Source organism: Microbacterium sp. UBA3486, from assembly GCF_002377845.1.
In the GTDB taxonomy this organism is placed as follows: Bacteria; Actinomycetota; Actinomycetes; order Actinomycetales; family Microbacteriaceae; genus Microbacterium; species Microbacterium maritypicum_A.
Map to the genome: position 1 here is coordinate 1 of NZ_DFQP01000057.1, position 45,472 is coordinate 45,472.

Annotated in this window: 40 protein-coding genes and 1 pseudogene; 21 read left to right on the forward strand and 20 right to left on the reverse strand. The window is 68.2% G+C overall.

From position 1 onward, the window contains the following. Together B2869_RS08105 and B2869_RS08110 are read left to right on the forward strand one after the other, a co-directional pair. Positions 1 to 436 (forward strand): annotated as a pseudogene (locus B2869_RS08105) (allophanate hydrolase); the annotation flags it as partial. Further along, positions 433 to 2,172 (forward strand): acetyl/propionyl/methylcrotonyl-CoA carboxylase subunit alpha, encoded by a 1,740-nt coding sequence (locus tag B2869_RS08110; RefSeq protein ID WP_292764852.1) that lies wholly within the window; start codon positions 433 to 435, stop codon positions 2,170 to 2,172. The pseudogene B2869_RS08105 and the gene B2869_RS08110, both read left to right, overlap by 4 nt. Positions 2,173 to 2,256: 84 nt before the next feature. Here the strand turns inward: B2869_RS08110 and B2869_RS08115 are convergent, their stop codons facing one another. Together B2869_RS08115 and B2869_RS08120 are read right to left on the reverse strand one after the other, a co-directional pair. Then, entirely contained in the window at positions 2,257 to 3,585 is a 1,329-nt protein-coding gene (locus B2869_RS08115) for a uracil-xanthine permease family protein (protein ID WP_292764855.1), read from the reverse strand. Positions 3,586 to 3,797: 212 nt separating this feature from the next. Beyond that, positions 3,798 to 4,676 (reverse strand): phosphoribosylaminoimidazolesuccinocarboxamide synthase, encoded by an 879-nt coding sequence (locus tag B2869_RS08120; protein ID WP_029258792.1) that lies wholly within the window; start codon positions 4,674 to 4,676, stop codon positions 3,798 to 3,800. A 90-nt stretch (positions 4,677 to 4,766) separates the two neighbouring features. On the opposite strand from B2869_RS08120, the gene B2869_RS08125 reads away from it, so the two are divergent. The 6 genes from B2869_RS08125 (at position 4,767) to B2869_RS08150 (ending at position 10,471) form a co-directional block, all read left to right on the forward strand. Next, the gene (locus B2869_RS08125; protein WP_292764858.1) at positions 4,767 to 5,315 is read left to right on the forward strand and encodes a GNAT family N-acetyltransferase; all 549 of its coding nucleotides are present in this window, start codon (positions 4,767 to 4,769) and stop codon (positions 5,313 to 5,315) included. Positions 5,316 to 5,397: 82 nt separating this feature from the next. Next, entirely contained in the window at positions 5,398 to 6,024 is a 627-nt protein-coding gene (locus B2869_RS08130; RefSeq protein WP_292764861.1) for a PadR family transcriptional regulator, read from the forward strand. After that, positions 6,021 to 7,592 (forward strand): MFS transporter, encoded by a 1,572-nt coding sequence (locus B2869_RS08135; protein WP_269320247.1) that lies wholly within the window; start codon positions 6,021 to 6,023, stop codon positions 7,590 to 7,592. The genes B2869_RS08130 and B2869_RS08135 overlap by 4 nt, the downstream gene beginning before the upstream one ends. A 66-nt stretch (positions 7,593 to 7,658) precedes the next feature. After that, positions 7,659 to 8,213: a GNAT family N-acetyltransferase gene (locus B2869_RS08140; protein WP_292764866.1), complete on the forward strand. Its 555-nt coding sequence runs from the start codon at positions 7,659 to 7,661 to the stop codon at positions 8,211 to 8,213. A gap of 54 nt (positions 8,214 to 8,267) precedes the next feature. Next, positions 8,268 to 9,746, forward strand: a complete 1,479-nt coding sequence (locus B2869_RS08145; protein ID WP_021199216.1) for an amino acid ABC transporter substrate-binding protein/permease — start codon at positions 8,268 to 8,270, stop codon at positions 9,744 to 9,746. Continuing rightward, complete coding sequence (locus B2869_RS08150) at positions 9,743 to 10,471, forward strand: amino acid ABC transporter ATP-binding protein (RefSeq protein WP_029258788.1); 729 nt, start codon at positions 9,743 to 9,745, stop codon at positions 10,469 to 10,471. Before B2869_RS08145 ends, B2869_RS08150 begins: the two co-directional genes overlap by 4 nt. A gap of 149 nt (positions 10,472 to 10,620) precedes the next feature. Here the strand turns inward: B2869_RS08150 and B2869_RS08155 are convergent, their stop codons facing one another. The 4 genes from B2869_RS08155 to B2869_RS08170 form a co-directional block, all read right to left on the reverse strand. After that, positions 10,621 to 11,949, reverse strand: a complete 1,329-nt coding sequence (locus B2869_RS08155) for an MFS transporter (RefSeq protein WP_292764873.1) — start codon at positions 11,947 to 11,949, stop codon at positions 10,621 to 10,623. Further along, positions 11,946 to 12,425 carry a winged helix-turn-helix transcriptional regulator gene (locus B2869_RS08160; protein ID WP_167253691.1) on the reverse strand — a complete coding sequence of 160 codons (480 nt, stop codon included), beginning with the start codon at positions 12,423 to 12,425 and terminating at the stop codon, positions 11,946 to 11,948. Before B2869_RS08160 ends, B2869_RS08155 begins: the two co-directional genes overlap by 4 nt. Positions 12,426 to 12,673: 248 nt before the next feature. Further along, entirely contained in the window at positions 12,674 to 13,951 is a 1,278-nt protein-coding gene (gene purD / locus B2869_RS08165; protein ID WP_292764878.1) for a phosphoribosylamine--glycine ligase, read from the reverse strand. 226 nt (positions 13,952 to 14,177) lie between these two features. Then, positions 14,178 to 14,852, reverse strand: a complete 675-nt coding sequence (locus B2869_RS08170; RefSeq protein ID WP_292764881.1) for an NUDIX hydrolase — start codon at positions 14,850 to 14,852, stop codon at positions 14,178 to 14,180. Between the two features lie 49 nt (positions 14,853 to 14,901). Between B2869_RS08170 and B2869_RS08175 the strand changes: the two genes are divergently transcribed. From B2869_RS08175 to B2869_RS08185, 3 genes are all read left to right on the forward strand, one after another. Then, entirely contained in the window at positions 14,902 to 15,270 is a 369-nt protein-coding gene (locus B2869_RS08175) for a sterol carrier family protein (RefSeq protein WP_021199210.1), read from the forward strand. Positions 15,271 to 15,347: 77 nt separating this feature from the next. Continuing rightward, on the forward strand, positions 15,348 to 15,746 hold the full coding sequence (locus B2869_RS08180; protein ID WP_292764885.1) for a hypothetical protein: 399 nt from the start codon (positions 15,348 to 15,350) through the stop codon (positions 15,744 to 15,746). Next, a complete protein-coding gene (locus B2869_RS08185; RefSeq protein WP_349678062.1) occupies positions 15,743 to 15,967 on the forward strand; it encodes a helix-turn-helix transcriptional regulator in 225 nt (74 codons plus the stop codon). The genes B2869_RS08180 and B2869_RS08185 overlap by 4 nt, the downstream gene beginning before the upstream one ends. A gap of 47 nt (positions 15,968 to 16,014) precedes the next feature. On the opposite strand, the gene B2869_RS08190 is transcribed toward B2869_RS08185, so the two are convergent. Next, positions 16,015 to 16,467: a hypothetical protein gene (locus B2869_RS08190; protein ID WP_292764888.1), complete on the reverse strand. Its 453-nt coding sequence runs from the start codon at positions 16,465 to 16,467 to the stop codon at positions 16,015 to 16,017. Positions 16,468 to 16,621: 154 nt separating this feature from the next. Further along, the gene (locus B2869_RS08195; protein WP_292764891.1) at positions 16,622 to 16,990 is read right to left on the reverse strand and encodes a VOC family protein; all 369 of its coding nucleotides are present in this window, start codon (positions 16,988 to 16,990) and stop codon (positions 16,622 to 16,624) included. A gap of 63 nt (positions 16,991 to 17,053) precedes the next feature. On the opposite strand from B2869_RS08195, the gene B2869_RS08200 reads away from it, so the two are divergent. After that, positions 17,054 to 17,503 carry a MarR family winged helix-turn-helix transcriptional regulator gene (locus B2869_RS08200; protein ID WP_292764894.1) on the forward strand — a complete coding sequence of 150 codons (450 nt, stop codon included), beginning with the start codon at positions 17,054 to 17,056 and terminating at the stop codon, positions 17,501 to 17,503. Positions 17,504 to 17,514: 11 nt separating this feature from the next. Here the strand turns inward: B2869_RS08200 and B2869_RS08205 are convergent, their stop codons facing one another. From B2869_RS08205 to B2869_RS08215, 3 genes are read right to left on the reverse strand one after another with little or no spacing between them, the layout of a single operon-like run. Continuing rightward, positions 17,515 to 18,288 (reverse strand): heme ABC transporter ATP-binding protein, encoded by a 774-nt coding sequence (locus tag B2869_RS08205; RefSeq protein WP_292764897.1) that lies wholly within the window; start codon positions 18,286 to 18,288, stop codon positions 17,515 to 17,517. Next, positions 18,285 to 19,358 (reverse strand): FecCD family ABC transporter permease, encoded by a 1,074-nt coding sequence (locus B2869_RS08210; RefSeq protein ID WP_292764900.1) that lies wholly within the window; start codon positions 19,356 to 19,358, stop codon positions 18,285 to 18,287. Before B2869_RS08210 ends, B2869_RS08205 begins: the two co-directional genes overlap by 4 nt. After that, entirely contained in the window at positions 19,355 to 20,461 is a 1,107-nt protein-coding gene (locus B2869_RS08215; RefSeq protein WP_292764903.1) for a heme/hemin ABC transporter substrate-binding protein, read from the reverse strand. Before B2869_RS08215 ends, B2869_RS08210 begins: the two co-directional genes overlap by 4 nt. A 163-nt stretch (positions 20,462 to 20,624) precedes the next feature. Between B2869_RS08215 and B2869_RS08220 the strand changes: the two genes are divergently transcribed. Then, a complete protein-coding gene (locus B2869_RS08220; protein ID WP_292764906.1) occupies positions 20,625 to 24,797 on the forward strand; it encodes an HtaA domain-containing protein in 4,173 nt (1,390 codons plus the stop codon). A gap of 106 nt (positions 24,798 to 24,903) precedes the next feature. Next, the gene (locus tag B2869_RS08225) at positions 24,904 to 25,218 is read left to right on the forward strand and encodes a hypothetical protein (RefSeq protein ID WP_021199192.1); all 315 of its coding nucleotides are present in this window, start codon (positions 24,904 to 24,906) and stop codon (positions 25,216 to 25,218) included. Between the two features lie 3 nt (positions 25,219 to 25,221). Here the strand turns inward: B2869_RS08225 and B2869_RS08230 are convergent, their stop codons facing one another. Next, complete coding sequence (locus tag B2869_RS08230) at positions 25,222 to 25,827, reverse strand: hypothetical protein (RefSeq protein WP_021199191.1); 606 nt, start codon at positions 25,825 to 25,827, stop codon at positions 25,222 to 25,224. A gap of 86 nt (positions 25,828 to 25,913) precedes the next feature. Between B2869_RS08230 and purM the strand changes: the two genes are divergently transcribed. The 3 genes from purM to B2869_RS08245 are packed head-to-tail and all read left to right on the forward strand — an operon-like array spanning position 25,914 to position 29,848. Beyond that, positions 25,914 to 27,044, forward strand: a complete 1,131-nt coding sequence (gene purM / locus B2869_RS08235) for a phosphoribosylformylglycinamidine cyclo-ligase (RefSeq protein ID WP_021199190.1) — start codon at positions 25,914 to 25,916, stop codon at positions 27,042 to 27,044. 6 nt (positions 27,045 to 27,050) lie between these two features. Continuing rightward, positions 27,051 to 28,523 carry an amidophosphoribosyltransferase gene (purF, locus tag B2869_RS08240; protein WP_021199189.1) on the forward strand — a complete coding sequence of 491 codons (1,473 nt, stop codon included), beginning with the start codon at positions 27,051 to 27,053 and terminating at the stop codon, positions 28,521 to 28,523. Beyond that, positions 28,520 to 29,848, forward strand: coding sequence for a CynX/NimT family MFS transporter (locus tag B2869_RS08245; protein ID WP_292764914.1), 1,329 nt, complete (start codon positions 28,520 to 28,522; stop codon positions 29,846 to 29,848). Before purF ends, B2869_RS08245 begins: the two co-directional genes overlap by 4 nt. 71 nt (positions 29,849 to 29,919) lie before the next feature. Here B2869_RS08245 and B2869_RS08250 read toward each other — a convergent pair whose 3' ends face one another. The 5 genes from B2869_RS08250 to B2869_RS08265 all read right to left on the reverse strand — a co-directional run bounded on the left by B2869_RS08250 (position 29,920) and on the right by B2869_RS08265 (position 32,986). Next, a complete protein-coding gene (locus B2869_RS08250) occupies positions 29,920 to 30,579 on the reverse strand; it encodes a response regulator transcription factor (RefSeq protein ID WP_292764917.1) in 660 nt (219 codons plus the stop codon). Position 30,580: 1 nt separating this feature from the next. After that, complete coding sequence (locus tag B2869_RS08255; RefSeq protein WP_292764920.1) at positions 30,581 to 32,059, reverse strand: PH domain-containing protein; 1,479 nt, start codon at positions 32,057 to 32,059, stop codon at positions 30,581 to 30,583. Then, entirely contained in the window at positions 32,052 to 32,504 is a 453-nt protein-coding gene (locus B2869_RS08260; RefSeq protein ID WP_292764923.1) for a PH domain-containing protein, read from the reverse strand. The genes B2869_RS08255 and B2869_RS08260 overlap by 8 nt, the downstream gene beginning before the upstream one ends. A gap of 75 nt (positions 32,505 to 32,579) precedes the next feature. Continuing rightward, the gene (locus tag B2869_RS18745) at positions 32,580 to 32,723 is read right to left on the reverse strand and encodes an aureocin A53 family class IId bacteriocin (RefSeq protein WP_373695400.1); all 144 of its coding nucleotides are present in this window, start codon (positions 32,721 to 32,723) and stop codon (positions 32,580 to 32,582) included. A 113-nt stretch (positions 32,724 to 32,836) separates the two neighbouring features. Further along, entirely contained in the window at positions 32,837 to 32,986 is a 150-nt protein-coding gene (locus tag B2869_RS08265; RefSeq protein WP_292764926.1) for an aureocin A53 family class IId bacteriocin, read from the reverse strand. Between the two features lie 299 nt (positions 32,987 to 33,285). On the opposite strand from B2869_RS08265, the gene B2869_RS08270 reads away from it, so the two are divergent. After that, positions 33,286 to 34,431, forward strand: coding sequence for a sensor histidine kinase (locus B2869_RS08270; RefSeq protein WP_292764928.1), 1,146 nt, complete (start codon positions 33,286 to 33,288; stop codon positions 34,429 to 34,431). Between the two features lie 80 nt (positions 34,432 to 34,511). On the opposite strand, the gene B2869_RS08275 is transcribed toward B2869_RS08270, so the two are convergent. Continuing rightward, positions 34,512 to 35,543: a LacI family DNA-binding transcriptional regulator gene (locus B2869_RS08275; protein WP_021199181.1), complete on the reverse strand. Its 1,032-nt coding sequence runs from the start codon at positions 35,541 to 35,543 to the stop codon at positions 34,512 to 34,514. 94 nt (positions 35,544 to 35,637) lie between these two features. Between B2869_RS08275 and B2869_RS08280 the strand changes: the two genes are divergently transcribed. The 3 genes from B2869_RS08280 to B2869_RS08290 all read left to right on the forward strand — a co-directional run bounded on the left by B2869_RS08280 (position 35,638) and on the right by B2869_RS08290 (position 43,516). Beyond that, positions 35,638 to 37,458 (forward strand): glycoside hydrolase family 35 protein, encoded by a 1,821-nt coding sequence (locus B2869_RS08280; protein ID WP_292764935.1) that lies wholly within the window; start codon positions 35,638 to 35,640, stop codon positions 37,456 to 37,458. A 264-nt stretch (positions 37,459 to 37,722) separates the two neighbouring features. After that, positions 37,723 to 42,912 (forward strand): endo-alpha-N-acetylgalactosaminidase family protein, encoded by a 5,190-nt coding sequence (locus B2869_RS08285; RefSeq protein WP_292764938.1) that lies wholly within the window; start codon positions 37,723 to 37,725, stop codon positions 42,910 to 42,912. A 211-nt stretch (positions 42,913 to 43,123) separates the two neighbouring features. Next, entirely contained in the window at positions 43,124 to 43,516 is a 393-nt protein-coding gene (locus B2869_RS08290; RefSeq protein ID WP_292764943.1) for a type II toxin-antitoxin system VapC family toxin, read from the forward strand. A 7-nt stretch (positions 43,517 to 43,523) separates the two neighbouring features. Here B2869_RS08290 and B2869_RS08295 read toward each other — a convergent pair whose 3' ends face one another. Both B2869_RS08295 and B2869_RS08300 read right to left on the reverse strand, forming a co-directional pair. Beyond that, positions 43,524 to 44,444: a carbohydrate ABC transporter permease gene (locus tag B2869_RS08295; protein WP_029259542.1), complete on the reverse strand. Its 921-nt coding sequence runs from the start codon at positions 44,442 to 44,444 to the stop codon at positions 43,524 to 43,526. Beyond that, positions 44,441 to 45,418 (reverse strand): carbohydrate ABC transporter permease, encoded by a 978-nt coding sequence (locus tag B2869_RS08300; RefSeq protein WP_029259541.1) that lies wholly within the window; start codon positions 45,416 to 45,418, stop codon positions 44,441 to 44,443. Before B2869_RS08300 ends, B2869_RS08295 begins: the two co-directional genes overlap by 4 nt. Positions 45,419 to 45,472: the final 54 nt, after the last annotated feature.

Here is a 45,472-nt window from a genome sequence, read left to right on the forward strand (position 1 = left end):
TGCCGTCGTCCCGGTGGGCGGCGCGGCGCCGCATCCCGTCGAGCCCGATGCGCTGCCGCGCGAGCTCCCGGCCTCGGGAGAGCTCGTCGACCTCGAGATCACGCTCGGCCCTCGGGACGACTGGTTCACGGGGCGCGCGCTCGCGACCCTCACCGGACAGGAGTGGACCGTCACGCCGCGTTCGGATCGCGTCGGCATCAGGCTCCAGGGGGAGGTGCCCCTGGAGCGCGCGGTCGGTGGCGAACTGCCGAGCGAAGGTGCTGTCACGGGGGCCGTCCAGGTGCCGCCCGATGGGCAGCCCGTCCTGTTCCTGCCGGATCATCCGCTCACCGGGGGATACCCCATCATCGGCGCCCTCACGGACCGCAGCCTCGACCTCGCCGGTCAACTGGCTCCGGGAGTGCGTCTTCGTTTCACCGTCAAGGAGTCCTCATGACCACCGTGTCGACCGAGCCGACCACGCAGAGGGTCCTGATCGCCAACCGCGGGGAGATCGCGGTGCGCGTCGTCCGCGCCTGCGCCGAGGCCGGATACACCTCGGTCGCGGTCTATGCGGATCAGGATGCCGACGCCCTGCACGTGCGCCTGGCCGATGAGGCCGTGGGTCTGGGGGGAGCAACGGGGGCCGACACGTATCTTTCCGTCGAGGCGCTGCTCGCCGCCGCGCGCCGGGCGGACGCGACCGCCGTGCACCCCGGATACGGCTTCCTCTCGGAGAGCGCCGCGTTCGCACGGGCCGTCGAGGATGCCGGGCTGGTCTGGATCGGGCCGTCGCCCGAGAGCATCGATGCACTCGGCGACAAGATGACCGCTCGCCGTATCGCGCAGCAGGTCGGAGCGCCGCTCGCCGCCGGTACCGACGAGCCGCTGGCCGGACCTGAGGAGGCGGTGGCGTTCGCCGAGGAGCACGGACTCCCCATCGCGATCAAGGCGGCGTTCGGCGGTGGCGGCCGCGGGCTCAAGGTGGTGCGTGAGCTGTCCGAGGTCGCGGCGGCTTTCGACGCGGCCACTCGCGAGGCGATCGCGGCATTCGGTCGCGGAGAGTGCTTCGTGGAGCGCTTCCTCGAGAGCCCGCGGCACATCGAGGTGCAGGTGCTCGGCGACGGGCGCGGCGGTGTCGTGGTGGTCGGCGACCGCGACTGCTCGATGCAGCGTCGCAACCAGAAGCTCATCGAGGAGGCGCCGGCGCCGGGACTCTCCGTCGAACAGCGGACGCGTTTCCACGACGCGGCACGGTCGATCTGCGGCGAGGTGGAGTACCGCGGGGCCGGCACCGTGGAGTTCCTGCTCGCGGCCGACGGCACCATCTCGTTCCTCGAGGTGAACACAAGGCTCCAGGTGGAGCATCCGGTCACCGAGGAGGTCACCGGAACCGACCTGGTGCGCGAGCAGTTCCGCATCGCGTTCGGGGAAGGTCCGTCCTTCGTCGAGACGCCGGCACCCATCGGGCACGCGTTCGAGTTCCGCATCAATGCCGAGGACCCCGGGCGGGGCTTCCTGCCGAGCCCCGGTCGTGTCGAGAGACTGCGGATCCCCGGCGGACCCGGCGTGCGCTGGGACAGCGGCATCGAAGAGGGCGACGTCGTGCAGCCGGCCTTCGACTCGATGATCGCCAAGCTGATCGTGCACGCCGAGTCCCGCGATGCGGCCATCGTGCGGTCGCGGCGGGCTCTGCGTGAGCTGACCGTCGAGGGGCCGGCGACGGTGATCCCGTTCGACGTGATGGCGCTCGACGAGAGGGCGTTCGGCACCGCGACCTTCGCGGTGCACACGCAGTGGATCGAGAGCTCCCTGCTGCCGAAGCTGGAGACGCAGTCGCGGCCGGCGGCCGTGTCGGACTCCGCACTGCAGCGCTTCCCTGTCGAGATCGACGGCCGACGCGTGATGCTGGGTCTCCCGGCCGGGCTGCTGTCGGGCCTCGGTCGTCCGGCTGCCCCCGCGCCCGCAGCGCCCACGTCCGACCCGACCGAACTGCGCGCACCGGTGCCGGGCACGCTGGTGCGCTGGCTCGTCGACGACGGCACCGAGGTCGCGGAGGGAGAGCCGGTCGCGGTCCTCGACGCCATGAAGATGGAGACCACGGTGACCGCCCACAGATCCGGATCGCTGTCTCAGCGGGTCGAGCTGTCCGCGATGGTCGCCGCCGATGGGGTGCTCGCGGTCATCGACTGAGCGTTCTGGCGCACCACCCGAAGCGCAGAGATCCCGGATGCCTCACGAGAGGCATCCGGGATCTCCGTCTGTGCGCGGCGCGGCCTACTCGGGGTCGCCGCCGAGCGGACCGACCGCCTCGAGCGGCTTCGGGTCGTCGGCACCGGTCTTGCGCAGGCGCGCGATCAGGTTGCCGAGGTGGTAGATCAGGATCGCAGCCACCGTGGCGATGACGATGCCGCCGAGTTCGAAGCCGGAAGCCTCGTCCTTGATCATGAAGCCGCCGACCGCCATGATCAGCGCGACGGCCGCCGTGTACTGGTTGACCGGGCGCGAGAAGTCGACGCGGTTGTCGACCCAGATCTTGATGCCGATGACCCCGATCAGACCGTAGAGCGCCGTCGTCACGCCGCCGAGCACACCGGCGGGCACCGAGTTGATGACTTCGCCGAACTTCGGGGAGAGGCTGAGCAGGATCGCGGCCGTGCCCGCCACCCAGTAGGCGGCGGTGGAGTAGACGCGGGTGGACGCCATCACGCCGATGTTCTCGCCGTAGGTCGTCGTGCCGGAACCGCCGAAGAAGCCGGCGAGGGTCGTCGAGACGCCGTCCGCGATCAGCGCCTTGCCTGTCTGCTGGTTCACCGTCGCGTCTCCGGTCATGGTCGCGACGCCGCGGACGTGGCCGACGTTCTCGGCGATCAGAACGAGAACGACCGGGAGGAACATCGCAAGCGCCGTGAGCGTGCCGGGCTCGGTGAAGTTCGGGAAGGTGAAGGTCGGAAGGCCGACCCAGTCCGCCTTCTCGACGGCTGCGAAGTCGAGCTCACCGCGGAACGCCGCGAAGATGTACCCCGCGATGACGCCGAGGAAGATCGAGATGCGGCCGAGGAAGCCGCGGAAGACGACGGCGAAGAGAATGGTGATGGCGAGGGTGAAGGTCGCGGTCACCGGCGCTGCGGCGTAGTTGTTGTGCGCTGCGCCCGCGAGGTTGAAACCGATGAGGGCGACGATCGTTCCGGCGAGTACCGGCGGCAGGAAGCGGTCCACCCACTTCACCCCGACCGTGTGCACCACGACGCCGATGATCGCCAGCAGCACGCCGACGGCGACGATCCCGGCCAGGGCGGTGCCCATGTTCGCGGACGCGGTCGCTGCGGTCACCGGCGCGATGAACGCGAACGACGAACCGAGGTAGCTGGGCAGGTTGTTGCGGGTGACCAGCAGGAACAGGATCGTGCCCACACCGCTGAAGAGCAACGTGGTGGCGACCGGGAACCCGGTGATGATCGGCACCAGGAACGTCGCGCCGAACATCGCCACGACGTGCTGGAGACCGATCGCGATCGTCGCGGGCCAGTTCAGGCGCTCGTCGGGACGGACGACGGCACCGGGCTCGACCGTGCGGCCGTTTCCGTGCAGCTTCCACAGGGCCATGCGGGCTCCTCAAGGTTCGGGGGATGGCAGGAGTGCTGGAGCAACACTACCGATTCCTGAGTTTTTCCTGAGCGCGGGCGCCGACCTGCGCTCAGGTGCAGGAGCGGATGAAGGATGCATGAGGGGCGCGCAGCCGGGGGTCATGCATCTGTCCGGTCGTCATGCATCCGTCCGCGGACCGGTGCGTGACGAGTGGCCTCGACGGTCGCGAGTCAGGCGCCGAGGCGCTCGATCAGCTCGCGGTAGCGGTCGGCGGTGCGCGCGACCACGTCGTCCGGAAGCAGCGGCGGCTCGCCCTGCTGGTCCCAGTTCGCGGCCAGCCAGTCGCGCACGATCTGCTTGTCGAAGCTGGCCATTCGCTCGTTCGGCGTCGTGCCGGTGCGCCAGGCCTCCGCATCCCAGTACCGGGAGGAGTCGCTCGTGAGCACCTCGTCGGCCAGGCGCAGGGTGCCGTCGGCATCCGTCCCGAACTCGAACTTGGTGTCGGCGAGGATCAGGCCCTTCTCCTCGGCGATGGCGGCCGCAGCCGTGTAGATCGCCAGGGAGGTGTCGCGTAGTTCGGCCGCCCGCTCGGCGCCGACGAGCTCGACGGCGCGCTCGAACGTGATGTTCTCGTCGTGCTCGCCCATCGGGGCCTTGTACGCCGGGGTGAACAGCGGCTCGGGCAGCCGATCGCCGTTCTGCAGGCCGGCGGGGAGCGGAATGCCGCACACGGTGCCGCTCTCCTGGTACTCGACCCAGCCGGAACCGGTGATGTAGCCGCGCACGACGCACTCGATCGGCAGCATCTCGAGCGACTGCGCGAGCATGGCGCGATCGGCGACGGCCTCGGGCAGCTCGCCCGCGGCGATGTGGTTGGGGAAGTCGGAGAGCTGAGCGAACCACCAGCGGCTCAGCCGTGTCAGCAGGGCGCCCTTGTCGGTGATGCCGGGGGAGAGCACGAAGTCGAAGGCGCTCACGCGGTCGGAGGCCACGACGAGGATGCGGGTGTCCGCCGGGTCTTCCGAGGCATACAGGTCGCGGACCTTGCCCGAGTAGATGTGCCGCCAGCCGGGAATGCTCTGTGCCGTGCCTTCTGAAGGTGTGCTCACCCGCCTATTATCCCGGTTCCGTGCGACCGCGATCGCCCGCGTCCGTGGGTCGCGCCGACGGGTGTCGGAGCCGGTGTCTAGCGTGGAGGCGTGGCTGACGACATCTTCACCGACCGGCTCCGTCTGTCGCGGGCGGTGGAGGCCGACCTCGATGCGATCTTCGCGATCCAGAACGATCCGCGGGTGTGGACGCACTTCCCGAGCCTTCGACACACCGACCCCGCCGCGACTCTCGACATGATGAGGCGTTGGGACCGCAGCTGGGAGCAGGCGGGACTCGGATCATGGGTGGCACGTCTGCGCGACACGGGCGAGATCATCGGGAACGGCGGCTGCACGTTGCTTCGCGGCGAGGTGTGGAACGTCGGCTACCGCATCGCGGCCGACCAGCACGGGCACGGCTATGCGACCGAGCTGGCGCGCGCCGGCATCGAGCAGGCGCGGCTCGTCGACCCCGATCGACCGGTCATCGCCTATCTCGTGGAGCACAACCGGGCGTCGGCGCACGTCGCGGAGAAGCTGGGCCTCCACCTCGTGCATCGCGCGCCGGATGTCGGCAACCCCGATCCTGCGGTGATGCGGCTCGTCTATGCGGACCGACCCCTCACCGCGACGCAGCTCGCGGCCGCTCTGGGCTGATCAGCTGAGGGACCGCGGATGTCGGTCTTGTCGGTGTCCGTTGGGGGGCGTATAGTCCACATGGACTATTTGAGGTGGGGACATGAAGAAGGATGCCGTCGACCGACTCACCCCCATGGGGGTGATGGTGCTCGCGTTGCTGCGCGAGGGCGACATGCACCCCTACGAGATGGTGCGGCTCATGCGGGCCCGCCACGATGATCGCCTGATCACGATCACCAACGGGACGCTCTACCACACGGTGTCCCGGCTGCATCGTGCCGGGCTGATCGATGAGCTCGGCATCGACCGCGAGGGCAATCGTCCGGAGCGCACGACCTACTCCCTGACGGATGCCGGACGCGACGCGGTCGTCACGTGGGTGCGGCGCGAGCTGCCCCGCATCGACCGACCTGCCGACTTCCGTATCGCGCTCGCCGAGGCCCATAACCTCGAGAGGCCGGAGGTGATCGACCTCCTGCAGGAGCGGCGGGTGGCGCTCGTCGGCGATCACGCGCGGCACCGTGACGGCCTGCGGGCGGCCAGGGAGAAGAGCGTGCCCGAGCAGGTGCTCGTCGAGATCGAGCGTCAGGAGGCACTGCTGGACGCCGAGCTGCGCTGGCTCCACACCCTCCTGGACCGCCTCCAGACCGAAGTCCTGCCGTGGGGTCCCACGGCATTCCAAAACTCAGACCGCTACCGCGCTCAGCGAAAGGCCGCACAGCAATGACAGATACCCCTCGCGACGGAGACCGCCCCCCGGTGTCCACGCCCTCGACCTCCGGTCCGTCGACCGGCACCTATTCCGTGGGGCACAAGCCCACGAGCCCCTGGCCCGCCCTCTGGGCGCTGGTCATCGGCTTCTTCATGATCCTCGTCGACACCACGATCGTGTCGGTCGCGAACCCGGCCATCAAGGCGGCGCTCGACCCGAACACGAACAATCTCGACAACGTCGTGTGGGTCACGAGCGCCTACCTGCTCGCCTATGCGGTGCCGCTGCTGATCACCGGACGCCTCGGTGACCGCTTCGGCCCGAAGAACATCTACCTGATCGGCCTCGCGGTCTTCACCCTCGCGTCGCTGTGGTGCGGACTGTCGACCACACTCGAGGGCCTGATCGTCGCCCGCGCGGTGCAGGGTCTCGGAGCGGCGTTCATGACGCCCCAGACCATGGCCGTGATCACCCGCACCTTCCCGCCCGAGCGCCGCGGCGCCGCGATGGGTCTCTGGGGCGCGACCGCTGGTGTCGCGACTCTCGTCGGTCCCCTCGTGGGCGGTCTGCTCGTCGACGGCTTCGGCTGGGAGTGGATCTTCTTCGTGAACATCCCGGTCGGCATCGTCGCCTTCGTGCTCGCCTGGCGTCTGGTGCCGAAGCTCGCGACGCATCCGCACCGGTTCGACATCGTGGGTGTGGTGCTGAGCGCCGTGGCGCTGTTCCTCATCGTGTTCGGACTCCAGGAGGGCGAGAAGTACGACTGGGGTGTGATCTGGGGGCCGATCTCGGTATGGAGCCTGATCATCGTCGGCCTCGTGGTGCTCGGGTTGTTCATCTTCCAGCAGGCCAAGACCCGCAGCGAGCCGCTGGTGCCGCTCGACCTGTTCCGCGACCGCAACTTCTCGGGCGCGAACGTGGCGATCGCCGCCGTCGGCTTCACGGTGACGAGCATGTCGCTGCCGATGATGTTCTTCTTGCAGACCGCACGTGGGCTCACGCCCACCGAAGCGGCACTGCTCCTGATCCCGATGGCGGTGCTCTCGGGTGTGCTCGCCCCGGCCGCGGGCAAGTTGCTCGACCGGGTCGATCCGCGCATCATCCTCATCCCCGGCCTGCTCTGCGTCGCCGGAGCGCTGGTCTGGTACTCGGCACTGATCAACATGGACACCCCGATCTGGATGTTCCTGCTTCCCTCTGCGCTGATGGGCATCGGCAACGCCGGCATGTGGGGTCCGCTCGCCACCACGGCGACGCGCAAGCTGCCGCCGCGTCAGGCGGGGGCGGGCGCCGGCATCTACAACACGACCAGGACCATCGGGTCGGTGATCGGCTCGGCATCCATCGCCGCGTTCATGCAGTCGCGTCTCGAGGCGAACCTTCCGGGCCTCGCTGACGCCCCGGCGGGCATCTCGACCGGCGGATCGCTGCCGCCCCAGGTGGCCGAAGGGTTCGCGGCGGGGATGTCGCAGTCGATCCTGCTGCCGGCGTGCGTCATGGCGGTCGCCCTGATCGCCTCGCTGTTCCTCGGTCGTTACGACAAGACGGAGGCGGCGGCACCCGCGGCCGTGCGGGCCGAGTAGTCGAACCCGGGAAGGGGTCGTGTCCGTCGGTTTGCGGACCCGGCCCCTTTCTGGTGTCATCGGGCGATGACGATCGCACTCTCTCGACCGACCACCGACCTCTTCGAATCCTGGGCCGCCGCAGTGGGCGAGTTCGAGGGCGGACACGTCGACGGGGGCGGTCTCGAGAAGGGTTTCGTGCCCGACCGGGCCGCTTTCGAGGAGTTCGTCGAGCGCGCAGAGCTGTACGCCACACCCGGTGCGGTTCTCCCGGAGGGCCACGTGCCCTGCGATTACTACTTGATCACCGAGGGGGACCAGGTGGTCGGCTTCCTCTCCTTCCGCCGCGAGCTCAACGACTACCTGCGTCGCTTCGGTGGCCACATCGGCTATTCGGTGATCCCTTCCCGTCGCCGCGAAGGGATCGTGCGCGAGGCGATGCGGCAGATTCTCCGCCAGGCGAAGGTGGAGGGGTACGAACGCGTGATGCTCACCTGCGATGACGACAACATCGGGTCCATCCGCACCATCGAGGGCGCCGGTGGCGAGCTCGAAGACGTGATCGATGCGCCGGAGGCCGGGCGGCCCCGCGTGCGGCGGTACTGGATCGATATTTCGGGGACCCGACTCGCCGCGAGCTAGGGTAGATCCTCGGCGGTCGTCCGGTCGCTGCTGTCGACCCGAGGAGCACACGTCGTGATCCGAAATCCATCCGCCGCGGCGGGCCGCCTGCGCCGATCGATGCGCACCGCCGGTGCGGCCGCGCTCGTCGCCTTCGTCGCCGTCGGAGCGCTCCTCGCCGGAGCCGCCCCCGCCACCGCCGCGAGCGACGGCGACAAGTACGTCATCGGCACCGACACGACCTTCGCGCCGTTCGAGTTCACCGACAAGGACGGCAACCTCGTCGGCATCGACATGGACCTGCTCCGCGCGATCGCGAAGGACCAGGGCTTCGAGGTCGAGATCCGCCAGCTCGGATTCGACGCCGCGGTGCAGGCGCTGCAGTCGAACCAGGTCGACGCGGTCATGGCCGGCATGTCGATCACCGAGGAGCGACAGAAGACCTTCGACTTCAGCGAGCCCTACTTCACCAGCGGCATCCAGCTCGGCGTGCTCGAGTCGAGCGACATCCAGTCGCTCGATGACCTCGACGGCAAGGCCGTGGCCGTGAAGACCGGCACGCAGGGGCAGACCTTCGCCGACGAGAACAAGGACGAGTACGGCTTCAAGGTCACCCCGTACCAGGACACGACCGACATGGTGGATGCCGTGAAGGCTGGCCAGGCGGTCGGCTACTTCGAGGACTTCCCGGTGCTGGCCTACGGCATCCAGCAGGGTTCCGGCTTCCGCCTGATCGGTGAGCCCGAGCTCGGCGGCGAGTACGGCTTCGCGGTGAACAAGGGGCAGAACCCCGAACTGATCGAGATGTTCAACGCCGGACTCGCGAACCTCAAGTCTTCGGGCGAGTACGACAAGATCGTCGACACGTACCTGGCGGGCGGCGAGGAATCGTCGCAGCCGACCGACATCATCTCGGTCGCGGTGCAGTACTGGCCCGCGCTCATGGAAGGCCTGTGGCTGACGATCCTCGCGACGATCGTCGCCATCGTGGCCGCCTTCATCCTCGGGCTCATCTTCGGCTTCGGCCGGGTCTCGAAGTTCGCACCGTTCCGCTGGATCGCGACGGCCTACGTCTACGTGTTCCGCGGGACGCCGATCCTTATCCAGGCGTTCTTCGTGTTCTTCGCGATCCCGCAGCTGTTCCCTGGCCTCACGTTCAACCCGTTCGTCGCCGGAGCGATCACGCTCTCGCTCAACACGGGCGCGTACATGACCGAGATCATCCGCGGAGGCATCCAGGCGGTCGATCCCGGACAGAACGAGGCCTCGCGCTCGCTGGGTCTCGGCCACTGGAAGACCATGCAGAAGGTCGTGCTCCCGCAGGCGTTCCGCATCATGATCCCGTCGTTCGTCAACCAGGGCATCATCACGCTGAAGGACACCTCGCTGATCAGTGTGATCGGCCTGGCGGAACTGACGTTCGTCTCTCGCCAGATCATCGCCTCGACGTACCTGTCGGCACAGGTGCTGACGATCGTCGCCATCATCTACTTCGTCGTGATCACGCTGCTGACGCTGCTCGCGAACCGCCTGGAGAGGACGTTCAACGCATGAGCAAGATCGTGGTGCAGGACCTGCACAAGTCGTTCGGAGACAACGAGGTGCTCAAGGGCATCAACCTCTCGGTGGAAGACGGCGAGGTCGTCGCGGTCATCGGTCCGTCGGGGTCGGGCAAGTCCACGCTGCTGCGCTGCCTCAACAAGCTCGAGGAGCCCACGTCGGGACACGTCATCATCGACGGCGTCGACCTGACCGACAAGAGCGTGAAGCTCGACGAGGTGCGCCAGCGCATCGGCATGGTGTTCCAGCACTTCAACCTGTTCCCGCACATGACGGTGCTCGAGAACATCACCCTCGCGCCGGTGGAGTGCGGGAAGATGACGAAGGCCGAGGCCCGTGAGCGGGCGCTGTCGCTCCTGGAGCGGGTCGGTCTCTCGGAGAAGGCCGATGCGAAGCCCGCATCCCTGTCCGGTGGTCAGAAGCAGCGCGTCGCGATCGCGCGTGCGCTCGCGATGGACCCCGAGATCATGCTGTTCGATGAGGCCACGAGCGCGCTCGATCCCGAGATGGTCGGTGAGGTGCTGCAGGTCATCCGCGACCTGGCGTCCGGCGGCATGACCATGGTGCTGGTGACGCACGAGATGGGCTTCGCGCGCGAGGTCTCCGGCCGCACGGTCTTCATGGACGGCGGTGTCGTGGTCGAGGAGGCCCCGCCCGCCGAGCTCTTCGGCTCGCCCAAGAACGAACGCCTGAAGGACTTCCTCTCCAAGGTGCTCTGAGCCTGGCGCACATCCGCGTCGCGGACATCCGCGTCGACTTCCCGTGTACTCGCCGAGTGCACGGGAAGTTTGCGTTCAGAAGCCGTGCATTCGGCAGCTTCCCGTGCACTCGGTGCGGTGCGGTGCGGTGCGGTACGGGATGGGGTGAGCTACTCGCGAACGGATACGGGGTGGCGGCGGATGGTCGCGCTGACGAGGGCGGCGACCGCGCACAGTCCGGCGGCGGCGAACCATGCGAACGTGTACTGGCCGGTGTGGTCGCGCACGATCCCGGCGAGGACCGAGGCGATGCCGGCGCCGATCTGGTGGGCCGCGAACACCCAGCCGAACACGAGCGGGCCCTTGTCTCCGAAGACCTCACGGCAGAGCGCGATCGTCGGCGGCACGGTCGCGACCCAGTCGAGCCCGTAGATCACGATGAACACGATGATGCTGGGTTGCACCTCGGCCGAGAGCAGGCTCGGCAGGAACAGCAGGCTCACTCCGCGCAGCGCGTAGTAGGCGGCGAGCAGGATGCGCGGGTTCACCCGGTCGGTGAGCCAGCCGGAGAACACGGTGCCGACGATGTCGAAGACGCCCACCACGGCCAGCAGCCCGGCCGCGGTCGTCGTCGCCATCCCATGGTCGTGCGCGCTCGGGATGAAGTGCGTGCCGATCAGTCCGTTGGTCGTCGCTCCGCAGATCGCGAAGCCGATCGCCAGTGCCCAGAAGGTCTTGGTGCGAGCGGCCTCCCTCAGGGTGGAGATCGCGAGTTTCGCCGCACCCCACGCCGTGCCCCGAGGAGCCGCCGTGCCCCGAGGAACGGGATCCGCCGCCATGACGGGCGTGGTCTCGCCGTACCGGGCGACCCCGAGGTCGCTCGGTCTGTTGCGCAGGAAGATCCAGACGAGGGGCGCGACGGCGAGGGCGCCGCCTGCGATGATGAGCGACGCCCCGCGCCATCCGACGTCTTCCGCGGCAGCCGCGATCACGGGGAGGAAGATCAGCTGCCCGGTCGCACTGCCGGCGGTGAGCACGCCGGAGACGAGCCCGCGCCGGGTCGCGAACCAGGTGTCGGTGATGGTCGCGGCGAACACCAGGGCCATCGATCCGGTGCCGAGCCCGATCAGCACACCCCAGGTCAGGATGAGCTGGCCGGGAGTCGCCACGAAGACGCTCAGCGCCGCGCCCGCTCCGATGACGAAGAGTGCGACCACCGTGACCGCGCGGATGCCGAAGCGCTGCATGAGGGCGGCCGCGAACGGGGCGATGAGGCCGTACAGCAGCAGGTTGATCGAGACCGCGAGCGAGAGCTCCGCCGTGCTCCATCCGAACTCCTCCTCGAGCGGCACCATGAGCACACCGGGCGCGGCGCGGAACCCGGCGGCGCCGATGAGCGCGATGAGGGCCACCAGGGCCACGGTCCAGGCAGGGTGGAAGCGGCGCTGCCGTCCGGTCAGGGGCTCTTCGATCGGACCGTCGAGCGATTCGGCGGTCATGCCGCGTCTCCGGCGAGAAGGGCGAAGGGCTCCCCGCCCATGCTGCGCCGTGCCCACCGGGTGCTGCCGGCGTCGAGCGGTGCCGCGCAGGTCGCGCACCAGTCGACGGAGTCCGAGACATCGCCGCAGCGGCCGCAGCTCACGGTCAGTCCCCACGGCCCGTCGGGGTCGGTGATGCGAGCGAACCGCGCGTAGGCGTGCAGGATCGGGAGCGTCTCGCGTCCGGCGGCCGTGAGTCGATAGCCGCTGCGCGCATCGTCGGGGTCTTCGCGAGCGATGAGGTCGGCCTCTCCCATCGCGGTCAGGCGACGGGAGAGCACCGAGTCGGCGGCGCCGGTGGCGTCACGAAGCTGATCGAAACGCGTGCGGCCGGAGAAGAGCTCGCGCAGGATGAGCAGCACCCAGGGGTCGGCGAGCACGTCGGCGGTGCGGGCGATGGGGCAGGTCGCAGAGGACCAGTCGGAGCGGAGCGGCATCCGCTAACTTTCTTGAAGAAAGTCCCCCGTGTCAATCGCGGATCCGCACGTTGGCAGGATTCCTGCCCGCATTCGCCCGAATTCGCGCGACCGTACCTCACGTATCCCCGCTCGTGGTGCTGCCGAGTGCACGGAACTCGCCGAGCGAACGGGGTATTCGCGTCGGGAAGCCGTGCACTCGTCGAGACCCCGTGCACTAGGCGGAGGGGGCGGGGCGGGACGGCGGGGCAGGGGCGGGGCGCGGAGGGCTACTCGGCGACGCGAGCGGCGATGTCGGTGCGGTAGTGGGAGCCGTCGAGATGAATGCGGGCGATCGCCTCGTACGCGCGGTCGCGCGCGGTGCGGAAGTCGGAAGCCACCGCCACCACGTTCAGTACACGGCCTCCCGTCGCGATGAGCGATCCGCCGGGAGCATCCGGGCTCGCGGTCGCGGCGTGCACGATGCGGACGCCCTCGACGGCCGCGGCTTCCGCGAGGCCCTCGATCGGGCGGCCGGTCTGCGGTGCCTCGGGGTATCCCTCGCTGGCCAGCACGACCGTGATGGCGACATCGTCGCTGAACACGGGATCCGGCTGGTCCTCGAGGGTTCCCGAGGCCGCGGCGAACAGCAGGTCCGACAGTGGGGTGACCAGTCGCGGCAGCACGATCTGCGTCTCCGGATCTCCGAAGCGCGCGTTGAACTCGATCACGCGCACGCCGGCGGGAGTGAGGATCAGGCCCGCGTAGAGGAGTCCGATGAACGGCGTGCCCTCTGCGTCGAGCTGGCGCACCACGGGAAGTGCCACGTCGCGCGTGACCTCGTCGACGAAAGCCTGCTCGCTGCCGAACTGCTCGGTGAGCCAGGGCAGCGGCGAGTAGGCGCCCATGCCACCGGTGTTGGGGCCGGCGTCGCCGTCGAGTGCGCGCTTGAAGTCTTGGGCGGGGCTGAGCGCGCGCACGGTGTCGCCGTCGCTCAGGAAGAACAGGGAGACCTCGGGGCCGGACAGGAACTCCTCGATCAGCACCGGGCCGGCGGGAAGATACTGCTCGGCGTGCGCGAGCGCCTCGGCGCGGTCGGACGTGACGATGACGCCCTTGCCCGCAGCCAGGCCGTCGGCCTTCACGACGTAGGGAGCGCCGAGATCGTCGAACGCGTTCTCGACCTCTGCCGTGGTGGCGGCGCGCACGGCACGGCCGGTGGGCACGCCGGCGGCATCCATGACCCGCTTCGCGAACGACTTCGAGCCCTCCAGCTGCGCTGCGGCCTTGCCCGGTCCGAATACCGGGATGCCGCGGACGCGCAGGGCATCCGCGACTCCGGCGACGAGCGGAGCTTCGGGGCCCACCACGACGAGGTCGATCGCGTGCTCGTGTGCGAACGCGGTGACCGCGCCGCCGTCGAGCGGATCGACCGAGACGGGGGTCGCATCCTGTGCCATGCCGGCGTTTCCAGGAGCCACGAAGATCTCGTGCTCCGTCTGCTCGGCCCGCAGGGCGAGGATGATCGCGTGCTCACGGGCACCGGAACCGAGGACGAGAATCTTCACCCCTTCAGACTACCGAGGGTGGTGCCCCGGATTTCGGCGGGCGGGCGCACACAACTCAGGAGAACGTGCCGGACCGGCGATCGCCGACGGCGCCTCGGCCGGGTCGGGACACGTTCCTCCTGAGCTGTGCACCAGTCGGCGTGCGCACGTCGCGTGCGCACGGTGCGTGCGAACGGGGCGTGCGAACGGGGCGTGCGAACGGGGCGTGCGAACGGGGCGGCGGGGCTCAGAGGTCGACGGTGCGCACCACGGAGGTGTCCCAGGGCACGGTCCAGCCGGCCGCGTCGAAGAGCGCATCGAGCACCATCGCGGTGAAGCCCCAGACGATCGTGCCGTCGACGTCGAACGCCGGGCCCCGGAACGTGTGCCCCATGCGGGTGATCGTCGAGGTGAACCGGGTTTCGGGGGCGAGCAGTTGCGCGACGGGAACCCGGAACACCTCGACCGTCTCGGCGTGATCGACCGCCACGACCCGCGACGGCGACTGCCACCATGCCAGGACGGGCGTGACGAGATGGTTGCTCGCGGCGAGCGGGATCTCCGGCAGCGTGGCCAGGATCTCGACTCCCGCCGGATCGAGCCCGGTCTCCTCCTCGGCTTCGCGCAGCGCCGTGGCGACGACGTCGGCATCGTCCGGCTCCACGCGTCCACCGGGGAACGAGACCTGACCGGGGTGGGACGAGAGGGTGGGCGCGCGTCGCTGCAGCAGCACGTCGAGGTCACGGGCGACGGCCGCCTCGGTCGTGGGGGCGGGGATGCGATCGAGCACGCCGAACAGGATGAGGACCGCCGCATCGTGCGCGCTCTGCGGGTCGGCGAGAGGCGGGATCCGCACGCCCCACGAATGGTCGGCGACTGCCGCGAGCAGCTCGGCGCGGGCGCCCTGGGGATGCATGCTCATGCGTCCGAGCATAGGACTCGTCGCGCGCGGTCGGTCGTAGTCTGGAGAGATGGCCAGGAAGATCGACATCGTCGACGGACGCGCGGCTCTCGATGCCGTCCGCTCCGCGGATGCCTCCGGCGTGAAGCCGCAGCGCACCGATCTCGCCACCGCCGTGCGCTATCTGTTGCAGCTGCTCGACGAGAAGGCACCGGGCAACAGCGTGGAAGTGCGAGTGCCTCCCTTCGGTGCGGTGCAGGTCATCCAGGGTCCTCGACACACCCGTGGCACGCCGCCGAACGTGGTGGAGATGGATGCGGCGACCTGGATCGCCGTGTCCACCGGCACGGAGCGATGGGCGGATGCCGCAGACGGCGGACGCATCCACGCTTCGGGCACGCGCGCCGACTTGAGCGACGTGCTGCCGGTGCGTCCCTAGCGCAGCCGCACGGGACGGGCGCTCCAATTTTGATAAGCAAGCTTGTCATTTAGACAAGTGCACTGTACATTCACATCATGACAACGTTGAGTGTCCGAGAGTGGTTTGCCGTCGTCGGGGGTTTGGTCTCCTTCTTCCTCGCCGCCGTGGTGGCGGGCGTTCTGTATGCGCTTGATTCATTGCGTGTGTGGGCGGGCTGGGTGCTCGTCGTCGTCGCGATTGCAGGACTGGTGCTGTTGGTCGTGACGACTGTTCGGGTGTTGCTTCGAGGGGACACCGAGGGGGTCGAGCGTCAGGACGCGGCGCGGGCGTCGATGGTGACTGTCATGGTCGTCATGGTCGCGGGCTTCGCGTACTCGCTGTTGGAGGCATTCGTCGGCATGCCGAGGGTGACGGCCGCTGTGCCTGCCGCAGGAGCCGGCCTGGTGTGGGTTGTTGTGTTCAGTTGGGGTCGTCTCGGTGGTGAGGAGGGGTGATCGCGAACAGGCTGTCTGTGCTGCGCGCAGAGCGCCGTTGGAGTCAGGCTGAGCTGGCGGATCGAATCAACGTGTCGCGCCAGACCATCGTGTCGCTCGAGAACGGCCGGTACGAACCGACGCTGAGGATCGCGATGCGTTTGTCAGTTGTCTTCGAGCGAGGAATCGAGGGCATCTTCTCCCCGGACCCAAGCGACATCGCACTCGTCCGCACCGACTGATGAGGCCGCCGCAGGCTCGGTCGGAGCTGATTGCCCCGATGTGTCGGTCAGCCCCGCCTGCGGTTCGCGATCTCGTCGGCGAGCTGTTGGACGAGGGTGGGGTCGGCGTCCTTCGCGAGGGTGACGTAGTGGTCCATGACGGCCGGCCGGTATCGCACGGGCATCGTCTGCCCGGGTGCGAGCCGGGTGAGCGCAGTGATCGTGAGGTCCTCGTCCGCGATGCCGCGGAACGAGATGCCGTCGGCGGTCTCCACGTCGAGCATCAGGAGCACGCGCGGGCTTCCGTCGCTGCTGACCTCCCGCCAGTCGACGATGACACCGAGCGCGAGCGCGCCCGTGCGCAGTTCCGCATTGCGTCTGCGTGCCGCGCCGCTCAGGAGCGGGTTCGGAGCGACACCCGGGAACTCGGGTCCGACGCCGAGCGATTCCCGACTGAGGTCAGGTCTGAGTTGCGCCATCAGGTTGTCGAGGTTCTGCTTCCTCTTCTTCGAACCGAACATCATCGCTCCCTCGCGTCGGCGCCGGAGTCTCGGCGTGGCGCTTCATCGTCAGCGCGATTGTATGTCGTTGACCGCCCGCCTTGGCGCGATTGCCCGTCCTCGGGTGATGGTGACCGGGAGGCCCCGGCAGGCGTCCGCCCCGCTCGATGGCGTGTCAGGCGCGGTCGTGGAGGGTGATCCGGTATCCGTCCGGGTCGGCGAAGGTGAAGGTGCGCCCGAAGGGTCCATCGATCGGGTCCGCGACGATCGTGTGGCCATCGGCGAGGAGTGCATCGTGGATGGCCTGGACGTCGGTGGCGTGGAGCCAGATCGCGGTGCCGATGCCGGGCTGGTCGATGTCGGTCAGGTCGGTGCCCGGTGCGATGTCGCGGAGGGCGAACGCGATGGGGGTCGTCTCGAAGACGACGGCGTGAGGCGGTCCTGCCGGGGAGCGGACGAGGCCGAGGTAGTGCTCGTAGAACGCCCGCGAGGCGGCGAGATCGCGTGCTTGCAGGGAGATGAAGTCGGGGCCGGTGACAGGCATGGGCAATATCCTTCGTGTTGTGTCAGTTTTCTGACACAGATCAGCGTATGTCAGAATACTGACATGAGTCAAGACCGCGATGGGATCGACCTCGACACCTCACTGGGCTACCTGCTGAAAGAAGCGTCCAGCGCCCTGCGTGCCGCGATGGAAGAGGTGCTGCGCCCGCTCGGGATGACCATCACCCACTACTCCTGCCTCGAACTGCTGGCGCAACGACCCGGGCTGTCGAACTCCGAGCTCGCACGAGGTGCATTCGTCACGCGACAGTCGATGAACGTGCTGCTGCAGGCGCTGGAGCGGGACGGGTTCGTGACCAGGCCGGCGGAGGCCCCGGTCGGCAAGGCTCTCCCCGCCCGCCTCACCGACCGCGGCCGTGAGAGTCTCGCGACGGCGACTGCTGCCGTCCGCTCGGTGGAGGTCCGGATGCTCTCCGGCATGACCGAGGAAGAGCAGGCGGGTGCGCTGAAGATCCTCCGGAGCATGATCCGCTCGCTGCGGGAGGAGTCCTAGCCCCGAGCGGATCAGCGCCGAGCGACCACCAACGGAACCCCGGTCACCGGATGCGGGAACACGTCGACCGCCTGGCCGTAGACCTGCTCGATCCGCTCGGCGGTCAGCACCTCGGCCGGAGTGCCCGTCGCCGCGACCCTGCCCTCGGCGAGCAGCGTGACCCGGTCGGCATGCGCGAGGGCGGCATTGAGATCGTGCAGCACGATGGCGACTGCGATCCCGGCATCCGCGCGTCCGCGGATCAGCCGCATGACGTCTTCGTGGTGCTTCAGGTCGAGAGCCGCGGTCGGTTCGTCGAGCAGCAGGAGGCCGGTGCTCTGGGCGAGCACGCGGGCGAGGGCGACCCTGGCGCGCTCGCCGCCGGACAGCGACGGCACCGCACGGGCCCGGAGTGCCGTGACCTCGGTCTGCGCCATCGCTGCGGACACCCGTTCGTCGTCGTCGTCGGCCGCCGGTGTGCGGGCCCAGGGAGTCCTTCCCATTTGCACGACCTGCTCTGCACTGAACGGAAACGTGACGGTGTTCTCCTGCAGGAGCACCGCCCGCTGCTGGGCGAGCGTGCGCGGCTTGACGCGCTCGATCGGCTGGCCGTCGAGCTCGACCGCGCCGGCCTGGGCTGTGATATCTCCGGCGAGCACTCCGAACAGGGTGGATTTGCCCGCCCCGTTCGGCCCGACGAGGGCGTGGACCTCTCCGGAGCGGATCGCGATGGACGCGTCGTCGAGGATCGTCCGCCCTTCGCCGACGCGCACGGTGAGTCCCGACCCGCGGAGCCTGACGGTCATGCCCACCCTCCCGAGCGACGACGGGTGCGCACGAGAAGCCACAGGAAGAACGGGCCGCCCACGAGCGAGGTGATCATGCCGATGGGCAGATCGGCGAGCGGCACGGCCGTGCGGGCCACGAGGTCGGCGACCGCGATGAGCAGTGCGCCGCCGAGCGCCGAGGCGATCACGAGCGGCACGTGGGCGGGGCCGATCATCATCCGCATCAGGTGTGGCACGACGAGACCGGCGAATCCGATGATCCCGGCGAAGGCGACCGCCGCGCACACCAGCAGCGCGACCGTCACGATCACCACGATCCGCAGCAGCTCGACATTGACGCCGAGGTGTCGCGCGGTGCGCTCGCCGAGCGCGAAGAGATCCAGGCGCGGTGCGACGATCAGCGCGACCGCCACACCGATCAGCATGAGCGGTGCGACGAGCTGGATGTTCGACCACAGCGCGCCGTTCAGCGACCCGAGCTGCCAGAACACGATCTGCTCGCGGGTGGATGTGGTGCCGAGGAAAGTGAAGAAGGCCATGCCGGCGCCCGCGATCGCATTGATGGCGATACCGGTGAGCAGGAGGGTCACGACCTCGGTGCGACCTCCGGAGCGACTGATGAAGTACACCGAGAACACCGCGACCAGGCCCCCGAGGAATGCGAACGCGGGCGTGGTCCACATGCCGAAGGTCGCGAGCCCGAACGTGATGCTCGCCGCTGCGCCGAGCGCCGCGCCCGAGGAGACGCCGACCACGCCCGCGTCCGCGAGCGGGTTGCCGAAGATCGCCTGCATGAGCACACCCGAGACCGCGAGGGCGGCGCCGACGAGGAGGCCGAGCACGATGCGGGGCATGCGCAGGGTGAAGATCACGCCGTAGTCGGTGGATGCCGACGGAGCCCACGCGGTGTCGACCCCGACGCCGCGCAGGAGCACGCCGATGAGGGAGGTGGGGGAGAGGTCGTACTGCCCGCTCGTGATCGACACGATGCACGTGATCGCGAGCGCGATCACCAGGCCCACCGTCACCAGGGTGAAGCGCAGGCCCCGGTGCCTCGTCGGAGTCGGGGTGACGACCTCCCCGGTCACTTCGCGGGCTCGGGGGCGTACAGGGCGCGGGCCAGAGCGCCGATCACGTCGGCGGTGCGCGGACCGAAGCTCAGGATCTCGCTGTCGGCCATGTCGATCACGCGGCGGTTCGCACCGGCGGGGGTCTGCGCCACGGCGGGGATCCGCTCGATCAGCCCGTCGATGCCGCCCACGGATTCGAGCCCGTCGGTCATCATCACCAGCACGTCGGGCTGCGCGGCGACGAGGGCCTCGGCGGTCATCGGCTTCATGCCCTCCCACCCGATCTCGGCCGCCACATCGACCCCGCCCACCGCGTCGATCAGCGAGTCGGCCCCGGAGTCCTCTCCGAAGATGTAGTAGACGTTCGCGCTGCCGCGGACGTAGAGGAACAGCATCCGGGCGCGATCGGCTTCGTCGGCGGGAACGATCTCGGCGATCTCCGCGAGCGTCTCGTCGACCGAGGCGTCCAGTCGATCGATGAGCGCTTCCCCGCGGCGAGGCACGCCGAGGGCCGTGGCGATCTCGGTCACGAGTGCGTCCGTGGTGTCGAGCCGCCGGTCGCTGGAGATCACGACGACGGAGATGCCCGCGTCGCGCAGCTGCTGACGCACCTCCTTCGGGCCGATCGTGGTGTCGGTGAGGACGACGGTCGGGGCCAGCTCGAGGATCGCCTCGGCATTGAGCGTGTGGCCGGTCTTGGTCACGACGGGGAGCTCTTCGGTGCCGGCGAAGACGGTGGAGGCGTCGCGACCGACGACCTGATCGCCGAGCCCGAGTGCGAACACGGTCGACGCGATCGTGCCCGAGATGTCGATCGGGAGGATCCGGTCGATATCGGTGATCTCGATCTCGTGGCCTTCGCTGTCGGTCACCGTCACAGGCAGCGTCGGAGCGCTGTCGTCGTCGACGGGCGCGATCGCGTGGGTCGAGAGGCAGGCGGTGGATGGGCCGGTGTGCGCGCGGACGTCGTCGATCAGATCGAGTGCGGCGAGCGGGAGGGATGCCTGGGGGCAGTCGTCGTCGGCGACGGCGGCCGGTGCGGCCGTGCCTCCCGGCTCGGTGCAGGCCGTGAGCCCGACGGCCAACGCGGCGACGAGGAGAAGGGCGGAAGCGCGACGCATTAGGCAAGGCTATCCTAAAACTTGACGCGTGCTGATTCCCCCCTCTACGCTCAGGGGCGGCGGCTTACTTAGCTGAGCCTAACCAACATCCAACCCTCGCCCGACTGCATTGCGGCACCGCCGGCGCGCGTGTGCTTCTGCGCGCCCGGAGCCATGGAGAACCGTGAACGCCACAGCCACAGCATCCCCCGGGAGCGCACGCATACGCGTGCTGCTCGCCGCTTTCGTCTCCTTCCTCCTCATCGCCGCCGGCGCCGTGATCGTGCCGCCCGCGCACGCCGCCGGTGCGATGGTCACTGCCACGGTCGCCTCCGCAGGCGCCTCCGGAGTGAGTGTGCAGGTGCAGGCGAGCGGTCTGCCTGAAGTCGAGGGCGCATACGCCGCGCTCATCGTGAAGGGGACGGAAGCGGGCCTCTCCGGTGGTGGCGGGTACGCCGCCTTCGTGATGCCGACCGTCGCCGGAGGGGCGAGCACGTTCACGCTCGACGCACCGGCCGGCTCGCTGGACCGCACGAAGACCTATGAGGTTCTCGTCTGGCAGAAGCACTCGAACCCGAACGAGACCACGATCTACGGCCGCGGCGACGTCGGCATCTCGGCCGGGCAGTGGGACGCGGTCTTCGGTGCCGCCCCCACCGATCCGGGAACCGACCCCGGTACCGGTCCGGGGACCGACCCCGGTACGGATCCGGGGACCGACCCCGGTACGGATCCGGGGACCGACCCGGGCGAGACCCCGAAGTCGGCGGCGATCGAGGTGTTCCTCGCCGACGGCACGACTCCGGCCGCCGGTGTGGCGCTCAAGGCCGGCGACAAGGTCGTCGTGAAGGGCTCGGGTTACGACCCGGCGGCGAACCTCGGGACCGAGGGCCGTGGTGTGCCGATCCCGAAGCACCTTCCGCAGGGCACATACGTGGTGTTCGGCAACTTCGCTTCGGCATGGCAGCCCTCGACGGGTGCCGCTTCTGCGACGCGATCCTCAGGGTCTCAGGCCTGGGCTCTCGCCGAGGGCGTGCTGAACCAGGTTCCCGCGCAGTACCAGAGCGCGATCCGCGCGCAGTGGGTCGACATCGCGGCCGACGGCACGTTCCAGGCGACGGTGACCCTGAAGGATGCCGCGGCGGCGCCCGGCTCTTACGGGGTCTACACCTACGCGGCCGGCGGCGTCATCAACGCCGACCAGGAGCGCAGCGTCGCCCTGAACTACACCGAGACCCCCGCGGTCGCCGCGACGGTGAAGACCGCGACGGCGAAAGACGGTCTGACCGTCACGGCATCCGGCACCAAGCTCGGAGCGATCCCGGGTGCGTACGTCGCGTTGATCGAGAAGGGCACCGAGGCGAACGTCACCGGCAGCGGCGGGTTCCTCGCGATGCAGTACGTGCGCCCGATCTCCGGCGGCGTCTTCACGGTGGACCTGACCGCCGCCGCCGACACGCTGGACCGTGCGAAGTCGTACGAGGTGATCGCGTGGAGGCAGCACTCCAACCCCGACGCGAGCACCATCTACGCCCGCGCGGCCATCACCATCACCGATGCGCAGTGGGAGAGCCTGCGGCCGGCCCCGTCCTCCCCGGCGATCGAGGTGTTCCTCGCCGACGGCACGACTCCGGCCGCCGGTGTGGCGCTCAAGTCCGGCGACAAGGTCGTCGTGAAGGGCTCGGGTTACGACCCCGGCGCGAACATCGGCGGACGCGGGATGCCGATTCCCAAGCACCTTCCGCAGGGCACCTACGTGGTGTTCGGCAACTTCGCTTCGGCATGGCAGCCCTCGACGGGTGCGGCATCTTCCAGCCGTTCCGTCGGTGCGCAGACGTGGGCTCTGGCCGAGGGCGTGCTGAATCAGGTTCCCGCGCAGTACCAGAGCGCGATCCGCGCGCAGTGGGTCGACATCGCGGCCGACGGCACGTTCCAGGCGACACTGACGCTGAAGGACGCCGCGGCGGCCCCCGGTTCCTATGGGATCTACACGTATGCCGCCGGGGGAGTGGTCAACGCCGACCAGGAGCGCAGCGTCGCCCTGAACTACGGTGTCGCGCCCGTCGTGACCGCGACCGTGAAGGCCGCGACGGCGAAGGACGGCCTGACCGTCACGGCATCCGCTTCGGCGCTCGGTGCGGTCAGCGGCGCCTACGTCGCGTTGATCGAGAAGGGCACCGAGGCGAACGTCACCGGCAGCAGTGGTTTCCTCGCGATGCAGTACGTGCGGAACATCTCCGGAGGCGCGTTCGCCGTCGACCTGACGGCGGCCACCGACACGCTCGACCGCACGAAGTCCTATGAGGTCATCGTCTGGAAGCAGCACTCGATGCCGGATGCCGGCACGATCTACGCGCGGAGCACGGTCACGGTGACCGACGCGCAGTGGGACACGCTCTTCCCGGCAGGGCCGGCCGTCGTCACGACCGTGAAGACGGCGACGGCGAAGGACGGTCTGACCGTCACCGCCGCCGCCAGGAATCTCGGCGAGATCCCCGGCGCCTACGTCGCACTGATCGAGGCCGGAACAGAGGGAGCGGTGAACGCCGAAGGCGGATTCCTCGCGATGCAGTGGGCGCAGAAGGTCACGTTCGGAGCACTCTCGCTCGATCTGACGACGGCAGCGAAGAACCTCGACCGCACCAAGGCGTACGAGGTCATCGTGTGGCAGCAGCACTCGAATCCCGGTGCGAGCACGATCTACGCCCGCTCGACCGTGACCATCACGCCCGCGCAGTGGGACGCCCTGCTCGACGTGAAGGTGCCGGAGGTGCCGGAGAAGCCGGTCACCCCGACGAATCCGCCGGCGAGCGTCCCCGGCGGTTCGCTCCGCTGGGCGATCTCGTCGTCGTTCACGAACTACATCACGGGTGACATCGCGAAGGGCTCTATCGCGGTATCCGACGGCGCGACCCGTTCGGGCGGGCAGTTCCAGTTCGGTCAGACCGTCGGCGGCGACTTCGACGTGAACACCGGCCTCGGCAGCGTCGTCTATCGCGGCTCGGTGCGCTTCACCGGTCACCAGGGCGTGCTCGATGTGACCGTGTCGAACCCGCAGATCCGCATCACCTCGGCATCGGCGGCGACGCTGTACGTCACGAGCGGCGGCGCACAGGTGCCGTTCGCGACGCTCGATCTCTCCAACGCGGCGCGCATCACGGCCAACGGTGCGGTGACCTACACGGCGGCCCCCGCGGCGCTGACCGCGGAGGGACGCGACCGTGTGCTGTCGGGCTACGGCACCACGCTGAATCCGGTGACGTTCACGATCGGCTCGGTCTCCGCGGCACCCGCCGGGTCGAGCGGCACGGTGGCTGCGGCGGTCGTGAAGCCCAAGACGACGCTCCCGGCGACTCCGCCGGCGACCGCCGGCATCGAGGTCGACGAGGCCAATCTGTCCGCACTGGCGTCCGGCCAGCCGGCCACAGTGTCGGCATCCGGGTTCCGCGCGAACGAGACCGGCATCAAGGTCGTCGTGTACTCGACCCCCGTGCTGCTCGAGACGGTGACGGCCGACGCGGACGGTGTCGCGACCTGGTCGGGTGCCCTCCCTGCGAGTCTCGAGGACGGCGAGCACACGCTCACGTTCCAGGGATCCGTGAGCCGCGGTCTCGTGTTCACCCTGAACAGGGCGACCGCCGCGATCGGCGTCTGCACGGTCGAGGGTGCCACGCTCGAGTGGGGATACAAGGAGTCGTTCCGTACCTACATCGAGGGCATCGCGAAGGGTGGGTGGACCCTCACCGACGTCGCCTACCGCTACCCCGACTACGTGTGGGAGAACGGCACCGGCTCGTTCGACGACGAGACCCTCACCGGCCTCGTGACCTACGGCGGCAGCATCACCTTCACAGGTCACGACGGTGCGCTGAACACGACGCTCGCGAACGCCGCCGTCGAGCTCGCCGGAGACAAGGGCTACCTGGTCTTCGACGTGACCGGCACCACGCAGGGCGGCGAGAGCATCGATCAGCAGGGCGTTCGCCTCGCGGAGTTCGCGCTCGGCGACGCGGCGGTCGTCGACGGCGTGCTGACGCTCAACGCAGTCCCGACCACGCTGACCGAGGCCGGAGCATCCGCATTCGGCACCTACGCCGCAGGTGAGCAGCTCGACCCGGTCACCGCCGTGATCCCGGTGGGCGCGGCCTGCGGCGTCGCGGAGGAGAAGCCCGCCTCCGATTCCGAGGCCACCGCCGCGGTGACCACCGCGACCGAGCCCGCTGCATCCGGGGACGCTCCGGTGTGGCCGTGGATCGTCGGCGGCCTGGTGGTCGTGGCGCTGGCGGCGACCGGTGGTGTGCTCATCTCCCGCCGCAACCGCGAGGACGCGACCGCGCAGACGACGACCGAGGTCTAGTCGAGACGCGATACGGAACGGCCCTTCCTGCAGCGGACGCGGGGAGGGCCGTTCTTCCGCGACGACCCGGGTACGCGACATGCGTCGGCGGTGGGACAATGGATGCATGGCCCCCACCGATTCCCACCAGACCGTCGAAGCGACCGTGCGCCGTGTGCCGCGGTACGGCGTGCTCATGGGCATCGGCGTCGTGGTCGGCGTGATCGCGGCCGGCATCCTCACCTGGACCGGCAGCTTCGACGAGTCGCAGGCCCTCGACGTCGTCTACCCGCCCGGTCAGGTGTTCGGCTTCCTGCTGCTGTGGACGGTGCCGATCGGCATCGCGCTCGGCGGCGTCACCGGTCTGATCCTGGAGCGCATCGCCCGCCGTCACGACCGCGTCGTCCGGGTCGACCGCGAAACCGTCGTCGACGAGGACTGAGCTCTAGGCCAGCTCGGCGATCACCGGACGGATCGCGGCGTCGAACGCCACGACGTCGCGGCGCAGACCGTCGGTCACCGCCACCGTGAGCGCCCCGATCCACCAGATGCCGCGCTGCGAGAACGGCAGCACCTGCACGTTGAGCTCGAACGAGTGCGCGCGTCGGCCGACTTCGCGCTCGAACTCCGCGATCGCACTCGCATAAGCGCGGTATGCGTCGCCGCCGGTGTGGCTCTTCATCGAACTCACGTAGCGGTCGTGCGCGGCGCGCGCGTAGAGCAGAGCCGACGTCGCCTGCGGGGCGATGGCCGCTGTGAGCTCCTCCGCACCGTGGGCGGGCAGGGCGACCAGGGTGTCGAACCCGTCGATGAGCTCGAGTGGCACGTCGGAAGGATGCGCGCGCGGCTCGACCGTCATGTCCCAGTAGTCGCGCCACTGGGCCTCGATCGTGGGGGAGGCGTCGACGGCATCCGGCGCGCGGACGGCGAGTTCGCGGAGGCTCGGCAGGTCTTCCGGAACCCGGATGCCGAGGCGCTGCCGCAGCGCGAGCGCGACGAGCACGGGTACGCTCGCGTCTTCGCGGATGAGCCACTGCGGCTTGTCGGCCATGGCCCCATCGTAGGCGGCTCGGGGCTCCGGATCCGAGGTCCGACTTCGCGGAGAGTCGGACCGGCCGTGGGCGGTAGGCTGGAGACGTGGCTGCCTCCCCCACCAATCCCTATTCCGAAGCCGGCGTCGACACCGCTGCAGGTGATCTCGCCGTCGAGCTGATGAAGTCTTCCGTGCGCGCGACGCACGGTCCCGAAGTGCTCGGCGGTGTCGGCGGTTTCGCCGGCCTGTTCGATGCCAGCGCGCTGCGCGACTTCCGTCGCCCGCTGCTCGCGACCAGCACAGACGGCGTCGGCACGAAGGTCGCGATCGCGCAGGCGATCGACAAGCACGACACGATCGGGCAGGACCTGGTCGGCATGGTCGTCGACGACATCGTCGTGGTGGGCGCCAAGCCGCTCTTCATGACCGACTACATCGCGTGCGGCAAGGTCGTCCCGGAGCGGATCGCCGACATCGTCCGCGGCATCGCGCAGGCGTGCTCGGCCACCGGCACCGCGCTGGTCGGCGGAGAGACCGCGGAGCACCCGGGCCTGCTCGGCCCCCGCGACTACGACGTGGCGGGAGCGGCGACCGGAGTGGTCGAGGCCGATGCGATCCTCGGCGCGGAACTCGTGCAGGACGGCGACGCGGTGATCGCGGTCGCCTCCAGCGGACTGCACTCCAACGGCTACTCCCTGGTTCGTCACATCGTGACCCGCGCGGGCATCGGCTACGGTGACAACGCCGCCGACTTCGGCACGACCTGGGGTGAAGCGCTCCTCGAGCCGACCCGCCTCTACACGCTTCCCCTGCTGCGCCTGATCGAGCAGCTCGGGTCCTCGACCGGCACCGGCGGCGTGCACGCCCTCAGCCACGTCACCGGCGGAGGCATCGCGGCGAACCTCGCGCGCGTGCTCCCGCAGGGCAGTTGGGTCGAGGTCGACCGCAGCAGCTGGTCGCCGAGCCCGGTCTTCCGCGTGCTCAGCGATATCGCCGGGTCCACGCTGGAGTCGGCGGAGGGCACCTGGAACCTCGGCATCGGCTTCCTCGCCGTGGTCGCTGCGGAGAAGAAGGATGCCGCGATCGCGGCGCTGAACGCCGAGGGCATGCCCTCGTGGCAGGTCGGGACCGTCGGCTTCGGGCCGCGTCCGGCCGGCGAGTTCGAACAGGGCGCCAAGGGCGTCGACGGTGGAGCAGTGCGCCTGGTCGGCGCCTACGCGGACGGAGCGAAGTAAGAGCCCATGTGCGGCATCGTCGGAATGGTGGGCTCTGCCCCGGTCAATCAGGACATCTACGACGCACTCCTGCTGCTGCAGCACCGCGGCCAGGATGCGACGGGAATCGCCACCGCCGAGGCGAACGGCGTGATGCACAACGCCAAGGCGCAGGGAATGGTCCGTGAGGCGTTCCGCACCCGCGACATGCGAGCCCTGCTCGGCAACGTGGGTCTCGGCCACGTGCGCTACGCCACCAAGGGCACGGCCTCGAACGAAGAGGAGATGCAGCCGTTCTACGTGAACGCGCCGTACGGCATCATCCTCATCCACAACGGGAACCTCACCAACACGCGTGAGCTCACTGCCGACATGGCCAAGCGCGATCGCCGCCACCTCAACTCCTCCAGCGACACCGAGCTGCTGCTCAACGTGCTCGCCGGCGAGCTGCAGAACACGACCTCGACCGTCGACCTCGACCCCGAGCGGGTGTTCGAGGCCGTGGCGCGCACGCACGAGCGCATCGAAGGCGCCTACGCCGTGATCGCCGTCATCGCCGGCTACGGTCTGCTCGCCTTCCGCGACCCGTTCGGCATCCGTCCGCTGATCCTGGGCCGTCGTCCCTCGACCGTCCCCGGCGCCGAGGGCAAGGACGAGTGGGTCGTCGCGAGCGAGTCGCTCGTGCTCGAGAACGGCGACTACGACGTCGTGCGCGAGGTCGAGCCCGGCGAGGCGATCTTCATCACCAACGACGGAGAGCTGTTCTCGAAGCAGTGCGCCACGGCCGCCACTCTCGCACCGTGCGCCTTCGAGTACGTCTACCTCGCCCGTCCCGACTCCGTCATGAACGGCATCTCGGTGTACGAGTCGCGTCTGCGCATGGGCGACCGGCTCGCCGACACGATCGCCAAGCACGTGCCGATGGACAAGATCGACGTGGTCATGCCGATCCCCGACTCGTCGCGCCCTGCGGCGATGGAGGTCGCCCGCAAGCTCGGGATCGAGTACCGCGAGGGCTTCTACAAGAACCGCTACGTCGGCCGCACCTTCATCATGCCGGGACAGGCGGTGCGCAAGAAGAGCGTGCGCCAGAAGCTCAACGCCATGTCGACCGAGTTCCAGGGCAAGAACGTGCTCCTGATCGACGACTCGATCGTGCGGGGCACCACCTCCAAGGAGATCATCCAGATGGCGCGCGATGCCGGCGCCGCCTCGGTCACGTTCGCTTCCGCTGCGCCTCCCGTGCGGCACCCGCACGTGTACGGCATCAACATGCCGTCGCGCCACGAGCTCATCGCGCACGGGCGCACGATCCCCGAGATCGCCGAGGAGCTCGGTTGCGATCACCTGGTCTACCAGGAGGTCGAAGACCTCAAGGCCGCGATCATCGAGGGCTCGGCGCTCACCGATCTCGACATGAGCTGCTTCGACGGCCGGTACGTGACCGGCACCGTCTCGGATGAATACCTGGCCTGGGTGGAGGGGTCACAGACCTCATGACGATGCCGAGTGCGCGACCGCTCTGGCAGGGTCGGGCTCTCGCACTCGTGGGGATCGTCCTGGTGGCGTTCTCGCTGCGCTCGGCGGTCGCCTCCCTGTCACCGGTCATCGACCACGTCGCCGAGGACTTCCCGGTCTCGCCGGTCGTCGTCGGCCTCATCGGTGCCGCACCGCCGGTCTGCTTCGCGATCTTCGGTCTGCTCACGCCGCTGTTCGAGCGTCGATTCGGCCTGGAGCGGATGGCGGTCGCCGCGATCACGCTCATGGCTCTGGGGCTGCTGCTGCGCGGTCTCGCGTTCGATTCGACGACTCTGCTCGCGGCCACCGCGGTCGTGTTCGCGGGCGTCGGCTCGGGCAACGTGCTCCTCCCGCCGCTGGTGAAGAAGTACTTCCCGGATCGGCTCGGGGTGATGATGACCATCTACTCGACCACGATGGCGGTATCGACGTTCCTGCCCCCGCTGGTCGCCGTGCCGGTGGCCGACTCTCTCGGCTGGCGGGTGTCGCTGGGGATGTGGGGCATCGTCGCGGGTATCGCGCTGGTGCCCTGGGTGGCACTGCTGCTGAAGAACGGCTCGCGGGCGGTCGAGCCGGTGAAGCGCGAGCCGGTGAAGAACGAGCCCCTGGTCCCCGACCCGACCGATGACGTCGACGACGTGCAGGATGCGGTGGCCGTCGCGACCGGTCCGATCTCGACCACCCCGGCGAACCGCCGGTACTTCGCCCGGTTGTGGCGGCTTCCGCTCGCCTGGGCGCTCGCGATCGTCTTCGGGGCGTCGTCGACCATGGCGTACGTCTCGTTCGCGTGGATGCCGACCATGCTCGTGGACATCGGTGGCGTCACCCCGGCGACCGCAGGCTTCCTGCTCTCCCTCTTCGCGCTGATCGGTCTCCCGTGCTCGTTGCTCGTGCCGATCCTCGTCGTGCGCTTCCAGGCGACGCGCCCGCTCTTCTTCGTCGCGGTCGGCGGAGGGCTGGTGGGGCTCGCCGGCTTCCTGTTCGCGCCGACCGTGGCCCTGCCGCTGTGGGTGAGCATCTTCGGGCTCACGGCCATCATGTTCCCGCTGAGTCTGGTGCTGCTCAGCATCCGCGCCCGCACTCCGGAGAGCGCGGTGGCACTGAGCGGCTTCGTGCAGAGCATCGGCTACGCCATCGCGGCGACTTTCCCCCTGCTGGTCGGTCTGCTCCACGAGACGACCGCGGGCTGGCGGATTCCGCTTCTCGTCATCGCCGGTGTGCTGATCGTCGCGATCCCCGCCGGCATCGTCGCGGGGCGGCGCCGCACGGTCGAGGACGAGTGGGAGCACCGGCACGGTCGCTGGTGAGTCTGCGGGCCGGTTGCCGGCGCGGGGTCGACGCGGGATAATCGTGCACTTCGGCCCTGTCTCGGTGGTTCTCAGTCGAATCGGACGAGCCCTCCACGGGCCGCGCGGATGATGATCTGCACACGGCTGTTCACACGCCATTTGGCCATGATGCTGCTGACATGTGTTTTCACTGTGCTCTCCGACGCATGAATGGACCGAGCGATCTCGGCGTTCGAACGCCCGAGCGCCAGTTGCATGAGAGTCTCATGCTCCCGTTCCGACAGCAGGTGTCCGTCGGGGAACTCGTCGGTAGTCTCGACATCACCGGTCTGAGCGGCTTCGATCAGGCGAGCGGTGATCGCGGCGGACAGTGCTGCGGCCCCCGCGTGAACAAGGCGGACGGCGTCGATGATCGCCTCGGGCTCGGCATCCTTCAGAAGATAGCCTGACGCGCCGGCACGAAGCATCGGCAGGATCATGTCGATGGAGCCGAAGGTCGTGATCGCCAGAATCCGGGCGTTCGGGACGGCCCGAACGATCTCGTGCGCTGCCTGGACGCCGCCCATACGGGGCATCTGCATATCGAGGAGGACGATGTCGGGCCGCTGCTGCTCGACGAGGGCGACGCCGGCTATGCCGTCCGGTGCCTCAGCGACGACCTCGATGTCATCCGCATCCTCGAGGAAGACCCTCAATGCGCGACGTACCAGCGCATCGTCATCGACGATCACCACACGTATCGGTCGCATGTCATCCCATCGCGCCGACGTCATCGCGCATGTCGTCTGTCTCGTCCTCCATCACCTCAGGAATCCGGCTGTATCGATACGTCCCGACCTGATCCAATCGGGCGAGTGCCTGAACCGCCACATGCACCTCTGCCAGAGGGACAGCCCTCACGGAGATGTCACGAGTACCTCTGTCGGCAATCGTGATCTTCAACTTGTTCGCAGGGAGCCATCGACCCACAGGGCTGACGACGGATTCGTAGTACAGAATCGACGATGCCCGGAAGAGGAATCTCCGGCGGAACAGAACTCCTCGACGAATCTCCACGACCCCGTCGCGCGAGAGGAAGAGCCTTGTCGGTGCGCGCACGATCCAGAATGCGACGATGGCAATCAGAGTTGCCCCTGCCGCAACCGACCAGGCCGTGCCGATCAACGACTGGATGAGTATGATCACGCCGATCCAGAGACCACCGATGGTGAGCAGGCCGGAGATCCTCGACCGAGCGAGAAGGGTGCCTTCGTCGTGGCCCCGGAAGACGCTGCGAATCGCTGAGGTCGCCTCCTGCGCCGTCGCATGAGGTGACACGAAATTGGGTGGGTCTCCCTCACCCGATCCGCCCGACACGCGAACGATACTGCGACGAGCCAGACGGAACAGGAGTGGCTGGTGCAGGTCGAGCAGGGTGATGTCCGTGGCGTTGATCGTTCGCGTTCTCGTCGAGAGCAGTCCCTGTCGGGTCTCGATGAGTTCCTCCGTCTGACGGATCCGGAAGTTCGACATCTCCACCAACCGGGAAACGACACCCGTCGCCGTCGCCAACGCACACATGCCCGCCAGCACGACGATCAGCATCTCGACCGGCAGCTGGGTCAACCACTGCCACAGGTGGAATGAAGTCTGAATGATGTCGCGTTCCAGGAACTGCGAGAGCAATCCGATCGCGGCGATGGCGAGGGGGAAGATGACGTACCACCGCGAATGCGTGAAGGCGTACAGCCAGATACCTGCGCGTGTGAAGTCCTCGGTGTCGTCCGAGAACCGTACATCGAGAGCACCCACGGTCTGGGTGCTCTCGATGCGGGTGCGCAGTTCAGCGATGGCTGCGGGAGAAAGCGCTTTGAAATGAACATCGCTCGTCTCCCCGGCGCCGTGCGCGACCCTGAGCTCCGAACGCCCGAACAGCCGCAGAAGCCAGGGTGTCTCGACGTGCACACCCCGGACGCTCGACCACGGAACCTGCAACGAACTCGAGTTGACGTACCCTGACCGGTAGACGAGTTCGGACTCGAGGAGCTGATACGTCGTTGTTCGCCACTCGGCCACGGCGAGTGCGAGGCGGACGACGAACCCGACGATCAGGATCAGGTAGACGGCGAGCGGCACGGCCTTGCCGACCAGAGCGCTGATGAGAAGGGCGACCGCGAGACCGAGGGTGCCACCGAGGAGGGCGCGAACACAGACGATCGCGACCATGACGCGGCTGTTCCTCTCAACCATGATCGTCGGGAGCATGCGCCGAGCGGACTTCTCGTTGCAGAACGGCGAAGGCGTCGTCCGTGACGCCGTCGATGTCGATGAACGATCCGGGAACCCGGAATCGCACCTTCACCAGCCCGAAGGATCGCAGGATGGGTCCCTGGCGCCGCTCGACGATAAGGATCTGCTGCATGGGGACGAAGTTCTCTCGCCTGAAGATGACGCCCGCCGAAGTATGGATTCCGTCAGGTGAGACGGAATAGCGAAAGCTCCGCACGGCGGCCGGCGTCAGCCATGCGAGCTCGACGATCAGAACGATCACGGCGAGTACCAGAGCGGCGAACACGACGGGGATCTGCAGGGCCGGGATTCCGAGCACCAGACTGACGGCAGCGATGAGGAGTATCGCCCACACTATTGCCCCGCGCAAGATATCGACGGCTACGGCCTTGGGCGCCAGTTGCATCAGATTTCTTTCTGTGGTGAGTCGAGTGGGTGGTGATGGCCTCAGTCTACCCCGAGGCCATCACCCGGAATTGATTTATCCGAACATTTGGGCGATAACCTTCGCCACTTCTTCAGGCGACATTCTTGCCAGCATCTCGCCCACGCGCTTCGAGTTGTTCCACACCCAAGCGACGGCCTGTGCGCCGTACTTCGTGACCAGCTTGATTACTGTACCCATTTAATGTTTCTCCGTTGCGTTTTCGATTACGACACCCGAGTCCTCGTTGGCCGATGTCGAGTAAGTGTTGATGAACAGTCGCGACAAAAGATGTGCTTTCGCGACGTTGTGTGTCACCCGCCGATGATGCCGGTGATGGTGCGGATGATCCAATCGATGGACTTCCCGGCATCGATCCATTTCTGAACCGTGCCCCAGTTGTTTCGTGCCCAATTGACGACCCGTACTCCCGCGCCGCCGATTTTGGCTAGAAATGACCACATAGATTTCCCCCTTTCCTTTCGGTGAGACATTCGAGCAGATTGCTGTCAGGCTCTTCTGCCGCCTGACCGTCGAAAAGCTAACACGAAGAAAGGGGCGTGATTGCTCGGTGCGCCTTAAAGGGGATCAAAGTTGAAGTTCGCGGTACAAATGTATGTCATTGCAATGCGTCACGAGGTCGAATCGTCGTGAGGAGGTACGAAAGTACCGACGGGTGTGGACGTGGGACCACACTTCGAGTGGAAGGAAGGGCGACGGCCGGAATATCGGTGCCAGGTGGATGATGTCGCGATAATGGACTGTGAGCAACGTGCGGACCATCTTCCAGACATCCGGCGCGTCGCACGCATTTGAGGCCCCCGCTCCGATGAACACGGCCGAGCGGGTGGTCCTCCTCGTGGTCGTCGGCGGCGCGATGGGCACCATCCTGCTCACGGCGGCTCTCGGCAACTCGTTCACTCTCGCGGGCTTGCTCGACCTGGGGGTCACGGGGCTCTTCGCTGTGTTCTTGGTCTCGCCGCCGATCGCCGTGGCCATGTTCGCTGCGGCGATGGTCCTCGCGTTCCTGACCGGGTGGGATGGGTCCGCCTTCACGGCGCTGGCCGTGGCCACCGGAGTGGTGGTCAGAACCGGATCCACGCGAGTGATCATCGTCTTCGCCGGACTGCTGCTGTTGAGCGCGGCGAAGATCGTCATGCTGCGACCTTCCGAGCCGGTCCTCATCGAGATCGGGCTCCTGATCGCGGTGGTCTCTGGTGCCGCAGGGCTGCTGATGCGGTCTGCGCGTGGCCGTGAACAGCGGTTGGCCGCGACTGCCCGAGAACAGGCATCCGTGATGGCAGAACTCCGCCGTGACGAGCGTCTGCTCATTGCCGACGAACTGCATGACGTCATCGCGCACGACCTGACAGCGATCGCGATGCAGGCCAGGGTCGTCGAACGTCAGGACGATCCGGTGCTGCGGGCCGAGATCCATCGTGAGATCGGTGATGCGGCTCGGCGCGCGCTTCGGGACGTTCGACGCCTCATCGAACCCGGCCACGGCGAGGTGTCGACAGGGCGGATCGACGACTTCGAGACGACACTGACCGACATGGTGGCGACGTTGCGCACTGCGGGATACTCACCGGCGGTGAGTTCGAATCTCTCGCAACCCGTGCCTCGCATGATGGACTCTGCTCTGGCACGCGTTCTCCGTGAGAGCACCACGAACGTCCTGAAACACGGACGGAAGGGGCCGGTGCGCATTCACGTCGAAGCAGATGCGCAGACCATCTCGCTGCAGGTCAGGAATCGCCGTGGCGTCACCGGCCTGCGCAACCGTCTGCCTTCTGGAGGATTCGGAACGACACGCCTCGCAGAAAGAGTCGGTCTGCTCGGAGGTGAGTTCACCCAGACGATCGAGGGCGATGAGTGGGTGGTGCGAGCGGCGCTGCCACTGGCGTGAGCTTCCGTCCGGCGACCGCCTCCTGTGCGCTCCGCAGGGCCCTGCGCTAGGCGGAACCCTGCGCTCCGCGGAACGCGGCGCTACGCAGAGCGCGGCGGCGCGGTGGACGAGCGCACGATGAGCTGAGGGTCGGTGGAGGGCATCTCGCCGACCGCATCGTGTCCCTCTATCTGAGCGATCACCCGGAGCGCGGCCGCACGGCCCATCGCCTCGAAGGGCTGGCGGACCGTGGTGAGCGCGGGGGAGGCATAGGCGGCGAGGGCGATGTCGTCGACGCTCACCACCGAGACGTCGTCGGGAACGCTGCGACCGGCCTCGTGCAGCGCGCGGATCAGGCCGAACGCCATCTCGTCGCTGCTGACGAACACGGCCGTGGCCTCGGGGATGGCCGCGATCGTGCGACCGGCGCGGTAGCCCGACTCGGGCGTCCAGTCGGCAGGGATCAGGGGCGGGGGAACGATTCCGCGGTCGCGGAGTGTCTGTTCCCACGCCTCGCTGCGCTGCTGCGTCTCGGTCCAGTAGTCGTCGCCGGAGACGTGCCAGACGGTCTTGTGCCCGAGATCGAGCAGGTGCTCGACGGCGAGACGCGCGATCGCGCGCTGGTCGACGGCGAGCGGGGCGTCTTCGTCGAGAGAGGTGCGCTCGCTGCGGGTCGCGGGGGTGCGCTCTGTGCGCGCCCGCATGGCCGGACTCTCGAGCTCGACCGGCACTCCGAGGATGATGCCCTCCGCGCCCTGACGCTCCAGCCGGTCGAAGGCCTCCAGGAACGCCTCGGCCGACGCGTGGTCGGCGACGGCCGCCGTCGAGACGGTGTATCCGTTCGCCGCAGCCGCCTGCTGGATGCCGACGCCGAGGGCCGCCGACGAGTATCGGTCGGTCGAGACGACGATCACACCGAGCACACGGGTGCGGCCGGAGGCGAGGGATGCGGCGGCGGCGTGCACGCGATAGCCGAGCTCTTCGACCGCTGCGAGCACGCGCCTGGCGGTGTCGGGGCGCACGTTGTCCTGCCCGGACATGACGCGCGAGACGGTCTGCGTGGAGACTCCGGCGAGCTGGGCGACATCGACCTGGCTGGGGGCGCGGTCGTCTCTCGGGCGACGAGGTGACATGTGCTCAATGGTAGCGATCAATCGGCGTGAATCCAGGAGGCGGCGAGTCGTGTGATGCGATAATGTGAACGCAAACACTCGTGCTTGGAGCGCTATGCCTGACCTTCTCGCCTCGGCTCTCGACGACTCTTCCGTCGCCGTCGACGCCCCGGCCGCCGCGTCGCCGATCGGCGCGCCCACCATGACCTGGCGCGACGGGGAGATTCTCCGCGACGGCGCCGCCCACCGCATCCTGGCGGGCTCGATCCACTACTTCCGCGTCCATCCCGACCAGTGGGAGGACCGCCTCCGTCGACTCGCCGCGATGGGCGCGAACACGGTCGACACGTATGTCGCCTGGAACTTCCATGAGCGCGTCGAGGGGGATGCGCGCTTCGACGGCTGGCGCGACATCGAGCGCTTCATCCGCCTTGCCGGAGACGTCGGACTCGATGTCTTCCTCCGCCCCAGTCCCTACATCTGCGCCGAGTGGTCCAACGGCGGCATCCCGTCCTGGCTGTCGGGGCGGGTCGCGGCGCTGCGCACCAGCGACGCCGACTTCCTCGCGGCGGTCGATGCGTGGTACGACGCTCTGATCCCCCGCCTCGTTCCGCTGCAGGCGTCGCACGGCGGACCGATCGTCGCGATCCAGATCGAGAACGAGTACGGCTCGTTCGGCAGCGATTCCGCCTACCTCGCACACCTGCGCGAGGGGCTCCGTCGCCGAGGGATGGTCGAGATGCTCACGACCGCCGACGGCATCACCGGCGACATGATCGAGCACGGCAGTGTTCCGGGCGCGATGGCGACCTTCACCTTCGGTACCGGCGTCGCGCGGGCGGTCGAGCTGCGTCGCGAGGGTGATGCGCTCATGTGCAGCGAGCTGTGGGGCGGCTGGTTCGACCACTGGGGCGAGCGGCACCACGTGCGCTCCGCCGCGAGCACCGGCGGCACGGTCGCGGAGTTGCTGGCTGCGGGCGGATCTGTGAGCCTCTACATGGCGCACGGCGGCACGAACTTCGGCCTCTGGAACGGGGCGAACCACGACCAGGTGCTGCAGCCGACCGTCACCAGTTACGACTCGGATGCGCCGATCGGCGAAGACGGCACGCTGAACGAGAAGTTCCATGCGCTGCGGTCGATGTTCGCGCCGTTCCATGCGGGTGAGCTCCCCCCGATCCCCGCCGATCCGCAGCGGCAGAGCGCCGCGACCGCACCGCTCGAGCCACGGGCTTCACTGGGGGAGCTGATCGCGACTCTCCCCGTGACCGGCGACGTCTCACCGCGACCGCGCACGTTCGAAGAGCTCGGTGCTGAAGACGGTCTGGTCGCCTATCAGGCGGACGTGTCCTTTCCCGCCGAGGCCGTGCTCACGATCGACGGACTGCATGACCGGGCGGTGGTGTTCTTCGACGGCGCTCGGCTCGGTGTGCTCGAGCGCGATGGCGAGACGTCTCTTCCCCTACCGCGCGAAGGTGGCGCCGGCCGGCTCGTCATCGTCGTCGAGAGCCTGGGTCGCATCAACTACGGCCCCTACACCGGCGAGGGCAAGGGCATCATGCGCGGCGTGATGATCGGTCGCCGACTGGTCAACGGGTGGACGCATCGACTGATCCCGCACGACGCTCCTGCGGCGACCTCCCCTTCCGCCGACCCCGCCGCCGACGGGGTCGCCGTGGCCTCGTTCGACATCGCCGAACCGCTCGACGCCTGGCTCGCCTTTCCCGACGGCTCGAAGGGCATGGTCTGGTTGAACGGATTCCTCCTCGGCCGGTACTGGAAGATCGGACCGCAGGAGACGCTGTACGCACCGGCACCGCTGTGGCGGACGGGCCGCAACGAGATCGTGGTGCTCGACACCGACGGACTCGGCGCGACGGTCGAGATCCGCGAGCAGCCCTCCTTCGGTGAGACCGAGGAGTTCATCGGCTCCTGACCGCTCTGCTGCTGCTCCGAGACCCATCCTCCGCGCCGAGACCCATCGTCTCAGGCGGCTGTGAGGGTGGGTCTCGGCGCGGAGCGTGGGTTTCGCTGCCGCAGCACTTCGAGGCATGTTTGCGCTCGCCTGGCAAAAAGCCTTGATATAGGGGACCGCGTCCGCTTACAGTGATAGCGCAAACATCGATGTGATCGTCGATGACCACTTGCGGCGCACCGGGGCGTCCCTCCTCCCGACGTCGCTCCGATCGAGAGGCAAGACGTGTCGAAACCTTCCCGACCGCCCCGCGCCGCCGTCGCTCTCAGCTCCGTGCTGGCGACCGCGCTCGCAATCGGCGGTGTGCTCACCCCGGCGACGGCCGCGCAGGCCGCCGACCTCGTTCCGGTGCCCAAGACCGACTACCGCCTGCACGCGGTCTCGAGCGAGTCGGACCCCTATCCGGCGCCGCCGTCGCTCGACGGCACCGCGCTGGGTGCGTTCGACGGCGACTTCGCGACGCAGTGGACATCACGGTATGCCGCGAATGCCCCGTTCCCGCACTGGATCGTCGTCGACCTGCAGCGCTCGCTCTCGGTGAAGGCCCTCGACTACTCGGTCAAGAAGGGTCAGGGCGTCGCCGCCAAGACGGTGGAGGTCTATGTGACCGATGACCCGGACGTGGCGCGCAACTCTCCGGCCGACGGCGGATGGGGAGCGGCCTCGGCAACGGCGACGCTGCACGCACCGACGGCGAACGACGAGAAGCAGCGCATCACCCTGGATTCCGCCAAGGACGGCCGCTACGTGGCGTTGCTCGTGATCGACGCGCAGGGCACCACCGGGGGAGGCGCGGGCGAGATCGAGGTCCTCTCCGACGAGCCGCTGCCTCCGATCGTCACCGAACCGGAGACGCCCGACACCGACGAGACCGTCGAGATCGCCGCCGGCGGTACGACGGCCATCGTGTCGACCGAGTTCCCCCGCATCACCGGATACCGGGTGGGCGGGGAGAGCATCGCCGGCCAGCGCAGCTCCGCGAAGACCTGGTCGGTGAACGGCACCACCTATCCGTCGACGACCACCTCGACATCCTCGGCGACCGGGGTCGACTACGTGTCGACGCTCACCGGCACCGACGTGACCGTGCGCAGCAGCATCCGCGTCGCGAAGGACGGGACCGTCGGGTTCGAGGTCACCGCTGTCGAAGGCGGGGCCACCGTGACCACGCTCGGACTCCCGTACAACGCGTTCCTCTCCGTGAGCGCCGCGGATGCCGGTGCTGCGCTCGACCGCACCGTGATCAGCCCCGACAGCACGAAGAACGCCGACGAGCACATCGCGGTCAACGCCTCGACGGCCACCGGCCAGAAGGGGGCGGCCTTCGCCTTCCTGGGCAACGGCGCGCTCGTTGGCAGTGTCATCACCAACGCGACGACGCAGGCATCCGGCGGCACAGCATCCTGGAACACGCGCCTGACCACGCGCGTGACCGAGACGGCGGGACGCACCGCCGAGATCGGATCCAGCGCCTGGCTGATCCACCCGACCACCGCCGTCGACAGCCGCGTGACCACCTACGCGCTGCCGAAGGTCACGGTGCTCCTCGCCGCCGACCGCAACGGTGACGCGGCGGTCGACTGGCAGGACGCCGCGATCCGCTACCGCGAGGTCGACACCCCGCGTCTCGGTGCCGACCGGGTCGCAGAGCGCGTCGTCAGTAGGATCCCGTTCAACTTCGCCTCCAGCGCGACGAACTACTTCGACCTCACCCTCGACAACACCAAGCGCATCGCGAACCAGACCGACGGCCTCGGACAGTGGGTGCTCAACAAGGGCTACGGCAGCGAAGGCCATGACTCCGCGAACACCGACTACGGCGGGAACTACAACGAGCGCGCGGGTGGGCTGACCGACCTGAACAACCTCGTCGACGAGGGGGCGAAGCTCAACGCCGACATGAGCGTGCACGTCAACGCCACGGAGATGTATCCGCAGGCGAACGCGTTCGACTCCGCGATCATCGACGGAGCGGCGCCCTACAAGCCGGGCTGGAACTGGCTCGACCAGTCGTACTACATCAACCAGCAGGCCGACCTCGGCACGGGGCGCGTGCTCGACCGCTTCCAGCAGCTGCGCGACGAGGTCCCCGGCCTCAGCGGCGTCTACATCGACGTGTACTACTCCAACGGGTGGGTCGCCGAGGAGCTCGCGGACGAGCTGAACGGCATGGACCTCGAGGTCGCGACGGAGTGGGGCGACAAGTTCGTCGACAGCACGGTCTGGTCGCACTGGCCGAACGACCTCAGCTACGGGGGCGTGACCAACAAGGGCATCAACTCCACGATGGTGCGCTTCATCCAGAACGGGCAGGCCGACGTCTGGAACAACGACACCCTGCTCGGCCAGCAGCGTCTGGTCGACGCCGAGGGATGGGTCGGCAACCGCAATTGGGACGGTTTCATCGACAACATCTGGACGCAGAGCCTGCCGACCAAGTTCCTGCAGCACTTCGACCTGTTGACCTACGAGGCCGGTACGGAGGCGACTCTGACCGATGGCGTGGCCGTGCGGATGGACGGCAGCACCAGGGTCGTCACCATGGACGGCGCGACGGTGCTGCGCGGCGACTCCTACCTGCTTCCGTGGCAGTCGCTGGCGTCGAACCAGGACGCCGGCTCGCCCGTCGATGCCGACAAGATGTATTTCTACTCCGCATCCGGCGGCGAGAACACCTTCGGTCTCACGGACGCGTTTCGGGGCAACACCACCTTCGACGTCTTCGAACTCGGTGACCAGGGCCGCGTCAAGGTCGGTACGGCCACCGCGAACGGCGGTGAGTTGACGCTCAGCGGTGACAAGGGCACGGCCTACGTCGTGGTGCCGCAGGGCGGCGCACAGCGCGCGGCGGTCGAGTACCGCGATGCCGGTCTCGACGACCCGGGGTTCAACTCCGGTTCGCTCGAGGTGTGGAACCCCCAGGGCGATGTGACGATCGAACGTACCGACCTCGGCGGTGCGAAGAACGAGTCCCGCGGCGACAACATCGCCGTGTTCGGCCCCGGTGCCTCGTCGATCTCGCAGACCGTGACCGGGCTCACTCCCGGCCAGCGGTATGCGTTCTCGGCTCAGGTGCAGATCGATCCGACCGCGACCCGTGACGTGAGCGTCTCGGTCGACACCGGCTCCGGGGCGGTGACGCGCACGTGGAACCTCTCCCCGACGTACAACTACATGCGCGCCGACTCCAAGGCGGGCCAGTACTACCAGCGCGGCTCGACGTCGTTCCTCGCTCCGGCGTCCGGTGAGGTGAGGGTTTCGATCGGTGCTGTCGCCGGCGACGCGAAGGTGCGCATCGACAATGCCCGCGTCACCGCCGACACCACCGGCCCGTTCGCACCCGGCACGGTGTACTCGAACGACTTCGAGGGCAACGAGGCGGGCTGGGGGCCGTTCGTGAAGGGCGACGCCAACGGGATCGACGATCCGCGCACGAGCATCTCGCGCCGGCATGACCCGTACGCGAGCAGTGACTGGCGCAACACCGCCAAGCCGTTCGATGCGGGGACCCTCGCAGGTCTGGCGGTCGACACGACGCTCAACGGCGACCACTCGCTCATGTCGCACTCCGAGAACAGCGGGATCGTCTACCGCACGGATCCGACGCTCGTGCCGCTGCAGGCCGGGCACTCGTACCGCATCGGCTTCGACTATCAGGCTGGCGCGAGCGGGGCGTACCGCTGGCTCACCGGCACCGATGCGGTGGCGGGTGGCAAGGTCACCTCGACCACGCTCAGCCGCACCGGCATCACGCAGGCGTTGGAGACGACGGCGTTCTCGCAGGACGTGATCGTCGGCTGCGGCGACTACACCTGGGTGGGACTCGAGCGCGTGGGTGGACCGGACGTGGACTTCGTCTTGGACGACTTCACCGTCACCGACCTCGGCCCCACGGCCGGCGGCACGCCCTGTGCGACCGTCTCGGGCGAAGCGGGCGTGCTGAGCCCCGGGGCGCAGACCGCGTTCACGACGACCTTCACCAACAGCGAGTCGATCGCCGTGGAGAACATCGGCGTGCAGCTCGAGGTTCCGGAGGGCTATGTGGTCGAGGTCGCTGACGGTTCGTCGAACCTGTTCGACGAGGTCGCGGCCGGCGACAGTGTGGAGACCACCTGGCTGGTCACCGCGCCGGCAGAGGCTGCGGGTACGACGGTCGGCATCGGGATAGCGGCGACGTATCTCGCCGACTGCGATGTGCGTACGGTCAGCACGACCCAGGAGGTGTCGGTGTCCTCGCGGGCACGCATCCCCAACGCGCAGATCTCCGCGACGGCGAGCTCGGAGGAGACCTCGGGCGAAGACGGCGCTGCCGCGAACATGCTCGACGGCAACGCCGGCACGTTCTGGCACAGTCGGTGGAGTTCGGCGGCCACCTCGTACCCGCACGTGCTGACGTTCGACCTCGGTGCTGCCGAGCAGGTCGACGGCATCTCGTACCTGCGTCGCGGTGCCAACCAGAACGGACCCATCAAGGGATACGAGGTCGCGGTTTCGACGGACGGACAGGCGTACACGCCCGTCGCCTCGGGGGAGTGGAACAACATCGCCGAGTGGCAGGACGTGGACTTCGCGGAGACCACGGCTCGCTACATCCGCGTGACGGCGCTCTCTTCGATCTCGGGAACACAGTTCGCCGCAGTCGCCGAGATGGCCGTCTACGGATCCTCAGCACCGCGGGCCGGCCATGCCCCGGCGACCCGTCCTGCGGATGACCTGAGTGCGTGCAACCCGGTGATCGACCCGAAGCTCGGGCTCGACAGCGACACGGTGCGCGCCGGCGAGACGGTGGGCATGGCGCTCACGGGCTTCGCGCCGCGGTCGACGGTCTCGGTCTGGCTCGACGGCTCCAGACTGACGGAGGCCACGGTCGATGCGGAGGGTGCGTTGACCACGCGGCTGCTGATCCCGACGAACGCCGAGGTCGGGAAGCACCGGGTCATCGTGCGGGATGCGGCAGGCACCGAACTCGCGAGCGCACCGCTGAAGGTCAAGAAGGCGAAGCCGGGGAAGAAGGCGACCGTCACGGCCTCCATCGGCTCTGTCTCCGCCGGAGCGACGCTGACGGTGCAGCTGAGCGGCTTCGAGACCGATGCGCTGGTGCAGCTGTGGCTGCACTCCGAGCCCGTGCGGATCGGCGAGGTGACGACATCAGCAGAAGGCGACGCGGTCGCGACCGTCACGATCCCGGCGTCGACACCGGCCGGCGCGCACGCGCTCGTCGCGACCGATGCCCAGGGCATCGAGCTGGCTCGCGGCGACCTCGCCGTCACGGCTGCGACGGGCAGCGGTGGAAGCGGAGGAAACCTCGCGACGACCGGCGCCGACGGCGCGATCTGGTCCGGTGCGGCGCTCGCGGCCCTGCTCGCGATGGGCCTCGGCCTGACCCTGTGGCTGCGGAGACCTCGCCTGAGCTGACCGGCAGACGCATGAACGGCCCGGAGGCATCCCGCCTCCGGGCCGTTCGTCTGCGCTCTCGAGAAAGGCTTCCTGCACGACCGGTGTCGATATCGGGCTGTCCCGATTCCGCGGAGCACTGCCCCTGCGCAGCGCGTTGGCCTGTTGCGATGTCGCAGGATGGCATCCGTAGTCGATCGGGAGGAATGCATGCATACTGTAAGCGTTGATCGTGGTCGACGCATCCGTCGTGGTCGACGTCTTCTGCAACGTCGGTTCCACCTCTGCCCTCCATCGGCGTCTGACCGACGAAGTGCTGCTCGCGCCTGACCTGTTGCCGGTCGAGGTGGCGTCCGCGTTGCGCGGCCTGAATCGAGGAGGTGCGCTGGCCGATGCCGCACTCGAGACCGCAGCCGCCGACCTCACACGGCTACGCGTCGAACTGCACCCCACGCTGCCGCTCATTCCGCGCATCCTGGCACTCCGCCACAACATGACGGCCTACGACGCCGCCTATGTCGCGCTCGCGAGTGTGTTCGGGTGCCCGCTAATCACGCATGACCGAAGGCTCGCGCGTGCAGCCTCCGGCCATTGCGCAGTCGAGGTGCCTGTCTTACCCGAGTGACCAGGGATCAGCCCTTGACTGCGCCGGCGGCGAGACCGGAACGCCAGTACTTCTGCAGGGCGAAGAACAGCAGCACGAGCGGGATGACGCCGAGCAGGGCGCCGAGCATGACCGCACCCTTGTCCGGGGCGAAGTAGCTCACCATGCCGTAGAGACCGAGGGTCACGGGCTTCAGATCCTGACTCGAGATCATCATGAGGGGAAGCAGGAAGTTGTTCCACGTCGCGACGAAGATGAACAGGAAGATCGTCACCATCGCCGGACCCAGCAGGCGCATCACGATCGTGAAGAAGATTCGGGCCTCGCCGGCGCCGTCGATGCGAGCCGCTTCGAGCAGTTCGGTCGGCACCGACGACTGGGCGTAGACCATGCCGAGGAAGACACCGAACGGAGACACCGCCGAGGGGATGATGATCGCCCAGACGGTGTTGGTCAGTCCGAGCGCCTGGAACTCGATGTACAGCGGCACCGTCAGCAGCGCCACCGGGAGCAGGAGCCCGGCCATGATCACGCCCACGGCGATGCGCTTGCCGGGGAACGCGAACTTCGCGATCGCGTAACCGGCCATCACGGCGAACAGGGTGCCGATGACGCCCGCACTCACCGAGTAGAGCATCGAGTTGCCGACCCAGCGCCAGAACAGACCCTGGGTCCAGTTCATCAGGCTGTCGTAGTTGGTGCCGAGGTTCCAGTCGGCGAACCAGAAGCCGAAGGTCGAGGTGAGGTCGGTGTTGTTCTTCGTGGAGGCGACGATGAGCCAGTACACCGGCACCAGGAAGTACAGCGTCGCGATCACGAGCGCGATGATGCCGAACGCGCGCGCGACCGGGGTCGGGGCGATCGAGGGCGGCGGAGCATCCACGTCGCGCGGACGACGGGGGCGTCGGCGCGTGGATGGCTCGGTGGTGATGAGGCGCGTGGTGGTCATGCGTCGCCCTTCCGGCGCTGCAGCAGCGCGTACACGATCGCGAGCACGCCCGCGATCAGAGCCATGAGCAGGGAGTATGCGGATGCCGGGCCGCTGCCGGACGGTGAGATCTCGCCCATCATCGTGTTGTAGGTGAGCATCATCGGGGTGAAGTCCTTGCCCATCCACGAGTTCGCGGCCTGCAGCACCACCGGCTCGTTGAACAGTTGGATGGTGCCGATGATCGACAGGAGCACGGCGAGCAATGCGGCCCCGCGCACCAGCGGTACCTTGATGCGCATCGAGATCTGGAATCCGGATGCGCCGTCGAGGCGAGCCGCCTCATAGAGGTCGCGCGGAACAGCCTGCAGCGCCGACAGGAAGATCAGCATGTTGTAGCCCGTGTAGGTCCACGTCGTCATGTTCGCCATCGAGAACAGGATCGTGCCCGGTGCCATGAAGTCGGTGCCTTCGGGGAGGAAGGGCAGGAAGGGCGACACCTCGGGCGTGTAGAGGTAGAGCCACATCATCGCCGCGATGATGCCGGGAACCGCGTACGGGAGGAAGAACGAGAGCCGGAAGAGCGTGGGACGGCGCACGATGAACGAGTCCAGCAGCAGGGCGAGGCCGAGCGCGACGAAGATCATCACGGGGATCTGCAGTGCGGCATAGAGGACGACGCGACCCATGCCCGTCCAGAACGCGCCGTTGGTCGCGGCGGTGACGAAGTTCTCGAGACCGACGAACGTGTCGACGAGTTCGCCGCCGCCGTAGAGTCCGTCTCCTGACGGCACCTGCGCGAAGAACGACGAGCGGATCGACACGATGATCGGCACCAGGAAGACCAGCACGAACAGCACCGCGAACGGCGCCATGAACAGCCATCCGGTGAGACCTTCGCGTCGGGTCCCGAACCGGCGCCGGCGTGTGGGATCCGCGGGGATGCGCGATGTCGGCGCCGGTGCCGCACCTCGCGTTTCGGTCACTGTGACCATGGTGTCGCCTCTCGAGGTCAAGACGACGGCGGAGTGCACGATTGCGCGTGCACA

Bases quoted from the DNA above. Each gene is read 5' to 3' on its own strand.
- B2869_RS08255 (WP_292764920.1), bottom strand. From the start codon at position 32,059: ATGGTTGAGAGGAACAGCCGCGTCATGGTCGCGATCGTCTGTGTTCGC.
- B2869_RS08265 (WP_292764926.1), bottom strand. From the start codon at position 32,986: ATGTGGTCATTTCTAGCCAAAATCGGCGGCGCGGGAGTACGGGTCGTC.
- B2869_RS08160 (WP_167253691.1), bottom strand. From the start codon at position 12,425: ATGCCGCTCCGCTCCGACTGGTCCTCTGCGACCTGCCCCATCGCCCGC.
- B2869_RS08295 (WP_029259542.1), bottom strand. From the start codon at position 44,444: ATGACCACCACGCGCCTCATCACCACCGAGCCATCCACGCGCCGACGC.
- B2869_RS08275 (WP_021199181.1), bottom strand. From the start codon at position 35,543: ATGTCACCTCGTCGCCCGAGAGACGACCGCGCCCCCAGCCAGGTCGAT.
- B2869_RS18745 (WP_373695400.1), bottom strand. From the start codon at position 32,723: ATGGGTACAGTAATCAAGCTGGTCACGAAGTACGGCGCACAGGCCGTC.
- purF (WP_021199189.1), top strand. From the start codon at position 27,051: ATGTGCGGCATCGTCGGAATGGTGGGCTCTGCCCCGGTCAATCAGGAC.
- B2869_RS08175 (WP_021199210.1), top strand. From the start codon at position 14,902: ATGGCCAGGAAGATCGACATCGTCGACGGACGCGCGGCTCTCGATGCC.
- B2869_RS08190 (WP_292764888.1), bottom strand. From the start codon at position 16,467: ATGTTCGGTTCGAAGAAGAGGAAGCAGAACCTCGACAACCTGATGGCG.
- B2869_RS08250 (WP_292764917.1), bottom strand. From the start codon at position 30,579: ATGCGACCGATACGTGTGGTGATCGTCGATGACGATGCGCTGGTACGT.
- B2869_RS08110 (WP_292764852.1), top strand. From the start codon at position 433: ATGACCACCGTGTCGACCGAGCCGACCACGCAGAGGGTCCTGATCGCC.
- B2869_RS08300 (WP_029259541.1), bottom strand. From the start codon at position 45,418: ATGGTCACAGTGACCGAAACGCGAGGTGCGGCACCGGCGCCGACATCG.
- B2869_RS08130 (WP_292764861.1), top strand. From the start codon at position 5,398: ATGAAGAAGGATGCCGTCGACCGACTCACCCCCATGGGGGTGATGGTG.
- B2869_RS08245 (WP_292764914.1), top strand. From the start codon at position 28,520: ATGACGATGCCGAGTGCGCGACCGCTCTGGCAGGGTCGGGCTCTCGCA.
- B2869_RS08155 (WP_292764873.1), bottom strand. From the start codon at position 11,949: ATGACCGCCGAATCGCTCGACGGTCCGATCGAAGAGCCCCTGACCGGA.
- B2869_RS08180 (WP_292764885.1), top strand. From the start codon at position 15,348: ATGACAACGTTGAGTGTCCGAGAGTGGTTTGCCGTCGTCGGGGGTTTG.
- B2869_RS08135 (WP_269320247.1), top strand. From the start codon at position 6,021: ATGACAGATACCCCTCGCGACGGAGACCGCCCCCCGGTGTCCACGCCC.
- B2869_RS08170 (WP_292764881.1), bottom strand. From the start codon at position 14,852: ATGAGCATGCATCCCCAGGGCGCCCGCGCCGAGCTGCTCGCGGCAGTC.
- B2869_RS08140 (WP_292764866.1), top strand. From the start codon at position 7,659: ATGACGATCGCACTCTCTCGACCGACCACCGACCTCTTCGAATCCTGG.
- B2869_RS08280 (WP_292764935.1), top strand. From the start codon at position 35,638: ATGCCTGACCTTCTCGCCTCGGCTCTCGACGACTCTTCCGTCGCCGTC.
- B2869_RS08195 (WP_292764891.1), bottom strand. From the start codon at position 16,990: ATGCCTGTCACCGGCCCCGACTTCATCTCCCTGCAAGCACGCGATCTC.
- B2869_RS08200 (WP_292764894.1), top strand. From the start codon at position 17,054: ATGAGTCAAGACCGCGATGGGATCGACCTCGACACCTCACTGGGCTAC.
- B2869_RS08150 (WP_029258788.1), top strand. From the start codon at position 9,743: ATGAGCAAGATCGTGGTGCAGGACCTGCACAAGTCGTTCGGAGACAAC.
- B2869_RS08260 (WP_292764923.1), bottom strand. From the start codon at position 32,504: ATGCAACTGGCGCCCAAGGCCGTAGCCGTCGATATCTTGCGCGGGGCA.
- B2869_RS08230 (WP_021199191.1), bottom strand. From the start codon at position 25,827: ATGGCCGACAAGCCGCAGTGGCTCATCCGCGAAGACGCGAGCGTACCC.
- B2869_RS08115 (WP_292764855.1), bottom strand. From the start codon at position 3,585: ATGGCCCTGTGGAAGCTGCACGGAAACGGCCGCACGGTCGAGCCCGGT.
- B2869_RS08215 (WP_292764903.1), bottom strand. From the start codon at position 20,461: ATGCGTCGCGCTTCCGCCCTTCTCCTCGTCGCCGCGTTGGCCGTCGGG.
- B2869_RS08205 (WP_292764897.1), bottom strand. From the start codon at position 18,288: ATGACCGTCAGGCTCCGCGGGTCGGGACTCACCGTGCGCGTCGGCGAA.
- B2869_RS08225 (WP_021199192.1), top strand. From the start codon at position 24,904: ATGGCCCCCACCGATTCCCACCAGACCGTCGAAGCGACCGTGCGCCGT.